This window comes from Ancylothrix sp. D3o, from assembly GCF_025370775.1.
In the GTDB taxonomy this organism is placed as follows: Bacteria; Cyanobacteriota; Cyanobacteriia; order Cyanobacteriales; family Oscillatoriaceae; genus Ancylothrix.
This window is the reverse complement of sequence record NZ_JAMXEX010000004.1, coordinates 308,127-365,797: the sequence shown is the minus strand read 5'-3', so window position 1 is coordinate 365,797 and position 57,671 is coordinate 308,127. Positions and strand designations below refer to the sequence as shown.

Sequence of the window (57,671 nt, the reverse complement as noted above, 5' to 3'; positions counted from 1 at the left end):
TAAATCAGCCAAACCATCACCATTGACATCGCCTGCACTGCTGACAGAAATGCCGGTAAACTCATTAGCCTCCTCACCATACCTGTTAAGAATAGTCACCTGGCCATTGATCACAAAACCGCCGGTATTGAGAGAATTTAAATTAATTGCCGTAGTGTCCGTTTTGCCAAACACTAGGTATGACTTCAGGGAACAACTAAAAGTAGCATGATCAGAATATGGACTACGAACAATTAAATCAGCCAAACCATCACCATTGACATCGCCTGCACTGCTGACACTCCTACCGCTATTGTCCGACGCCGCCTCACCATTGATGATAAAACCACCACTACCGAGAGAGCTTAAATTAATTGCTGTAGAGTCTGTTTTACCAAACACAACATATGACTTGCCGGCATTAACACCAGAAGCAGTCTCAGCAAGGGGAGAACCAACAATTAAATCAGCTAAACCATCACCGTTGACATCGCCTGCACTGCTAACAGAAATGCCGCTCTGGTCATCAACCTTTTCGCCATTGATAACAAAACCCTTCGCCCCAACTGGCAAACCCTTTCCTGATACAATATCACTCAAATTCACAGCATTAACCGAAGTAATATTTAGACTGGCCGTTGCCGAAGCCGTCCCCCCATTTCCATCCGATATCGTGTAAGTAAATGAAGCTGCACCAGTAGCTGTGGGATTGAATTTTATTACCTCATCTGTCAAAGACACAGTGCCATTTGTGGGGCTTGAAACACCTGTTACTGTCAAATTATCATTTTCCGCATCTGTATCATTTGCCAGTAATGTTGAAGCTGGAATTAAAATTTCTGTTCTCAACAAAACTGTTACATCTGGGATAGTGTCATTGTTTGCCACCAGCCCTTTATTGATAACTATATCAAAGTTTTGATTTGCCGTTCCTCCTTTACCATCACTGACACTAACAGCCACAGAAAGTGTGCCGATATCTGTGGCTGTTGGTGTGCCTGAAAATGTCAGAGTGGCTGCATCAAATGTTAACCAAGATGGCAGGTTACTTGCATTACTTAGTTTAACGCTATAGCTGAGTGTATCTCCATCACTATCGCTAAAGCTATTCGCTGGTATCTGAAAAATAAACGCACTATTTTCTGTTGCTATTTGTGATGTTATTATTGTGCCAATTGTGGGGGCATTATTTGTTGGTACCGACGTGGGATCTGGTGTTGCTGCCGATGTTGAATCTGCTAAACCGACAAAATCACTTCGCTCAATTGTAGCCGCTTCAATGTCCCGTAAAATTGCTAAATATTGCCCGGAAATCGTTTCTTGAATAATGCTCGATCCAGCATACTCCCCAGTACCGGCAAATATGTTTAACTGCTCAAATGTTAATCCGCCGAAGATTTCTATTTGATCTTGATTTTTCACAAAATCTGTGATCCAATCAGCCTCTTTAATTTCCACACCGCCGATAGACAAGACTTCAGGGACATCTTTGGGTAAACCTATGACAAAGGTATCATTGCCAGAACCGCCGGTAAGGGTATCTGTCCCTAAATCACCGATGAGCCGGTCATCCCCCATATCTCCTGATAAGATATCATTGTCGGCTCCACCATTAAGGGTGTCATTTCCTTTTCCCCCAGCTAGAGTATCGATGCCGATGTTTCCAAAAAGTTGATCCTCTCCAGCATTACCGAAAATTAAATCATTGCCGCTACCACCGATGAGAACATCTTGCCCGTTAATATCATCATTGCTGCCCTCGGAACATCCACCAAATAAAGTATCGTTGCCTAGTTCACCCTTAACTGTATCATTGCCTAAATCTCCAAACACTTGATCATCAAGAGCGCCTCCCTGTAAAAAGTCGTTTCCCTGTCCCCCGCGTAGGGTATCATTGCCAGAGTTGCCAAATACTAGGTCATCGTCTGCATTGCCAAACAATAGATCGTCATTGCCTAAACCAAGTAAGATATCATTGCCGGCATTTCCAGTAAGGATATCTGCATCTATTGTTCCGATTAAAATATCATTGTTGTGGTTGCCTTGTTGTAACATAACTTTTGGAATCTTAAAATTTAAGATTCTGAGCAGTTTAAATGCAGGGCTAAAGCAGCACTAAGCCAAAGTCACACCTCAAAATCCCTTAAATATAAGACCCAATCTTTTAAATTTGCTGAATACTGCCTGGTTTTTCTGCCTCTATAATATATTATATTTCAGTCTTTAGGAAGATGACAACAAAAAAAATATCTTAAATCTCTGGATTTTTGGCAAAAAGGTCGAAATTGTCGGCTCTTTGAGGAAAAAGTCTAATTTTCAAGAGATAACTACTATTTACAAAAATTTAAATCTTAGGATAATAAAAAATTCCCCTCAATGAACTGAGCAAAGCAAAAAAAGAAACAATTAAATTGTTTAAACCGGCCCCGAATAAAGAGGAAAGGACTTGACATCCATCCCCCAGCCATGCTATGCTAAAATCGATAAGGAAGAACTATCTTACAAACAAAAGAAAAGACCGGCAGGCTGTAGACACCAAGAATTAAGACCTGGGAAATCAACTAATCTAAATCTTCTTCGTTTTCCTCCCACTCATCAGTCTGAGAAATATCTTGTAATTTTTGGATTTGGCTGCGGCGAGAAGTACGGCGATATTTTTTTGTGTTGAGTTTTGGTTCGTACTCTTGAGAACCTTTCAGTTTACTTTTAATTTTGAGCGTAGATTCCGCATCGCCTTGATGTTGTAGCGCTTGTTGCCAATCAGTCACTTCTTCGAGAAATTCCAGATAATCTTCGTAGCGTTCCCAGTCTCCCCGCACCGCACAATTCGGCTCATCTCGGTGCAAACAATCGCTAAACTGACAACTAGCCTCACTTAATCGCTGGCGTGCTTCCGGAAAAAAACCGGCTAATTCCGACTGAGTACAAGTCAAATCTGGCTGATTAAACCCCGGAGTATCGGCAAGTAAACCACCAAGAGGCAATTCAAACAACTCAACGTGGCGCGTTGTATGCCGGCCCCTATTAAGTTTTCCAGAAACCTCACCAACTCGCTGCTTAACACCAGGAATTAAATAATTAATAATACTAGATTTACCTACTCCAGAAGGGCCGCAAACAATTGTAATTTGACCGGCCAATTGTTCAGATAATTGATCGAGGCCGGTTTGTTGTTTCACGCTCACAAAAATCGGCTCATACCCCCAATCAAGCAAATTCTCTCGTACTTCTACGAGTTCTTGAGAGCTAATTAAATCCGATTTATTTAAACAAACACAAGGCTCAATGCCGGTGGATTCAGCTTTTACTAAAAACCGGCTCAGTTGGTGGGCGTCTAGTTCCGGTTCAGCTAAAGAAAAAACCAGCAAAATTTGATTAGCATTGGCAACAGCAGGCCGTTCAAGTTCGCTTTGTCGAGGTAAAACTTCTGCTATCGCACCTCGTCCACCTTCCCAGTCGGGTTCTTCTACAACTACCCGATCTCCTACCATAACTTGCTGACCAATTTTTTTGAGTCTGGCTCTGCGGGTACAAAGCAGGATCGTTAAAGGCAGAGATTGCGCTGCGTCAAGCTGGACGCGGTAATAATTGGCTTGCTGTGCCACAACCGTGCCGGTAGGAGCCAAACTCATGCAGAAGGCTGTGGCTTTTGAACTTTTAGCGCAAAAAAGCCGGTACGCTCTTCAATTTCACTAATAGCGTATCCTTCCATTGCCAAACTTTCGGGCACTTGTTCAATTGGTTCTCCGCCATCAAGCCACACTTCCAAAACTTGACCGGCAGCCATTTTATCAAGTTGCAGTTTTGTCCGTACAAAATTGAGGGGGCAAGGAGTCCCCCGCAAGTCTAACTGAATATCTGGTGTAGCTGAGATTTGAGCCATAAGAATTTCAAAGTTTAGAGATTAGAGTTTAAAGTTTCTTTCGCTTTAGGCAAGGGTGATGAAATTTTTTCGTCATTGGTCATTGGCCGGTTTTTTAGTGTAGACAATTTACAATTGACCAAGGACAAATGACAATTATATTCTTTTGTCATTAAAAACAATTTCTCCTTGCCTTTGCATTCCGCCGGCTCCAATCACTTAAACATCCCAAACAAACCTTGACCTCCCTTACCAGTATTCAAACCCTTAAGTTTAGCCAATTGTTCCAACAAACTCCGCTCTTCACTGCTGAGGCGAGTTGGAATATCAATCAAAACCGTAATTAAGTGGTCGCCGCGACTAGCCGGGTTGCCCAAACGGGGAACGCCTTTGCTTTCGAGAGTTAAAACTGTATGGGGTTGAGTACCCGGAGGAATCGTCAATTCTGAAGGCCCATCTACCGTATTGACATCAATGCGGCAACCGAGAATCGCTTGCAAATAGCTAATTTTTACCTCCGAGAGAATATTAATTCCCTCGCGTTTAAATTCGCTATCCTCATTAACAAACAAGTAAACATAGAGGTCGCCTGCTGGGCCACCACGCCCACCGGCATCACCTTCACCAGACACCCGTAGACGAGTCCCACTATCAACACCGGCAGGGACAGTAATTTTCAGCTTTTTAGTTTCTTGTTTTTGACCGCGACCATTACAAGACTCGCATTTATCCTCAATTACTTGACCACTACCATTACAGGTAGGGCAGACAGAGACTTGAGTAAAACTGCCGAAGGGGGTGCGAGTAGCGCGGCGGACTTGACCACTGCCGGTGCAAGTCGGACAAGTGCGGGGACGAGTACCAGGTTTGGCGCCGGTGCCGGTGCAAGCCTCGCAACTTTCCAAATGAGAAATGCGAATTTCCTTTTCGCCGCCAAAAACAGCTTCGCGGAAGTCGAGACGGAGGTCTAGGCGGAGGTCATCGCCACGCGCCGGCCCACTGCGACGGCGTTGTTGCTGTCCCACACCGCCCGGCCCACCGGCGAAGCCATTAAAGAAGCTTTCAAAAATATCAGCAAAGCCCTCAGTAAAATCAGAATAGCCCGCCGCCGCCGCTCCATTAGAGACGCCCGCTTCGCCATAACGGTCGTAGCGAGAACGCATTTCTGGTTCGCTAAGAACTTCGTAGGCGCGGTTAATTTCTTTAAACTTATCTTCAGCCCCTTCTTCTTTGTTGACATCGGGGTGATATTTACGGGCTAGGCGCCGGTAGGCTCTTTTAATTTCTTCTTTGTCTGCTTCGCGGTTGACACCAAGAATTTCATAGTAATCGCGGGCCATAGAGCGCTCTTTGGGGTATTAATAACAAAAACTAGGCAAATTCTGTCTTGAAAAGCGCGAGTCTGGTTTGTGGTGTCAAACAGAACCGCACTTTGTTTATTCTTTTCTTAATGTACTATAAGCGCAACGGCCTTGCGACCTTCGTCTCTAAGATGTTTAAGGGCGGGTTTCCGTCTGATCAGGTTTCGGTAATCCCTACTGACAAAAAACTCGCCCCTATTGACTTTTAAAGTGCTGCTCGTTGTTGGGTTAAGGGATGGTAGGAGTTGCAGCAGTGGCAGTGCGGCTGCCGGTGCCTTGATAGACAGCAGTGCCGATAGAAAATAGCGACACTTGAAACTCATCAATACATTTTTTCATTTCTTCAACGCTAATTTCATCATTTGCCAGAGCAATTCGCAGATACTCTGCTTTTTGTGCCAATTCAGCTTTAGTTTCCTCTGTGATCAGATCAGCATTTTCTTGGAGAGTTGCTTGATAGTTGTAGAACAAGCTATCTGCTTGGTTTTTCATGTCGGCAATTTCTTTGCGGCGGCGGTCAATTTCTCCATACATTTCCGCTTCTTGGCGCATTTTTTCCACTTCACTTTCACTGAGTCCGCCGGTATTAGTAATTTGGATTGTTTGCGCTCGTCCCGTGCCTTTATCTGTGGCAGAGACTTGCAGAATACCATTTGCATCTATTTCAAAAGAAACCTCGATTTGGGGGATACCGCGTGGGGCTGGAGGCAGGCCGGTGAGCAAGAATTTGCCCAAACTTTTATTATCTTTTGCCATTGCCCGCTCACCTTGGAGGACGTGAATTTCCACCGATCTTTGACCATCGACAGCAGTAGAAAACATTTGCGACTTACTGCTAGGGATAGTAGTGTTTCTTTCAATAACTTTAGTAAAAACCTCTCCTAAAGTTTCAATGCCCAAAGAAAGCGGAGTAACATCTAATAACAATAAATCTTGAACTTCGCCACCGAGAACACCGGCTTGAATAGCGGCACCAAGAGCCACTGCTTCATCCGGGTTAACGGAACGGTCGGGAGTTTTGCCATTAAAAAATTTACTAATAGCCGTTTGAACAGCAGGGATGCGAGTCGAGCCGCCTACTAAAAGAATGCGGTCGATATCATCAACAGTCAAACCGGCATCCTTAATAGCTTGAGTAACTGGCTCCATTGTCCAGTCTACCAAAGGTTTCACGAGTTCTTCAAAGTTGGCGCGGCTGAGTTCCATTTCCAGATGTTTAGGGCCGGTTTCATCAGCGGTAATGAAAGGCAAATTAATACTGGTAGCCGTCATTGTAGACAATTCAATTTTCGCCTTTTCTGCGGCTTCGCGGATGCGTTGGAGGGCCATTTTATCTTCTTCCAGGTTAATGCCTTCAGTCTCGTAAAACTGCTGCATCATCCAGTAGGCTAAGCAAGTGTCAAAGTCATCACCGCCGAGGTGATTATTACCGGCAGTAGCTTTAACTTCAAAAACCCCATCACCGAGTTGAAGAACCGAGACATCAAAAGTACCGCCGCCGAGGTCAAAAACCAAAACCGTGTGGTCTTCGTGTTGTTTATCAAGACCATAGGAGAGAGCAGCGGCGGTAGGTTCATTGATAATACGGAGAACTTCAAGACCTGCAATAGTACCGGCATCCTTAGTTGCTTGACGTTGAGCATCAGTAAAATAGGCCGGTACAGTAATCACCGCTTGCTGGACAGTATCGCCGAGATAATTTTCTGCATCCTGCTTAAGTTTTTGCAGAATCATCGCTGAAATTTCTTGCGGCGTATAGTTGCGGTTGCGAATTTGGACATCAACCGTATTATCACGACCAGCCACACAAGTGTAGGGAACACGAGAGCGCTCTTCTTGCGTATCATCCCAGCGCCGACCGATAAAACGTTTAATACTAAACACAGTATTTTCGGCATTAGTCACGGCCTGCCGTTTAGCTAACTGGCCAATCAAGCGTTCCTCTCCTTTGCCAAATCCAACGATGCTCGGAGTTGTCCGACCGCCTTCAGAATTTGGAATAACGATAGGTTGACCGCCTTCTAGCACGGCAACACAACTATTTGTTGTTCCCAGGTCGATGCCAATGACTTTACCCATAATGCCTTGGGGATAAATCCCTCAAAATGTTTTTAGTATTGATTCTATGGCAGTATTCCGCATTTTTACGGATTTGCGATCACTTCGGGGTCAAATTTTAATGATTTGTTGATGACCCCGGAGGTGAGCTTTAGGTATTGCTGCCTTCTTGCGCTTCGCCTTGGTCGGTTGGGGTGGCAGGTTCGGGAGCCGCCGCAACTTTTACCATCGAATGACGCAAAACTTTTTCGCCCAGCACATAGCCTCGCACGAGTTCTTCAATAACAGTGCCTTCCGGCTGCTGGTCGGTAGTTTCCCGCATGACGGCTTCGTGGAAGTTGGGGTCAAAAGGTTGACCTTCAGGACGCATAGGCGATACTCCAGTGCGTTTGAGACAGTCCACCAAAAGCTTGTACACGCTTTGATAACTTTTGTGAATATTCATTTCACTGTCTGTTTGCGGTTTGATCACTGACCTGGCCCGCTCAAAGTTATCGACCACCGGCAAAAGTTCCTTGAGGGTGGAACATTTGATTTGAATTTCTTGGTCTTCTTTTTCTTTTTGGGTACGCTTGCGGAAGTTGTCAAAATCTGCCGCCAGCCGTGCGTACTGATTCTTGACGTCTTCCAATTGCGCTTTTAGCTGTTCATTTTCTCGTGTTTTCGTTTCGATTTCGGCTTGAGCGATTGCTAAGGCTGCTTGTTGAGAATCACTCTGCGTTCCACTGTAGGAGCCGGCCATTGCTTGAGCATAGGCTTCCAAGTCCGGTGAACCGATATCGGCTAAATCGACATCAGGTTGTTCGTCCGGGGCTGGTGGGTTAGTCTGGTTGGTCGTTGTTTGAGAGCCCTCTGCCGCGTCTTCGGGGCTTTGGGGGTTATTGTTTGAGGTTTCAAAGTCGATCATTATCGGTCAATCCCACGCTAAAGAATTGCGTCTGTTGGCTACAATCTATGACAGTTAACCATTTTGACATCCTCTGACTTCTAATGGCACTCTCCCCCCTTGAAGGTTCCCGTCCCTAAACTGTGTAATCAACCGACAACAGCGCTGGAATTGGCGACTGCTTGCCTTTGTTTTTCAGGGCTTTTGGGTGGTTGGCTTGGGTGTGGAGTATTGCCCCTTAACACACGCTCAAGCAAGGCTATGTTAAAGTCAGCAGCATAGCTAGGACAATTGTGGCGTCATAACCAGTTAAAGACTACTCAAACCCTATTAACACAGTTAGACTAAGGTAGATAGTCTCAGTCTTATCTGAAGCGCGGCTCCACCTATCACATAAATAGCTATAGGAGGTACTTATAATAATTTTCCCAACAGGACTATAGCAAGATAGTAAAAAAACACTTTAGCCGGCTTCATAGTTGGTGGTCGGCGCAGGGAATACTAAGAGCCTATAGGCTTGTTGAGTGCCGGCCAACAAGTCAGCATCCAACAGAACATCACCCAAAGCGTTGCCAAAACAAAGAGGGATGGTAGTTTGTGGAGATTGTCCCAAAAATCTCTAGCACAAACAAGATTTGTAAAAAAAATAACTAGAATGCGGTCTGCTGCCTAGAATAATCATACAAGCAGGCGGGGCGTGGTTTTTCTCAACAACGGACAAGGAGATCGAGTTAAACAGCTATGACTAACTATTCAACAACAAAGCGGACGACTGCACTCGTAAGTATTCAGAGTAAATTTTCTCCTTTCGGCAACAAAGTCATTCAAGCAGGCTATGCTGACAGCACACAGCTACAGCAAGCCCTCAACAAAAGCCGGGAAGAAGGCAAATCGCTGCTAAAAGTTCTCGAAGAAATCACCGGCAAAGAAATTCCCCCAGAATTACTACGCCAGTACAAAAAATTACAGCTATTTGAATTAAAACTACTTTATGGAGTCGAAGCCTTTGACCCAGAAATAGCTCAAATAGCGCCAGAGCAAATTGGTCAACTAATCGAAACATTAATTAAAGAAGATATCTGCCGACGTCACCAATTAATTCCCCTCTCAAAAGATGAGGCAAATAACTCAGTTTTGGTGGCAATGGTTAACCCAGATAAACTGGATGCCCAAGACGATTTAAACCGAATTTTGCGGCCTCAAAGTCTATCTTGGCAGCGGCGGGTGATCGCCCAGGATGACTACCAGCAATTTATCTCACAATACTTGGATGAACAAGTTAAACAACAAGCCCCAGGCAAAAAACAAGCCCTCGACTTAGACATCAACTCCGATGCTTTTGACGATGCCGAAATGGGCGAAGCCGAAGTGTCGGATGTGGACGGCATGGACTTAAACAAAGCGTTGGGAGAAGCAGAATCCCCGCCAATTGTCAAGGCCGTTAACCAAATACTTGCTCGTGCTTTAACCGATGGAGTATCCGACATTCACATCGAACCGCAAGAAGAATATCTGCGAATTCGGATGCGGAAAGATGGAGTATTGCACGAAGTCACGCGAATGCCGAAAAAAATTATTAACCCGCTGATTTCGCGTTTCAAAATTTTGGCAGATTTAGATATTGCCGAACGCCGGAACGCTCAAGACGGAAGGATTCGGCGGATTTTCCAAGGACGGACAGTGGACTTTCGGGTAAACTGTTTGCCCAGCCGCTACGGTGAAAAAATCTGTATGCGGATTTTGGATAACTCTTCTACCCAGCTTGGTTTGGATAAGTTGATTACTGACCAAGAAGCCCTCGCCAAAGTGCGGGATATGGCTTCGCGGCCTTTTGGGTTGATTTTGGTTACAGGGCCAACCGGCTCAGGGAAATCGACTTCGCTGTATTCTGTTTTGGCAGAACGCAACGATCCGGGGGTAAATATTAGTACCGCTGAAGATCCGATTGAGTATGCCTTGGAAGGGATTACGCAGTGCCAGGTGATTCGGGCGAAGGGACTGGACTTTACTAACTTGCTGCGGGCGTTTATGCGGCAAGACCCTGACGTGATTTTGGTGGGAGAAACCCGCGACCACGAAACGGCAAAAACGGCTATTGAAGCAGCCTTGACCGGCCACTTAGTGTTAACAACCCTGCACACCAACGACGCAGCCGGTGCGATTGCTCGTTTGGATGAAATGGGGATTGAACCTTTCATGGTGGGTGGGTCGTTGATTGGGGTGCTGGCCCAGCGCTTGATGCGGCGGGTTTGCGGAGAGTGCCGGGTGCCTTATACACCTACTTCTGATGAGTTGGCTCGGTATGGCTTGACAGCTTCGCGGGAAACGGAAGAGACGTTTTATAAGGCAAACTTTGTGGCACCGGCAGAACGAGCCGCTGGCAAGGAGGCGGGAACTTTATGCCCGAAGTGTAGCGGCACCGGCTATAAAGGACGGGTTGGGGTATATGAAGTGCTAAAAAATACCGAAGCCCTGGCTACCTTGATTTCCCAACGTGCTCCAACCGAGCAAATTAAGGAAAAGGCGGTTGAGGAAGGGATGGTGACACTGCTGGCCTATAGCTTAAACCTTGTCCGCCAAGGCTATACAACCTTTGAAGAAGTCGAACGGGTGACGTTTACAGATTCAGGGTTGGAGGCTGAATTGAAGGCAAAACGAAAAGTGGGGTTAACTTGTAAGTGCTGCTCTGCCGGTTTGCAACAAGAATGGCTAGATTGCCCTTACTGTATGACTCCGCGCTTCAAAGACTAAACGACAACGCACACAGATCGGTTGATTTGTGTGCCTCTGTGGACTTAAGCACTCCGAGAAGTTCGAGTTTATGAAAATCAAAATTTTTGGGCAACCTAAGTGAAACCCAAAATGCCATCCCACTGCTCCATTATTTCTTTGACGGATTTTTGATGGAGCGCTAACTCAAATAAAAACTAAATTTCGCATTTAGGAGATAGAGCAATGCCAGATTACATGATTGAAGACGTAATGGAGTCGCTGGTCGAGCAAGGCGGCTCGGATATGCACATTCAAGCCAGTGCGCCTATATATTTTCGCGTCAGCGGTAAACTCACCCCCCAACCGCAATTTGGGGAAATTTTGGAGGCTCAAGACTGCCAACGCCTGATCTTTAGTATGCTCAACAATAACCAGCGCAAAGATTTGGAGCAAAACTGGGAACTGGATACTGCTTATGGGGTGAAAGGGTTATCTCGGTTTCGGGTCAATGTGTATCGGGAACGCGGTTGCTGGGCTGCTTGCTTGCGGGCTTTGGCTTCTAAGATTCCCAATGCGGATGCGTTGGGTGTACCGATGGTGCTGCGCGAATTAACAGAACGTCCGCGGGGAATGTTGTTAGTCACCGGCCAGACGGGTTCTGGAAAAACAACGACAATGGCGGCGTTGATAGATTTGGTGAACCGGACGCGAGCAGAACATATTTTAACGGTGGAAGACCCCATCGAATATGTTTATCCCAATATCAAAAGCTTGATTCACCAACGCCAAAAAGGAGAAGATACGAAAACTTTTGCTAACGCCCTCAAAGCAGCTTTGCGGGAAGATCCAGATATTATTTTGGTCGGAGAAATGCGAGATTTGGATACGATTGGTCTGGCAATCTCGGCGGCAGAAACCGGCCACTTGGTTTTTGGAACTTTGCACACCAACTCGGCGGCTTCTACAGTTGACCGGATGCTAGATGTGTTTCCGCCAATTCAACAACCGCAGGTTCGTGCTCAGTTGGGCGGTGCGCTGGTGGGGGTTTGCTCTCAAAACTTGGTGGTCAAGATTGGAGGAGGTCGTTGTTGTGCTCAAGAAATTATGGTGAATAACACGGCTATTGCTAACTTGATTCGGGAAGGCAAAACGTCTCAAATTTATTCGGCTATCCAAACGGGGATGAAGATGGGAATGCTGACGATGGAAATGGCATTAGCTAAACTATATAACGAGGGCAAAATTAGCTGGGAAGCAGCGATGGGTAAAGCTGGGAAACCAGAAGAACTTGGTCGCTTGATTGGGCCGTCCCCTGCTGCTGCCCCTGCGGGACAAAAAGCCGGTGGTCGTTAAAAAGAGATTTGGTGATGGGGGACAAAGGATTGGAAAAAGTTAAACAAAAAGAGTTTTTTCTAACCTTTGTTTTCAGGTTCACCAAGGATCTAAAAAGCAGTAAATACTCAACAATTAAAGATAGAAAATCCTTATTTTTTGTTTTTAATTGTTGATTTAAAAATTAAAAATAGATGGTTTAGGAGAAGCGAATATGGCTGTGGCATCAGTAGGGCCGGGTGCGAAGAAAGATAAAGCCGGTGCTAAAGGGTTTGATTTGAGTGCAATGTTGGCGAAAATAACGGTAAAAGATAAAGCCGTTTTTTCTCGTCAGCTTGCGGTTATGTTTAATGCAGGTTTACCGATTGTCAAAGCTATTGGCGTTTTGTATGAACAGTGCGAAAACCCAAAACTAAAAAAAGCTCTGGGAGCAATTAAAGCCGATATTGAGACCGGGATTCCCCTCAATGAGTCGATGCGGAAATTTGATGATTGCTTCGATAAACTCTACTGCGCGATGATTCAGTCAGGGGAATTGGGGGGGGTGCTAGATAAAGTTTTGAATAAGTTGGCGATTATGCTAGAAAAATCGGCCAAACTACAAAACCAAATTAAATCAGCTTCGTCTTATCCGAAGGCGGTGGGGACGATTGCAATTTTGGTGTTTTTTGGGATGACGACTTTTTTGCTGCCAACTTTTGCCAAAATTTTTACAGAATTAGGCTCAACTTTGCCACCGTTGACGGTGTTTATGTTGGCTTGTAGTGAGTTTTTCCGTACTCCTTGGAAACTCGGTTCGCTGATAGGAACCATTTTTGCTTTGAGAACGGCTTTTAATGCTTATTACAAAACTCCTGTGGGCCGGGTGCAAATCGATGGCATTATGCTGAAATTACCTTTGATTGGGGATTTGCTGCAAAAAGCTGCGGTAGCTCGTTTTTGTGGAACTTTTGGGATGTTGACCGGCGCCGGTGTGCCGCTTTTAACTTGCTTTGAAATTGTGGCCGATACGGCGGGAAATCAAGTGATCGCTAATGCCATTATGAAGGCTAAAGGCGAAGTCGAGCAAGGAGGCAGTTTAACGTCGGCGTTTGCCAGAGAAAAAGTCTTTCCTAATATGGCGATTTCGATGATGGCAATTGGGGAAGAATCGGGGGAAATTGATAAAATGCTCCAAAAAGTTGCGGATTTTTATGAAGATGAAGTTGAGCAAGCGGTTAAGGGTTTGAGCAGTATGCTGGAACCTATTATGATGGTGGGGATTGCCGGTTTGGTAGGGGCAATTCTGATGTCAATGTATCTGCCAATGTTTGCTGTGTTTGAAAAATTGGGTTAAAGGGATGGTGCAGGTAAAACAGTCCCACTATGAAGAATTGCTGGCAGAGTATTCTAATGCTTTGTCGGCTATTTCTTTGCTGAAACAATACCGGCCTTATTTGGAGTTGTTGCCAAGTATGCGCCGGCCTGATGAAAGTATTATTACGATTCCTTTGCCGGTGGTGAGGGTTCGAGATGCTGTTGTGCCTCCGGCGGTTGGGGGCAGTGCAGTTTCTAAACAGTCGGTTTGTTTGCCTTGCGATATTGCAATTTTAATGTGCGATCCTGAGTGGAAGGTGAAACTGGGGGCAGAAATTCTAATTTTTATTCACCGCAGGGGTGAAGATTTTTCTGATTTGTTAGGACGCTGGCGACAAACTCAGGTTTGGTTGGATCAAGGTTATGAATGGTTAATGCCGTTGCGCCACCAACATATTCTTAGTGAGGAGGCTGAGAATATTTATCCTCTGTTTGTTTTGTTTGCTGAGACTCCGGAACGAATTAAACGGGGTTTAAAAGATGCTTATTTACCCTTTGTGGTTCAAAGTTTAGATTTGCCGGTGGAACCGGAGTTATCGGAGGAAATATACAGCGGTCAGGAATGAGTGGGGGGTTGTTAAATGTTTTGTTTAACTCTTTTATCCTCGCTGTGAATGGTGAGGGTAACGTATTATTAAATAGGCTTTTATCTCTAATGTTTTAATCAGGCAGAACATTTGTTTTGATCTGTGTTAAAAATTTAAATGTTATTAATGGTCTTAATATAGTGATTTTTTGATGACTAGGCACGGGAAAAAACCGGCTTCTAATAAAAGAAATGGGGTTTGTAAGACCTCCTGGTTGGGTTTCGTTACTCCGCCCCACCTACAAATCTGAAAGCTGCGAGAAGCAAAATAAACAATTAAAGATGAACAATGAATTATGAATATAGACCAAGTGGCGGCTGCTTTTGAAGGAAAAAATTATCAAGAAGCAGCAAAATTATTAAAAGTTTTATTAAAGGAATCGCCAGAGAATCCCTGGGTACAGGTTTATGTGGGAAAGATGCATGAAGTTTCTGGCAAAAAAGAGGAAGCAGAAAAAGTTTACCGGGATGTTTTGCGAAGTGTCACACATCCCAAAATAGTAGCGGCGGCGCGTCAGGGTTTACAGCGTTTAGAAGATCGGGAAAAACAACGCCGGCAGCAAGCGATTGAACAAGCAAAAGCAGATCCAACTCAGCAGGAACTTGGAATTTTATTGATAGAGCCAATTAATCGGGATAATAAGGCAGAATTGGCTAAAAATTTTGCTCGTGTTATGCAGTTAGATCCTTATACGGCAAGGTTGCTTTTGCCGACTCGGAATTGGCGACTTTATCGCACCGGCCGGTTGGGAGAGTTGCAAGTTTATGTGCGAGAATTAAAAAATGGGGGAATTGGGGCTTTTTGTGTTTCTTATCCGCAAATAGAGACGATTAAAGTTTTTGAAGTATCTTATTTTAAAGCGGTGAATCCGAAAGGAGTTGTTGTTTGTAAAAATGAAAATGACCAGCTAGGACAAATTAGTTTTGAATGGGCGGAAGTGGCGCAGCAAGTTGAGGGTTTGATTCCAATTTTTAAAGCTTATGCTGATTTTGATTTGATTCGAGATAAAGTTGATTATAAGGAGCAAACACAAGATTTCGCTCATGTTTGGGATTTACATTTGCCGCGCCGGCGCTGTATTTTGCGGTTGATTAATCAACATTATGATTTTCAGCAGGGAATGCGGTTTACTCCGCCGCCGGTTAAAGGAATGACGGTGAAACCTACGGTGGGGGAATCGTGGGGCCGGTTAACAAATTGTTTAATGCAAAAAGTACCTAAAATAACGACTTCGGCTGAGTTTTTACCTTTTGGGGAGTCGGTTGTTAGGGAGGAGGAAGCTTTGAGCAGAATTAAACCTCAGTTAAATTTGTTTCGGCGCAGTGAGAGTAATTGGGACCCGGCGTTTGAACTTTTTAGCCGGTTGGTGTTTTTGAAAAGTCAGATGGTGGAAAAATGAGCAGGTATGTCTTAAAGGGTATAAAAATTTTTTTTGACATTCTTGGGGGTGTTTGATCAGAGGTACTTCTCAAGAGTGATTTTTAGATGGCTGCCAGATTTGGATATTGTGTGCCAATTTTGGCTGATGAAGAGGCGGGAAACGACCGCAATTAAGGGCGCAGTGTAGCCGCATCGCTTGTAAAGCTGTAGGGAAACCCTGAATCGGCCCGTTTTTAGGTTTATCCCTGGGTGGGGAAAATGAGGCGGGGATGGGGGAGGCCGGTTATAATGGGCCAAGTTAAGCAAAACTTACCAATGATTAGTGTATGATTACCTATTAATAAAAACTTTTGTTAACGTTTGTCTCGTTGTAATACAATGAGTCACAAACAAATTCAATAAGTCTCTCAAATCCAAACATACCTTCAGACGGGAGTACCAGTCTTTGACCGGCTGCTGCTCGTCTATTTGTAAAACTCGCGCTTTGGCCAGTTCAAAACATGGAAACGCTAGAGTTTGTCATTTATCCAGATGGTCGGGTTCAGGAAAAAGTCACTGGCATTATTGGCGCTTCTTGTGCGGAGGTAACAGCCGCTATTGAAGCGCAACTCGGACAGGTACTTCATACTGAACAAACATCTGAATATTTCGCCCAAACTGTCAACCAGTCGGCAACGGCGGTGACTCACACCACTTATAGCGAGTGGTGAGATTTTTTCTTTATTCCGGTTCGTTCACTTAGTTAGTTAGGAACAAAGTATGTCTCACTTTAGCCAAATTAAAACTCAAATCCGCAATCTGACTTCTTTGCAAGCGGCTTTAACTGATTTGGGCATTGACTGGAAAGCCGGTTCCAAAGATGTACGCGGCTATCGCGGTTTGACTGCGAAAGCAGATGTGACTATTGAGCAGCAAAACGGTTATGATATCGGTTTTAGCTGGAACGGTGCCGAGTATGAATTGGTGGCGGATCTGCAATTTTGGCAGCAAGCGTGGTCTGTGGATCGGTTTATAAACATGGTCTCACAACGTTATGCTTACCACACCGTGATTAACGAAAGTGCGAAAAGCGGTTTCCAAGTTGCTGAACAGCAGAAAAATCAAGATGGGACAATTCGTTTAGTGTTGCAACGCTGGAGCGCTTAAGATGTCGCAAGTATCTCCACCGGCAGAAGGCTACGATCCAGAAAGGTCGGGTTTTGAACCGGAGTTAGGGGGTGCTTTACGCAATGACGCCCAGCGAAGTGGTTTTGAACCAGAACTCGGCGGCGCGTTGCGACAAAAGGGTGTTTATGTGGACGAAATTACTTGCATTGGTTGCAAGCATTGCGCTCATGTTGCCCGAAACACTTTCTATATTGAACCCGACTATGGCCGCTCTCGCGCAATTCGGCAAGATGGTGATCCTGAAGATATTATTCAAGAAGCCATTGATACTTGTCCGGTTGATTGCATTCACTGGGTTGATTATACGGAGTTAAGAAACCTGGAAGAGGAGCGGAAATATCAGGTTATCCCGGTTGTGGGGTTTCCTGTTGATCATGCAACGATTGCGATTCATCAGCGTCGCAGTAAGGAAGAGAAAAAACGCAAAAAATCTCAGTGATTTTTATGTTTTTCTTTTCTTCAAAAAATCCCGTCATCATTGCTTTTTGTAGGCGTGAGGCGGGATTTTTGATGAGAGAAAGAATGATTTTAGCGATTTTTTGAAGTGGCTCACGAATGACACATAAAGTTTATTTCAAGGGATGATGTTCGACGAGTAATTTTTCTACTCTTGCTTCATCAATGCGGGCGGCTAGTTGTTTTGATTCGTGTTCGTCGCGGATGGTTTTGCCTAAACTGAGGGTTGAGCCTACGGTGAAAACTAAACCCATTCCCATATAACTTTTAATCCAACTATCGACCGGCAAGTAGAAAATCCCGATGCCGGTGGCGCCGAAAGAAATAGCAAAAGATAACCAAGCTTGAATAACCCAGGCGGCGCTATGAGTTTGTCTGGGACTAGAATTAACTGAGGGCATAATTTGTGAACCTCCGGGTGGTAGTTGAGGGGGGTGGTAGTTGTTAAGTTGATTGTGGTTTGGTTTGCTGGGGAAAAAGTAGTTAGTATTAACAGTTTTCTAACTGTCTGTTGGCCGGTGGGGGATTTTATTTTTTTTTGCTTTTATTTAGGCTACAAATAAAATTTTTGAGGTAGAAATTTTTGTTAAATTGAAACAGAAAAATGGAAAATAGACTATTTTATTTGTAGCTTTTAAAAAGGTAGAAAGTTTTGAAGAAAGGAGGGGGCCGGTTAAAAGCTTGTGACAGCAAAGGGGAGTGGCATAAAGGAAATCTAATTCAGACTTCAGGGGCTTATAGAGTGGCAATACCTCGTTTGAGAGCGGCGATGAGTGCATCGTCAGTTCCCACCTCACCCCCCGTCAGCAAACCACCTAAACTTTCGGCTAGGTATCCAAAAACACCGGCCCAACTTCACCCACCCTAAATCCTCACCCAACCGCCAACGCCACATGATAACCCTTACCATGCTTCTCAACCTTAAAAGCACTCGAAGACTCCAAAAACTTCGGAAACTTACTCCCTAACTGTAACTGCTTCATCGTCTTAACAATCGATTGCCCGTATTCTTTCTGAAATTCACTGCCAATATTTGAAATGCAAATAGAACTGCCAGGAGATTTAGCCGTCAAAGACTCTATAATCCCAATCAAAGCCTGCTCAAATTCCGCTGGAGATTTGATTCTGCAAAGAGAAGCCGAATCTGCCAATCCAACCTCATAATTTTTGCCATTTTGTCTTAAAATAAAAGGCGAACAACTCTCTAAAAACTTAGTTAAATTTGTAGCAACTTTTAATTTCTTGACAATAGCATTTGCCGTTTCTCCATAAACCTTATGAAACTCGGCACTTAACAAACTTACCGAAACGATTTGATTCGTAGATTTAATCTTAATCGATTCCAAAACCTGAATTAATGCTTCTTGAAACTTCTCTGCTGAATCAATTGTTTTCTCAAAGAAAATGGTTTTAACTTCAGAAATTGGCGATTTAGAACCGTTATTCACCGGCACCGTTTCTAAAACAGGCGAAAAACCGTTTAATTTTACTTCACCGGCCCCCATTAAACTCGTCTTTGTTAAATGCTGCCGTTCTTCAAGCAAAGAAGCAAGCACCGACAACCGGCCCATTGTTTCCGAAATCGACTGCTGTTCATTCTTCAACAACTCATCAATTTTTTGAATCAACCCATCATAGGAAGGAATTGGCGAAGCCAGCGGAACCGAATAATGTTTAACTTCCCCCGTCTGCCGATTTTCAACAATCAAATTATTTTCCTGCCGGCGCACCCGAAAAACCCTTAAACCTTGACTTTGCAACTGATTACACAAATGCGTTAATAACCCATCCGAAGAACAAACAAAAACCTCCCTCACATTCGGATAATGTAAAAAAATCGATGACCCCACCGCAATCATTTTCGCATCCGCACTATTTTTTCCTTCCGGTACATGGATAAGCTGATAACCTCGGTCGTACAGTTCCCCATCTTGCTTACTCAAATTTTGATTTCGCCAGTTTGCAAAAGCAATTTTTACTTGCAAAGGATACCCACATAAACCCGCTAAAAAATTTTCAATCAAAACATCAAGTTTCAGATTTTCTGCATCGAGGAGTAAAACAGCGATGCCAGCGGGAGATTCTCTAAAGGCGGTTGTTAAAGGAAAAATCATCGGCATTGCCTCAGCAGGGGTCACTTGCCTTTGTCCCTCAACGGAAACCGCAACAGCACTCTCCAAGGCTGCCGGTGGCCCTACCGCTGCATCTTCCAAGAATTGTTTACCACAATCTTTGCAACGGTAACGCTGCCGGCCTTTGCTATGGCCGTTTTTATAGCAGGATGTCGATTCGCATTTGGGACATTTCATATTACTAATTATGCCAACTGAACTCAGCGTTGCCGGTGAGCGCATAATATAAAAAGTTATTTAACATTTCTTAAAACTATGGCCAGAGATTTGCGTGGGTTTCTGAAACTGCTGGAAGAACGGGGCCAACTACGCCGCATCAAGGCGTTGGTAGATTCTGATTTAGAAATTGCCGAGATATCGAATCGGATGTTACAAGCTGGGGGGCCGGCCCTGCTTTTTGAAAATGTCAAGGGTGCCGAATTTCCAGTGGCGGTGAATTTATTAGGAACCGAGGAACGAGTGTGCTGGTCAATGAATATGCAAAAACCCCAAGAATTAGAAGAATTGGGTAAAAAATTGGGGATGTTGCAACAACCAAAACCCCCCAAAAAAATCGCTCAAGCAGTGGAATTTGGCAAAGTTTTATTTGATGTTCTCAAAGCAAAACCAGGACGGGATTTTTTCCCAGCTTGTCAGCAAGTTGTTTTGGAAGGGGATAATTTAGATTTAAATAAAATTCCCATGATTCGTCCTTATTCGGGAGATGCCGGTAAAATTATTACTCTCGGTTTAGTAATTACCAAAGATTGCGAAACCGGCACCCCAAATGTCGGCGTTTATCGCTTACAACTACAGTCAAAAAATACAATGACTGTGCATTGGTTATCAGTGCGCGGTGGTGCCCGTCATTTACGCAAAGCTGCGGAACGAGGCAAAAAGTTAGAAATTGCCATAGCTTTAGGAGTTGACCCCTTAATAATTATGGCAGCAGCGACTCCTATTCCTGTGGATTTATCTGAATGGTTATTTGCAGGTTTGTATGGTGGTTCCGGTGTAAATTTAGCCAAATGTAAGACGGTTGATTTAGAAGTGCCTGCTGATTCCGAAATTGTTTTAGAAGGCACAATTACCCCTGGTGAAATGTTACCAGATGGGCCCTTTGGCGACCACATGGGATATTACGGCGGGGTGGAAGATTCGCCTTTAGTTCGTTTCCATTGTATGACGCATCGAAAAGATCCGATTTACTTAACAACTTTTAGCGGTCGTCCGCCGAAAGAAGAAGCGATGATGGCAATTGCTTTAAATCGCATTTATACGCCCATTTTGCGTCAACAAGTCTCGGAAATTGTAGACTTTTTCTTACCAATGGAAGCGTTAAGTTATAAGGCGGCAATTATTTCGATAGATAAGGCGTATCCCGGTCAGGCGCGGCGTGCTGCTTTAGCATTTTGGAGTGCTTTGCCACAATTTACTTACACTAAGTTTGTGATTGTCGTGGATAAGAGTATTAATATTCGAGATCCGCGTCAAGTCGTGTGGGCAATTAGTTCTAAAGTTGACCCGTCGCGGGATGTTTTTATTCTGCCGAATACGCCTTTTGATACCTTAGATTTTGCCAGTGAAAAAATTGGTTTGGGGGGTCGAATGGGAATTGATGCAACTACGAAAATTCCGCCAGAAACTGAGCATGAGTGGGGCGAACCTTTAGAGTCTGATCCTGATGTGGCGGCGATGGTTGAGCGCCGGTGGGTAGAGTATGGTTTGGGGGATTTAAAGTTAACGGAGGTGAATCCTAATTTGTTTGGATATGAAATGAGGTAAGTTTGTGCAGAAACCGGCTTTTTAAAATTGCTGTAGGTTGGCTTTACCCTGTCTGAAACCCAACAGCATTTTAGCAATACTCAAAAAAAAAGCTGGGCAAAGCCCAGCTTACAATTATCCGAAATAAATTAGCCTAACAAAGCCTTAGCTTTTGCCACGACATTATCAACAGTAAAGCCGAATTTCTCCAAAAGCACCTCACCAGGCGCAGAAGCACCAAAAGTGTCAATACTTACGGTATCACCTTCACTGCCAACATACCGGCACCAGCCAAAGCTAACAGCAGCTTCAACCGCCAAACGCTTCTTAACAGACTTCGGCAAAACAGACTCTTTATAAGCCTCATCTTGCTCATCAAACAACTCTGAACAAGGCATAGAAACGACGCGAACTTTCTTACCTTCGCCGCGTAATTGTTCAGCCGCTTTAACGCAAAGTTGAACTTCCGAACCGGTTCCAATCAAAATAATATCAGGAGTTTCTTCAGCACCAGAAAGAACATAAGCACCCTTGCTTACGATATCAATAGAAGAACCATCCAAATTAGGTAAATTTTGACGAGACATCGCCATCAAAGAGGGACGTTTGCGGTTTTGAATTGCTACCTTATAAGCACCAGAAGACTCATTGCCATCCGCAGGACGGAACACCAACAAATTAGGAATTACGCGCAGAGAAGCCAAGGTTTCAACCGGCTGGTGAGTGGGGCCATCTTCACCCAAACCAATCGAGTCATGGGTCATCACATAAATAACGCCAACTTCTGCCAATGCAGACAAGCGAATTGCAGCCCGCATATAGTCAGCAAACACCAAAAACGTAGCGCAATAAGGAATTAAACCAGAATTGTGCAAAGCAATACCATTGCAAATTGCACCCATCCCGTGTTCCCGCACACCAAAGCGCAAGTTACGGTTTTGGTATTGACCTTTTTGGAAGCTACCTTCACCCTTAATTTCTGTCAAGTTAGAGTGGGTTAAGTCAGCAGAACCGCCCAATAATTCCGGCATATTTTTTGCCAGAGCATTCAAGCAATTTTCCGAATGTTTGCGAGTTGCAAGAGCCTTATCTGCGGGGGTGTAGCTAGGCAAACCGCTATCCCAACCTTCAGGCAGCTTACCGCTCAACATCCGATCAAACAAAGCTGCTTCTTCCGCATACTTGGTGCGATAGGTAGCATAGGTTTCTTCCCACTCAGCTTGATAGCTGGCACCGCGCTCAACGGCTTTGCGGAAGTGAGCCAGCACATCATCGGGAATCACAAACGGCTCATAGTTCCAGCCGAGGTGTTCGCGGGTTGCTTTGACTTCATCGCCACCCAAAGCAGCACCGTGAACACCGGCAGTATTTTGCTTATTGGGAGAACCATAACCGATAGTTGTTGTCACCTTAATCATTGAAGGCTTATCGGTGACAGATTTAGCTTCAGCAATGGCGGCGGCAATGGCATCGAGGTCAGTGTTACCATTTTCGACGTGGAGAACGTGCCAGCCGTAAGCTTCAAAGCGCTTGCTTACATCTTCGGTGAAAGAAATATCGGTAGAACCATCAATCGAGATGTGGTTGTCATCGTAGAGAGCGATTAATTTACCGAGTCCAAGGTGGCCGGCCAGCGAGCAAGCTTCACCAGAAACGCCTTCCATATTGCAACCATCACCCAAAATCACATAGGTGTAGTGGTCAACAATTTTGCAGTCGGGTTTGTTGAATTTGGCGGCGATATGGGCTTCAGCCATTGCCAAACCAACAGCATTAGCAATACCTTGACCGAGGGGGCCGGTGGTTACTTCCACGCCTTCGGTTTCAAAGTTTTCGGGGTGTCCGGGGGTTTTAGAGCCCCATTGACGGAAGTTTTTAATTTCTTCGAGGGGTACGCTGTCATAGCCGGTGAGGTGCAGCAAAGCGTACTGCAACATACAACCATGACCGGCAGACAAAACAAAACGGTCGCGGTTAAACCACTTCGGATTTTTTGGGTTAAACCGCATGAACTGATCCCACAGCACAAACGCCATTGGCGCGGCACCCATCGGTAGACCGGGGTGGCCAGATTTTGCTTTTTCTACGGCATCAATTGCCAAAAAACGGATCGAATTTATACAAAGTTCTTGTAGAGTTTGGGTTGCGACTGCCATGTTCGTTATTTTGTGTGAGAACGGTGCGGGTTTATTTGAAGGTTGAGACTTGCTACAGACGCGACATTTCGCGCCTCTAAAATAATCGTCCCAAAATTTTTATCCCCATCATCCCATTACGGGGATCGATGGGCAAGGGGCAATTAGGAATTGGCTTAATGGCCCATGACTTTTGTCATTAGTCCTTTGTCCATAGTCATTAGTCAAAGCCAAAAACCAATGACCAAGGACAAGTGACCAAGGACAATGAACCAATGACCAATTACCCAACGTACTTTTTAAACGCCAAGGTGACGTTATGACCGCCAAACCCAAACGAGTTAGACAAAGCGACGTTTACGGTTTGGGCTCGGCTGGTGTGGGGCACATAGTCCAAATCGCAGCCTTCATCGGGGTTTTCTAAATTAATCGTTGGTGGGATGCGGTCATTGGCAATGGCCAAGGCTGTCGCCACCGCTTCGATACCGCCAGAACCTCCTAACAGGTGGCCGGTCATCGATTTGGTAGAACTAACAGCAACTTTATAAGCTGCTTCTCCCAAGGCTTTTTTAATGGCTGCGGTTTCTGTGGGGTCGTTGGCGCCTGTGCTAGTACCGTGAGCGTTAATGTAGCTGACTTGATCGGGGGTTATTCCTGCATCTTTCATAGCTAACTGAATTGCTCTGGCTGCACCTTCACCTCCCGGCACCGGCGAGGTCATGTGGTAGGCATCGCAAGTCATGCCATAGCCGACAATTTCCGCATAGATTTTCGCACCGCGAGCTTTGGCGTGTTCGAGTTCTTCGAGCAGCAAAATACCGGCCCCTTCTCCCATCACAAACCCATCGCGGTCTTTATCAAAAGGCCGGCAAGCTTTGGTAGGGTCATCGTTGCGGGTCGAAAGTGCTCTAGCTGCTGCAAACCCTGCCACCGACAAAGGCGTAACTGCTGCTTCACATCCCCCGCAAATCATCGCTTGCGCTAAACCTTGCTGGATAATGCGAAATGCCTCACCCACTGCATTTGACCCCGCTGCACAGGCAGTCACGGTGCAGTTATTTGGCCCTTTTGCGCCGGTGTGGATGGCGGTTAAACCGGCAGCCATGTTAGCAATCATCATCGGAATCATAAAAGGGCTGCATTTGTTTGGCCCTTTGGTCAGGTAGATTTCTTGTTGGTCTTCCAACACTTTTAGACCGCCGATGCCGGTGCCGATGATCACGCCTACCTGTTCTGCGTTTAGCTCGTTGATTTCAAAGCCGGCATCTGCAAGAGCCTGCTTGCTGGCTGCTACCCCAAACTGAGCAAAACGATCCATCCGTTTCGCTTCTTTGCGTTCTAGGTACTCATGGGGGTCAAAACCCTTTACCTCACCGGCAATACGGCAATCGTGGCGTGATGCGTCAAATAAGGTAATCTCGCCTATTCCATTTTTACCGGCCATCAACCCGTCCCAATATTCGGCCAGGGTATTTCCTATCGGTGTAATTGCACCGAGTCCTGTTACTACAACTCGTTTTTTTTCAAAGTTCGACATAATTCAGTTTCGAGGGGTTCAACGCCCAAAACGCAGAACAGATTTGTCAATAGTCATTTGTCCATAGTCCTTTGTCCTTTGTTGATTAAATGACTAATGACTAATGACTAATGACTAATGACTAATGACTTTTTAGGCAGCAGTGGCAACTTTGCTGCTGATATATTCGACAGCAGATCCAACTGTCGATAGTTGTTCGGCGGCTTCGTCTGGAATTTCAATTTCAAATTCTTCTTCTAAAGCCATTACCAATTCAACCTGATCTAAAGAATCTGCTTCTAGGTCGTTTTGAAAGCTTGCTTCTGGGGTGATTTTGCTTTCGTCTACTTCTAGTTGATCGGCAACAATTTTTTTGACTCTGCTAAAAATGTCTTCTTGACTCATATAGATTTCCTCGTGGGCCGCAGCTATTTCATCAATTGATGTTTGTTTTTGTTGGGTTCGTCAAAGCCTGACCGTCCCGTTTGCCTGCGATTGGTTTGTTTTTCCTTGTTGCCGGCCTCTGTTTTAAATGGGCCGTTTCGGTTGACTCCAATGCAGGGCATTTGTCCATCTTATCGGAAAGGGGGTCAAGCCGATAATTTTCACAGACTGTTTTACTATTGGCTGCGGTCTGGGCTATAGGAGGCAGGCTTAAGGGATTGTAATAAATCTTCTGATTTTCTCACAAAAAAGCGATGATAGTACAGCAGCGGTCAATTTTTTCTCTAACCATTCTGTTAACTAGCCCGCTCAAAAGGAACTGCTATGTCATCGCAAACGCTTCGATATGCTTATTTTCCCGGTTGTGTGGCCCAGAGTGCCTGTCGGGAGTTAGACCAGTCTACAAAAGTTCTCTCAAAATCTCTGGGGATTGAGCTAATTGAGCTAAAAAAGGCTTCCTGCTGTGGTTCGGGGACTTTTAAGGAAGATTCCCAGCTTTTGGAAGATACGGTGAATGCTCGTAATATTGCTTTGGCTGAGCAATTAAATTTGCCTCTCCTTACTCATTGCAGCACTTGTCAAGGAGTTATTGGTCATGTGGATGAACGTCTCAAGGCTGCTCAGTCTGACGATCCGGCTTATATGGAGAAGGTGAATAATTTACTTCATCAGCAAGGCTGTTCGCCTTATCAGGGAACGACTGAGGTTAAACATTTACTTTGGGCTCTTGTTACGGATTATGGTTTGGAGGAAGTTCAAAAGCGGGTAACTCGCAAGTTGGCCGGCCTCAAGTGTGCTGCTTTTTATGGTTGCTATCTCCTCCGTACTCAAAAACATTTAATTTATGATGACCCGTTTCAACCGGAATCTATGGAAAATGTTTTTCGGGCCATCGGTGCTGAGCCAATTTACTATCGCGGTCGTACTCAGTGCTGTGGTTGGCCGCTTTCTAGTTATGCGACAACCGAATCTTTTAAAATGGCCGGCGCTCATCTTCAAGAGGCTCTTGACAAAGGGGCTGAGTGTATGGTAACGCCTTGCCCTTTATGTCATTTGAATTTGGATTCGCGTCAGCCAGAGGTGGAAAAAACTCTGGGGAAAAAGTTGGGGTTGCCGGTGTTACATTTGTCGCAGTTGGTGGCTTTGGCTTTGGGGGCTGACCCGAAGGCGTTGGGTCTTGACCGGCATATTGTCTCGACAAAGCCGGTGTTGCAAAAGTTAGGTTTGTAATTATTGCTCTCGTTGTAGGTTGGGTTGACGCTGGAAACCCAACCCCCAGTTTTTGGGTTTGTGTTATGATTTATAATCTTTCAGTTTTGGCAAGGCCGAAAAACCAGGCCGGTGTAAACCGAAAAAATATAAGAAATTTCTATCTTAAGCATTGGTTTGGCCCCTAGCCCAAAAAAAGCATTCGTAGCTTCTTAATCAATTGAAATAAATGCGGATTCCGCTAAACAAAGTTACTTAATATTCGTTAACAATAACCAAAAATTAATCAATAGCAAGGTTTTGAGTAGGGTTGGGGCGGGCTAAATATTGAAATTTCAAGGGAAAAGCAGAAAAAGAGGGGGAGGGAATTATTAAGCTATTTAAAGTTTTACTGCCTTTTGTGGGATGAGGGATCGAGCCTAGGATAAACTAAGCCTTGATCTAAACCCCGCCGTCAAGAAGAGGATTATGGCCAAAGGCCATTGCTAATTGCGGCAAATTATAGACTACCAAAGCGTTTAATACTCATTTGGAGCCTTAATTAAATGTCTCATTCGGTTAAAATTTACGACACCTGCATTGGTTGCACTCAGTGCGTCCGCGCTTGCCCGACTGATGTTTTGGAAATGGTACCCTGGGATGGCTGCAAGGCCGGTCAGATTGCGTCTTCTCCTCGTACAGAAGACTGTGTGGGTTGCAAACGTTGCGAAACGGCTTGCCCTACTGACTTTTTGAGCATCCGTGTTTACCTGGGTGCTGAAACAACTCGCAGTATGGGTCTGGCTTACTAAGCGAACGCCACCTGCATCGCCACCGGTTGAAACCGGTGGCTACACGATTAAAAGAAAACCCCTCCGGGGTTGGGTTTATCGGTATTGTTTAAGAAACCGGGTTTCTGTGCAATCCTGCGAGGCTTGACATCTTCCTGATCCACCTTTAGCGTTTAGCAAGTAGTTGTGCAGGATCGTTACAAAAGCAGGAGCAGTATTCGAGATGTGTGGAATTGTTGGTTATATTGGAACTCGCGCTGCAAGTGAAATTTTACTGGCCGGTTTAGAGAAGTTGGAATACCGGGGTTATGATTCTGCGGGTCTTGCGACGGTGTGGGAAGGCGAGATTCATTGTATCCGGGCTAAGGGGAAGTTACATAATTTGCGTGAAAAAGTGGCAGGGATGGAAACACCGGCCCAAATTGGTATCGGTCATACGCGCTGGGCTACTCACGGCAAACCAGAGGAGTATAATGCTCATCCGCATACGGATAGTAATAAGCGGGTAGCGGTGGTGCAAAATGGAATTATTGAAAATTATCGTGAGTTGCGCCAAGAGTTGAAGGCGAAGGGGCATATTTTTCGCTCGGATACGGATACTGAGGTTATCCCTAATTTGATTGCTGAGTTTATGGCGAGTGAGTCTTGTTCGTTGGTTGAGGCTGTTCGCTTGGCGGTGAATGAATTGGAGGGTGGGTTTGCCATAGCGGTTTTGTGTGCAGATTACCCCGATGAGATGATTGTGGCAAAACAGCAGGCGCCGATTGTGTTGGGTTTTGGAGAAGGGGAGTTTTTCTGTGCTTCGGATACTCCGGCTTTGGTGCCTCATACTCGTGCGGTTTTGCCTTTGGAAAATGGGGAGTTGGCGCGGTTAACGCCTTTGGGTGTTGAGGTTTATAGTTTTGCTGGGGAACGCTTGAAGAAGTTTCCTCGGACTTTGAATTGGAATCCGGTTTTGGTGGAGAAGCAGGGCTTTAAGCATTTTATGCTTAAGGAGATTTATGAGCAGCCTGGTGTGGTGCGGGCGAATTTGGAGGCTTATTTTAATGATGGTTGGCTTCCTGGGAGTGAGGGGTTGCCGGTTAAGTTGGGTTTGCCGGATCATTTGTTGGAGGGGTTGGAGCACGTCCAGGTTTTGGCTTGTGGGACTTCTTGGCACGCGGGTTTGGTTGGTAAGTATTTGATTGAGCAGTTGGCGGGTATTCCGACGATGGTTCAGTATGCGTCGGAGTTTCGCTATGCACCGGCCCCTCTGACACCGAATACTCTCACAATTGGTATTAGTCAGTCTGGGGAGACGGCGGATACTTTGGCGGCGTTGGCTATGGAACAGCAGCGCCGGTTGGGTCAGGATGAGCGGTTTTTGCCTCGTTTACTTGGTATAACAAACCGGCCTGAGTCTTCGATGGGTCACTTAGTGCCGCACATTATTGATACTTGTGCGGGGATTGAGATTGGGGTGGCGGCGACGAAGACTTTTGTGGCGCAGTTGATGGCGTTTTATTGTTTGGCGTTGGATTTGGCGGCGCGGCGTGGCAGTTTGGCGGGGGATAGGATTGTGGAGGTGGTGGAGGGTTTACGGCAGTTGCCGGCTTTGATGGAGCAGGTTTTGGAGAGTCAGGAGCGCTATATTGAGGAGTTGGCGCATGAGTTTGCGGAGACGAAGGATTTTATTTTTGTGGGGAGGGGGATTAATTTTCCGATTGCTTTGGAGGGTGCTCTGAAGTTGAAGGAAATTAGTTATATTCATGCGGAGGGTTATCCGGCGGGCGAGATGAAGCATGGGCCGATTGCTTTGTTGGATGCTAAGGTGCCGGTGGTGGCGATTGCGATGCCGGGGTGTGTGTATGAGAAGGTAATATCGAATGCTCAGGAGGCTAAGGCGCGGGATTCGATTTTGATTGGGGTGACGCCGGTGGGTGATCATGCGGCGGAGATTTTTGATAAGTTGTTGCCGGTGCCGGTGGTGGATGAGATTTTGTCGCCGGTGTTGTCGGTGATTCCGTTGCAGTTGTTGTCTTATCACATTGCGGCGCGGCGTGGTTTGGATGTGGATCAGCCGCGTAATTTGGCTAAGTCTGTGACGGTTGAGTAAGGGTGGGGTGGGATAGAGTCCACCTTTAATTATGGGCGAGAAACCGGTTTTCTGAGTAGATATCTCGTTACGAAAGCAGGGATTTCTAACAAACCCGGTTTCTTTTCTTCAGTTTTGTTATAAGGGTAAAGAGTAATATTTAACGATTTCGCTGCAAGGCAAGCTGCCTTTCTGCTTCTTTGAGGTTATTTTGAGCTTCTAAAAAGTTGGGATCAATTTTAAGGGCTTGTTGGAATTCTGCAATAGCTTCCTCAAATTTTTCTTGTTTAACAAGCACCATTCCCAGATTGTTGTAAGCGAAGGCATTTTGAGAATCAAGGGAAATCGCTTGCCGTATGCTACTAATAGCTTCATCGTGTTTTCCTTGAACACGCAATGCCATTCCTAGATCGATATAAGCACGGACATTTTCAGGATCAAGGGAAATAGCTTGTCGGTGGTTGCTGATCGCTTCATCAAGTTTTCCTTGCTGATATAAAGCCAATCCCAAATGGTTGTAAGTTGGGGCATATTTAGGATCAAGGGAAATAGCTTGTCGGTAGTTGCTGATAGCTTCATCGAGTTTTCCTTGCTGTGATAGTACAATTCCCAAATTGCTGTAAGCTACAGAATTTTTAGGGTATAGTTGAATAGCCTCTCTCAAAATACGTTCAGCCTCAGAAACGTTACCGACATTGTAAGCATCAAAAGCTTGATTGATTAGTTCCTCAATAGTTTGAGCTAGGGCTATTCCTGATGTACCCATAACTGACACACTTAACAGTAAAGCAAAAAATTTACCAAGTCTTTTTGCTTTGCTAGATTTTTGTTTAGAAGGATTGAATAGTTTTTTCATAGAAACGCCAAAAACATTTTAAGGATTACACCGGCCTAAAATCTAACCCTAAACGCTTCATTTTAATTTGTTAATGATAATGTAAATTGTAGCAAAGCTTTTTCTAAAGTATCAACTCAGTCACCGGCTCACCTTGGACAAAAAAAGGCCGGCATCCCTTCCCCATCATTCCTCAGCTAGACTAAACTTAAAAAAGCTATCATCAAAAAAAACAGCCCCATACCCCTGAAACGATGACGCTAACAACCCAACGGCTTTACTCTTTTGAAGAGTATCTCAAATATGACGATGACACAGACAAACGCTATGAATTAGTCGATGGGAGGCTGGAACTAATAAATCCTCCTACCTTTAGACATCTCTTAATTGCGGAATTTATTAATAATACATTCGATGCAGAAATCAACCGGCTTAATTTACCCTGGTTGTGTTTTCAAAAAGCCGGTGTCAGAACCGGCCCGCGTAAATCTCGCCTCACTGATATCTACATCCTCAGAAAAGATCAAATCCTCGATTTTTTAGATAGTTCTGCTATTACTGAAACTTCGCCTATTTTAACAGTAGAAGTCGTAAGCCCAGACTCGATTAAGCGCGACTATCGATATAAACGTTCCGAATATGCAGCCTTAGAAGTTTCTGAATATTGGATAGTCGATACCCTTGAGCAAAAATTGACAGTTTTACTGCTAGAAGAAGGCTTATATGAAGAAACAATTTTTACCGCACCTCAAACCATTATATCTCGAACTTTCCCCGAATTATGCCTAACTGTTGAAAAAGTTTTAGCCGCCGGAAATATCAGTTAGAAACCGGGGTAGTCCTGCATAGTCATGAAAATTAATGGTTTCACTCTATTGATAAACGGGCGTTATAGTCATGAATAAAATACCAGATTGCGACCATATGATTGGAGAGCTTTTTAGAAAACGAAAGAGTTTTTCTGACTAACCTAGATATTCTTTGTCTCATCGTATTGTTAAATCTTTCTATATAGGAAGTTTTTCCAGTTTCTTTGCCTACTGATTGGTGTCTCTTTTTCGGAAATACTCTCTGATAAGCACTCCAAAAGTCTGTGAAAGAACAAGCACATTGACGATAAACTGCTGGTAGAGAATCCCACAATCCGTGAGCACCAGTTTCATCTCTTTTCCCAATATATACTCCCACAATTTCTTTAGTAACTACATCAATGGCTAACCAAATCCACTGCTTGTTCCCCTTAAACCCTACGAATGACCACATTTCATCACATTGAATTGTTAGCTTCCCCTTTTTTTTTGACTTGACTTGCACTTCTCTCTTGACTGCTTCTAATTTTCGATTGACATAGTATTGTAGCCACCTTTCAGAAACTCCTGTACTTCTAGCAATTCCCGCCAAAGATATCTTTTCGCGCCAAGAGTCTATCTATCAATTCTCTTGTTTCTTGAGAAATCGGTTGATGTCGGGGAGCCATAACAAATTGTCTTTGACAATCTCGACATTTTAAATTTTGTTTGCCACTGTGAGTGTGGCCATTTTTTACAATGGATTGAGAGCCGCACTTGGGACACTGCATAAGCTAAAAATTAAGGGGTATTGAACCATTAAAATTATAATCTACTTTTCATGACTATGCAGGACTACCGAAACCGGAAAGAGCCGACCCCTACCACAAAAACAAAGCTGGTTCAACAGCTAAATATTTGCCCAAAATAGAAACCGGCAACAGTTCCCCACAGCCCAAAACATCAATCGAAACCCCATCTCGAACAATAATTTTAAACAATTCTATCTCATTTTTAATTAAAGTTGCCTCTAACTCAATTAGTTGCCCTTCTTCCCTTAAAAAACACAACATTTCAGAAAATGACAAATTAAAACTACCTTCCTCATTTCCCCGCAGAGTTAAAGCATCACCATAGAGGCCGGTGGCATCAATATAGCTAATAACCAAAGAGCTATTTTTACCATAAATTTTTGCTAAATATTCAACAACATTGGCAACTTTTATCTCTAGCTTCTCCTCCTCTTCACAGCAGAGAGTAACCGCCCATTTTTTCTCATTTTTGCTGATATTTTCCGTCAAGACAAATTCTTCTGATTTCATAAAGACTCCGGGGTTCTACTCCTACTAAAAGTACCACCTGTAGCATTAGGTATCCAGCGGTGTTGATGCGGTGGTGGTTGGTCATCAGGACGAGGATTACCATTCGGATAAGTAGGACTGGTAAAATCAATATCTCTCACCGGCCTCCCAAAATCATCAAATTCTCGCGCTTGGTAAATTTTGTTGTTATATGTATCCCATCTTAACTGACAGTGTGAGGCAATAGCATTAGGATCGCGTTTTGGCTCTCCAAGCCTTGGAGGACGTTGATTTTTCAAGACCAGTGTACCGTCAGCATACCTTGAATGAATAGACAATCTCGCTTAATCCCTTTAAATTGAGTTCAGTGCGATTATAAAACCTGGTAACACCGGCCCCACAAAAACAAAGGCCGAGTTAAAAAACCCGACCTTGTAAACCTTATCTTTGTCCAGCAACCTGTTGAGAATTCAACCAATCTGGTAAACTTTCCCACAAAGGTTTTTCCACTCCATCGCGGCGGGTATTTGTTGCACAGTGCGTATTTCCCCGCAATTCTTGATAATATCTATCATCCAAAAAATACACCGTTAAATTTGATTCTGATACTCGACGGCGCAATTCTTCCTGCGTATAATCTTTGCCATGAATAATAGCCCCACGCGGGTTAGAAACCATAAGCCGGCCATTAACAACCACCGAGTTTACCATATTCGGCCACAAAGAAGAACCACCAAAATTAAACATCGCTGGGATGCGAATAATCTGGTCATCGGTGAGATTAAATTCCCGTTTTACTTTTGCTTGAATTGCATTAATATGTTTGGTCTGCAATCTCAAATTATACTCAATCAGGTTTTTGTTGTTGAGGGCTGCTTTGACTGTTGTTTGGCTACTTAAACCCCGATTTATTAACTCCTTTCCATAACCTTTTTTATCAAGTTCCTTTAAAAGATTGATGCCTTCTTCTGGGCTGACAATCATCATTAAAGGTTTGCCGGAAGGTGTGGGAATAAAACTAATAATTTCATCCACATGACGAATTGCCAACCAAGAGGTATCTAAATCAATAGGTGGGCCTTGAACTTCTTGGGCTTTGAGAAAATCTACGACTTCAGGATGAAAGGCAAAAGTGCCCGCATTTCCGTAATATATTCGCCCTAAAGGATACCCCGGAATAGGGGGAGTAACTTCTAAATTTCCGAACCAATCTGTCCACTGATTGAGGGCATCTAAACGGCGGGGTTTTCCTACTTGAAACCAGCCAAAATCTTTACTTAAAAGCGAACGCGGATAAAAATCAGAAGCTTGGGGGCGGAGTCCATTTAAGACTACGTTAAATTCGCGTAATTTTGAGTCTTGGGGAAACTGCACATAGCCGATTTCCATTGTGTCTTGTTTCCAGGTTGTACCACCAGGAATGACGTTAACTTTGGCGCCGGTGGGAGTAATACCGGCCCTAAGTTGGGAAACAAATTGCCGGTTTGCCATCCCCACATCACTAACATAAAGTTCTTTAACTTTTGCGGTATTGGGTACCATCAACCAAGGAGAAACTCGCATTTCTACGCTATCGGTGACAATGGTTTTATCTCTTTCTTTTGCTTTCGCTTGCAGGGTAACTAAACCGTTCCAGTTACGGTTAGCAAATTGTTTCGCTTCTACGCCTAAAATGAGTTCTTTGGTGTAGGGAAGTGGTTGGGAACCATCAAGGGAAACGGGAACCCAGCCGCGTGTAGTTTTTTGAAAAACATTAATATAAGGGCGGGATTTTGGATCGGCAGTGAGGGTGACTATATTTTTTTGAAATTGGGGGTTGAGTTGGAGGGTAATTTTGGCTAAATCTTCTTCATCTTTGGGGCCGTTTACTATTCTATCTTGCCAATCTGGTCGGCCTTTGTTGTCATCATCATCCATGTTAAAAAGGATAAAGGGGCCGGTTTGCCATGTCCAGGTTTTTGTGTCTGTAAAGTCGTTTTCATCCACTTTGCCATCGCGGTTGCTGTCGCCAACAAGGGCAAAGTTTTTGCGTTGGAGACGTTTTTTCTCTTGTTCAGGGGTTCGATAGGGTTGGAGGGCAGTTTTTGTCGGTGGGGTAGCGGTGTATTTGGCAAAGTCTGTGGGGGTGATGCAGCGGTTTTGTGGGGTGCCGGTTTTGGGGGTGAGAGTGACGCAGCTGGTGGGGGGGGTGACGGAGAGGGGGGTGTCGGAAAATTCCATGCCGGCAAGGGTGCCGAAAGCGGTGGTGAGGGCGATGAGAAACCCGCGCAGGTTTTGCCGTAGGTTGCGGGTTGGGTAAAGTTTGGGGAGTTGGGGGGTGTCGGTTTTTGGGATGGGCGTTAGGGTGCCGGTGGGGGGTAGGATAGCTTGGGGCCATTGCCGGTGCATAGATTGTCCTCACACACAAATTCTCAAGTGACTGATTTTAGTCAATCCTTGGTTAGTGTAGGGGAATTTTGGCCGGTTGTGCTGGGGTTTGGGGCTAGAAAGTTTTTGAAACACCGGCCTATCTTGATGTTTACCCTCAGCCCGGTGGACGCTTTACTGCAAAAGTCTGTGTCGGAGGTACAAGTTGACCGCTATATTTGCTAAGGGGCTATTAAATTGAAATCATTTAAGGTACAAATATGGCATCGATCCGTGAGTTACATAAACAATTAATCCGCAAAGACCGCTCGGCTGTCGAAATTACGAAAGAAGCGCTCGAACGTATTGAAAAATTAGAGCCGAAACTCCGCAGTTTTTTGTGTGTGACGGCTGATTTGGCTCTTGAGCAAGCCCGTCAGGTGGATGCTAAAATTGCTGCGGGCGAGCAAATTGGTCTGCTGGCCGGCATCCCTATTGCAATTAAAGACAATATGTGCACTAAGGGAATCCCCACAACTTGCGGTTCCCGTATTCTGCAAAACTTTATCCCGCCCTACGAGTCTACCGTTTCCCAAAAGCTGATTGATGCCGGTGCGGTGGTTCTCGGCAAAACGAATATGGATGAGTTTGCGATGGGTAGTTCTACCGAAACTTCTGCCTATCAACTCACGGCTAACCCTTGGGACTTGGAACGGGTGCCTGGGGGGTCTTCGGGCGGTTCTGCGGCGGCGGTGGCGGCGAATGAGTGTGTGGTTGCCACCGGCAGCGATACGGGGGGCTCTATCCGTCAACCGGCCTCTTTTTGCGGTGTGGTGGGAATGAAACCAACTTACGGTTTAGTTTCTCGTTATGGTTTGGTTGCTTATGCTTCTTCTTTGGATCAAATTGGGCCCTTTGGCCGGTCGGTGGAAGATACGGCAATTATGTTAAGTGCAATGGCCGGTTATGATCCCAAAGATTCGACAAGTTTAAAAGTTAAAATCCCTGATTATGCCAAAGCTTTGCAACCAAATTTACGGCCAAAAGGTCAGCGCAGAATAGGAGTTATTCAAGAAACTTTTGGGGCCGGTATTGATCCGGCAGTGGAAAAAGCGGTTACAAAAGCTATTGAAAAATTACAAGAATTAGGTGCAGAAATTCAGGTAGTTTCTTGCCCGCGTTTCCGTTACGGTTTGCCTACTTATTATATTATTGCTCCTTCGGAAGCTTCGGCAAATTTGGCTCGTTATGATGGGGTGAAATATGGGATGCGCTCACCCGATGCCGAGAATTTAATTGAGATGTATGCTAAGACTCGTGCTGAGGGTTTTGGGGCTGAAGTAAAACGGCGGATTATGATTGGAACTTATACGCTTTCTGCCGGCTATTATGATGCCTATTATTTGAAGGCCCAAAAGGTTCGGACTCTGATTAAACAGGATTTTGATAAGGCTTTTGCTCAGGTGGATGTGTTGGTGTGTCCGACTGCTCCAACGACGGCTTTTAAGGCTGGAGAAAAAACTGATGATCCGCTGAGTATGTATTTGTCGGATTTGATGACGATTCCTGTTAATTTGGCTGGGTTGCCTTCTTTGAGTGTTCCTTGTGGTTTTGATGACAATGGGTTGCCAATTGGTTTACAAATGATTGGTAATGTGCTGCAAGAACACTTGCTTTTTGAGGTGGCTTATGCTTATGAACAGAGCACGGATTGGCATTTCCGTAAGCCGGTTTTGATGTAATTTTCTGTTGGGGTTGATGCAGTATATTTAAAGCAGGTGGGCCAGTGGGGCAGGCGTCCCGCCTGCCTCGCCATCGCGCTATTTAACCACTTTATTTAAAGCCGGTGGGCTATGCTGAAATATGTTGTTTTGTTTTTAGTGGCTGTTTATGGTTCGGCGTGTTTGTATTTGTGGGCGCGCCAACCAAACTTGATTTTTTTTCCTTCAGCGGTGATAGAAAAGACTCCTGCTTCTGTGGGGGTGGTTTATGAGGATGTTTGGCTTGAGGTTGCAAAGGGGGAACGTTTGCATGGTTGGTGGTTGCCGGCTCGTTCTCCTAATTCTGATGTGTTGTTATATTTGCATGGGAATGGGGTTAATATTGGGGGAAATGTAAATCATGCTTATCGTTTTTATCAGTTGGGATTTAATGTTTTGTTAATTGATTATCGAGGATATGGCCTCAGTGAAGGGGGTTTTCCTAATGAAAAATCGGTTTATGAGGATGTGGAGGTTGCTTGGAATTATTTGGTGAAAGAAAGAAATTTTGAGGGAAAACAAATTTTTGTTTATGGTCATTCTTTGGGTGGGGCAATTGCTATTGAGTTGGCAAGCCGGCATCCCGAAATTGCTGGGGTGATTATTGAGGGTTCTTTTACTTCAATGCGGGATATGGTGAGCGAAATTTATCCCTCTTTTGTGGTTTTTCCGATTGATTTGGTGCTGCACCAGCGGTTTAATTCGTCAGAAAAGATTGGCAAGTTGAAGATGCCGGTTTTGTTTATTCATGGCACGGCTGATGCGACTGTGCCGGCTTTTATGAGTCAAAAATTGTTTGATTTGGCTAATGAACCGAAGTATTTACATTTTATTGATGGTGCTGATCATAATAATTTGGCGACGGTGGCTGGTAAGCGTTATTTGGACATTGTTGGCGAGTTTATTGATGAGGTTAAAAAACGCCAATCTCAGCAGAAAAGTTCTAGTTTGCCGGCTGAGTCTGGGAACATCCACTAAACGCCTCGACCTCAGCTTGGGTTTAGAAAATGGGGAGTTGTGTTAGAATTAATATCTAAAATCTAAAATCTAAGAAAAGCTTATGTCTTTTGTTAATTTACATACTCATAGTGATTATAGTTTGTTGGATGGGGCTAGTCAGTTACCGCAATTAATTGATAGGGCGGTAGAGTTGGGGATGCCGGCGATTGCTCTGACAGATCACGGGGTTATGTATGGGGCAATTGAGTTGATTAAGGTGTGCCGAAATAAGGGCATTAAGCCGATTATTGGCAATGAAATGTATGTGGAAAATCTAACGCTTAATACTACAAAAAGAGGTAAAAGAGGGCCACATCATCAGGTGGTTTTAGCAAAGAATACGCAGGGTTATAAGCATTTGGTGAAGCTGACGACGAAGGCTCATTTGGAGGGTATGCAAGGAGCGGGAATTTTTCAGCGTCCTTGTATTAAAAAAGAATGGTTTGAAGACTACCATGAGGGGTTAATTGTTACGAGTGGTTGTTTGGCCGGTGTGGTGCCGCGTTTGCTTTTGCGAAACAAAATAGATGAAGCTAAAAAAACGGCGAAGTGGTATAAGGATTTGTTTGGGGATGATTATTATTTAGAAATTCAAGATCATGGGAATTGGGAAGACCGGATCGTGAATGTGGGAATTGTGAAAATCGCCAAGGAATTGGATATTAAGGTTGTGGCGACCAATGATTCTCACTTTACTTATTGTACGGATGTGGAGGCGCATGATGCGTTACTTTGCATTCAAACTCAGCAAATTATTTTTGATGAAAAAAGAATGCGTTATAGCGGTACGGAATATCTGAAATCTGCGGAAGAAATGGCGCAGTTGTTCCGTGATCATTTGCCGGATGATGTTATTAAAGAGGCAATTGAAAATACGCTGGAAGTGGCGGAGAAGGTCACGAAATATGAGCTTTTTAATGAGCCTCGTTTGCCTAATTATCCTATTCCTTCTGGCTATACGGCGGATACTTATGTGGAGGAGGAAACTTGGAAGGGGTTAATGGAACGTTTGAATGCGAAAAATAAAACGGAAATTGACAGTGAGTATAGGGAACGGTTGGAATATGAGCTAAAAATGATTCAAAGAATGGGTTTTTCGACTTATTTTTTGGTGGTTTGGGATTATATTAAGTTTGCCAGAGATAAGGGGATTCCGGTTGGCCCTGGGCGGGGTTCGGCGGCGGGTTCTTTGGTGGCGTATGCGTTGAAAATTACGAATATTGATCCGGTGCATCATGGGTTACTTTTTGAGCGGTTTTTGAACCCAGAGCGTAAGTCTATGCCGGATATTGATACGGATTTTTGTATTGAAAGACGCGATGAGGTTATTGATTATGTTGCCGAGAAATATGGGAAAGATCGTGTGGCGCAAATTATTACTTTTAACCGCATGACTTCTAAGGCGGTTTTAAAGGATGTAGCGCGGGTTTTAGGGATTCCTTATGCGGAGTCGGATAGAATGGCGAAGATGATTCCGGTGGCGCGGGGAAAACCGGAAAAGTTAAAGAATATGATTTCCGATAGTACGCCAGAACCGGAGTTTAAAACGACTTATGAAACGAAGGAATATGAGATTAAAGATGCTAGTGGGAAGACGATTACAACGGTGACGGCAAAACAGTGGCTTGATATGGCACTCCGCATTGAGGGGACGAATAAAACTTATGGGGTTCATGCGGCGGGGGTGGTGATTTCTGCTGATCCGCTGGATGAAATTGTGCCGTTACAAAAGAATAATGAGGGTGCGGTAATTACTCAGTATTTTATGGAGGATTTGGAGTCTCTGGGTTTGCTGAAAATGGATTTTTTGGGTTTGAAGAATTTAACGATGATTCAGAAAACTCTGGAGTTAATTAAGCAAACTCAAAATAAGGATATTGATCCTTATAAATTGCCGGCAGAAGAAAGAAGGTATCAGGAAATTGCGGCGAAGGGAAATACGAGTAAAATTCCAGACGATATTGAGAAAACCTATGCAGCTTTAGCTCAGGGAGAGTTGGAGGGGATTTTTCAATTGGAATCGTCGGGAATGCGTCAGGTGGTGCGCGATTTGAAGCCTTCTTGTATTGAGGATATTTCTTCAATTTTGGCTTTATACCGGCCTGGGCCTTTGGATGCAGGTTTGATTCCTTTGTTTATTAATCGTAAGCATGGTAGAGAGGAAATTAGATATGATCATCAGCTTTTAGAGCCGATTTTGCAAGAGACTTATGCTGTTCTTGTTTATCAAGAGCAAATTATGAAATTAGCTCAAGATTTGGCGGGATATACGTTAGGTCAAGCTGATTTACTTAGACGAGCAATGGGGAAAAAGAAGGCTGATGAAATGAAGAAACAGCGAGAGTTTTTTATTGATGGCGCTACTAAAAATGGGGTACATCAAAAAATTGCTGAAGATTTGTTTGATCAAATGGTGAAATTCGCCGAGTATTGTTTAACCTATGATACGGAAATTTTGACTGTGGAATATGGCGCTATGCCTATCGGAAAAATCGTTGAGGAAAAGATAGAATGTACGGTTTATAGTGTTGATAGTAATGGCTATGTCTATTCACAACCTATTGCACAATGGCACAAGCGAGGAGAGCAAGAAGTGTTTGAGTATTGTTTGGAAGATGGCTCTATTATTCGCGCTACAAAAGACCATAAGTTTATGACCACTGATGGGGAAATGTTAGCGATTGACAGCATCTTTGAACGGGGGTTAGATTTAAAACAAGTCAATTTATCTTAGGCTGCCAAAAATGTTGACCAACTACACCAATTTAACGAGTGAACAAAAGCAGCAGATTATTGAGGCTTTTAGTCAGGGTGTTGAATGCCGGTCTATTCCAGGGAATTTGAGTGTCAGTGAGAGAGCAGTTGCAAGAGTTTTAAAGGAAGCTGGTATTAATACTAAGCGAAGAAATCGCTATACTTTAAATGAAAGCTACTTTGATGTCATTGATTCTCCAACTAAAGCCTATCTGTTAGGTTTGATAGCTGCTGATGGATGTGTAACAAAAACTAATTATGTAGCTTTTGAGTCTATTGATAAAGAATTGACAGAACTGCTTTGTCAAGAGTTGAACTATTCAGGTAATATCAGAGTTGTGAAGCCTATAGCCGGCGCACCTCACTATCGAATTAATTTTTCTTCCCAAACAATTGCAACGGCGTTATCCAGTTATGCGATTGTAACAGGAAGGACTTTTTCTGGAGTTTATTATTTTCCTGAAAAAAAGTATTTATCGTCCTATGTTTTGGGTTATTTTGATGGGGATGGCTGTGCTTATGTTAATGTGGGTAGAAGCGGAGGCCTAATTGGGATTGTTGGCTCTTTGGAATTTACCCACCAACTCGCAAAACAGCTTGGTATGGGTTTTGTCGAAAAACACTCCCTGAAAAAAGTTTATTATTGGAAAATTTATAGCCGACAACATATCCAAGCTTTTTATGATTTTGTCTACCGGCATCCTAATTTGGGACTGGAACGCAAAAAAATTAAAATTCAACAAATTCTAAGGAGTTACAAACGTGGTTAAAATTGTCAGCCGTAAATCATTAGGAATTCAGCCTGTTTATGATATCGGCGTTGAGCGCGCTCATAATTTTGCCTTAAGAAATGGCACGATTGCCTCTAATTGTTTTAACAAGTCCCATTCCACCGCCTACGCCTATGTGACGTACCAAACGGCTTATTTAAAAGCTAATTATACCACCGAGTACATGGCGGCATTACTGACTGCAAATAGTGGCGATCAAGATAAGGTGAAAAAATATCTCGCCAACTGTCAAAGTATGGCAATTGAGGTGGAACCACCGGATATTAATCGCTCAGATGTGGAATTTACACCTTTAATAAATAAGAAAATTGTGTTTGGTCTTTCTGCCATTAAAAATGTCGGCGAGGGGGCTATTGAAAATATTTTAAAAGTTCGCAAAGAAGGTGGCCCTTTTAAGTCTTTGGGGAATTTATGTGAACGAATCGATTTACGCGCTGTCAATAGCCGCACTTTAGAATCTTTGATTAAATGTGGCGCGTTGGATAAAATTAATCCCAATCGTAAACAATTAATTGCTGACTTGGAATTAGTAGTTAAATGGGCGCAAAACAAAGAGAAAGAACGTGAAAGTGGGCAAACAAGTTTGTTTGATTTGCTGGGAATATCAGGGGATACAAATAAGTTTGAAGAAGCGCCAAAAGCGACACAGATTGATGATTTTCCCCAGAAGGAAAAGTTACAATTTGAAAAAGAATTACTGGGGTTATATGTGTCAACTCACCCACTCAAAAATGCTGCTGCAATGGGCAAACATCTCGACCCGGCACCAATTACCCTTAACGAATTGCAAGAGAAAAAAAAGAAGCACAATAAAGTTAATGTAGTTGTGCTGCTGACAGAGGTTAAAAAAATCACGACTAAAAGAGATAACCGGCAAATGGCTTTTCTGCAAATGGAAGATTTAGAAGGGCAAGCTGAGGCGGTGGTTTTCCCCGATATTTACGACCAGTTTAAGGAGCTTTTGATCCCAGAGCAGCCTTTAATTGTGTCGGGAAAAGTGGAAGTTAAAGACGATAAGCCACAAATTATTGTTGATAAGGTGGAGTGGGTTAAGGATGAGCCTATAATGCCGGTAGTTGCATCTATAGAAATAGAAGCAGAACCGCCCCTTCAAAATGAAGAAAGCGAAGAGGAATATGTTAGTATGGTGCTGTTGCAACTAACTCCGCAGGAAGTACAAGACGGGGAGAAAATGAAAAACCTAAAAGTTATTTTGGGGGATTACACCGCTGCTCGAGATAGCGGAAAAGTGCCGGTGGTTGCAATGGTGGTTTCTGGGGATCAACGGCGTTTTATTGAGTTTGGATTAAACTATCGGGTAGAGCAGTATGAATCTTTTGTTAGCCGGTTAAAAGATCGCGGGTTTGATGCGCGTGTTTCTCCGCTTCAAGAAAGGTAAATTAGTAGGTTTGCCCATCGATTTATGGTGGGCTTCATCCCAGCCTACGCATTGCATTTTTTAAAGGAAAAAATTAAAAACAAATTAGCAAGAAAGGGCAGTTTATATCAGCACCGCCTCTTTTGCTGGTATAGGCGTTTCTGCCTTAATTTGCAATATCAGAATAGTTGCTAGTTTCGGCGGAATTGGTATCGGCGCAGCAGGAATAACTGCTGCCGATGCAGTTGCCGGTAATAAATCTCACAGCGTATAATATTGAGCAGAATTATTGCCGACTATTGGCAATACAAAATGATCCCCCCAATTTGTGTATCACCCCCAGCCGCGAAATCTCTTTTGGCGCATCCAAAGCAGCCACATAAATAATTTTCGCCACCTGTAAATCAAACAAAACCATCTTTTTAAGCAAAGTTTTCATAAAGAAAATTGACACCCCGCCGATTACCTACTACAACGATTGCATTTTAGCAACCTACTTTCGGCATATTTATAATCTTTAAACCTCAATAGAAAGCCAGCCCCCACAAAAGAGGCAAAAAAAAGCGTCAAGAAGCAACAAAAGCCCCATCTAAACGTCTATAAAGTAGGCGTTCTTTGACAAATTTCGTTCCTACCCGCCATAATTTTTGCTATAGCTAAGGTAATTACGAAACCTTACAGCAAATTAGTGTAGTTTCTCTGTGTGCCCTTCTATCCAACAACAAAAAACTTATGAGTCATCGAGTAAAAGTCGTAGAGCCATCGGGAATATTAGACGCAACACAAGCGGAACATTTTGACCAACAAATTAGCAATGTCATTCAAGAAGGAGCCGATATTGTCTTAATTGATTTGCAAGATGTGAAATTTATGGACAGTTCCGGCTTGCGGCTGATCATTTCTGCCTATAAAACTGTTAAAGCTGCCAACCTGAAATTTTTTCTTTGTTCTCTAAATCATCAAGCGAAAATGATCTGCGAACTATCGGGAATCAATAAACTGTTAGAAATATTCCCTGATCGGCAATCTTTTAGTCAAGCCATAAATTCTGTCGAACAACTTGTCCAAGAATAGTTAGCGTAGGGGTGGGTTAATTTAGTTGTCTATCTTCCCATAAACAACGTTTCTAAACCCGCCCCTACAGGAGACTTTTTTCACTCCCGCCTCAAATCATCTGTCTGCATCACAGCTAAAAAAACCCAAGCCTGTAGCAAAAAAACTAAAAACTAATTTGGAGCCAAGACACATCATCATCAAAAGTATCTTTCCCATTCGCACTTCGTACCTCAGACAAAAACTCATCCAAATTAATCTCATTTTCCAAACAGCGACTTCCTAGCCAATTGATAAAAATATCAAAACTCCAAATTCTTCCATCTGGGTGCGGAAACTCATAAATTCCATCACTAAAAATATAAAGAGTGCTCCCTGGTTCCACCTCACACTCAGCGTTGGTATATTCAACATTTGGTAACATTCCAATTGGTAGACATCCAGGGCTTCTAAGCTCTTGTAACTTCCCCTTCTCGCCTTGATTTTCGGAAATTAAAACTGCCGGTGGATGACCGGCACTTGCATAAATAAGCCGATTAGTCAAACGATTATAAACGCCATACCAAATTGTCAAATACATATTGCCGTGCTTATCCATTTGGAAAGTCTGATTAAGCGCCTCCAAAACATCACTCGGCCAATAATAATTGGTCTGTAAACCCGAACCAGAACGCAGCAAATTTAAAACCGAAACCGACAACAAAGCCGAACCTAAACCATGACCAGAAACATCAATCAAATAAATTGCTAAATGATCCCGGTCTAACCAATCATAACCAAAACTATCACCGCCCAACTTTTTAGAAGGAAGAAACAACCAATCAATTCCCACCGGCCCGCGCATTGGTGCCGGCAAAAGTGAACGCACATACTTAGCCGCCTCCTCCAACTCCGCCTCTAGCGCCGCCTGAATACGCTCTCTTTCCTCTAACTCAGCTTGCAACGCCGCCTCAGCAAGCTTGCGCTGAGTAATATCAATCCCCACAAAAACCGCCGCTTCATCCCCCAACCAATTCCACTTTTTAGCAAGCACCGCATGACTGGGAGATCCTTCTACTTCCGCATCAATTTCTAAAGAAGCTTCACTCGCAGAACTCGCAAAAAAGTCCCGTACAAATTGACCAAATTTCGACTGATGAAAGCCTACTTCGCGATTCACAAAATCCTCTTGCGGCATATTATAAATCGTCGCTAAATGGCGGTTAACGCCCAAATAACGAAAATTTGAACTAATCAAAGAAACCGCCCCTGGTACCGCGTCCAAAACCGTTTGCAGCAATTCCTTTGCCATTTGAATCGTCACTTCCGACTGCTTGCGCGTCGTCACATCCCGCACAAATCCCTCAACCCCCACTGACCGGCCATTCACATCCTGACGCAACACCAAAGTTTGCGAAACCCAAATTTCTGAACCATTGCGCCAAGCCATAACTTCTTCCTGGCGTAATTCTTTTTCAATTTCTAACTGTTGGAGACACTTTTTCCATAAATTTGTCTCCGCATAAAGTTGGCCAATATTTTCCACACATTGTAAAAACTGTTCTGGCGAATCATACCCAAAAATGCGAGCCAAAGCCGCATTAGCGGTACAAAACCGGCCATCCAAAGTCACTTGAAATAACCCTTCATCGCTGCGCTCAAAAATTTGCCGGTATTTGCGAGATGTCACATTCCGAAAAATCCAACGGCTCAACGGTTGACCGGCTTCAACACGGCAATCGATATTTCCCTCCACCCACACCGCATCGCCATTTTTGCTCAAAAAAATCAACTCGATCCCTTCAATCGCTTGACCTTGGCGCAATTTCTCTAATAACCAAAGTTGACGGCTTTCGGGATGCAGCACATCCCACAACCACATTTCATCAATTTCGGCATCACTATAACCCAACGTGCAGCGCCAAGTTTGATTAACCGACATTAACTTACCATCCGATAACCGGACACTTTGAATCAAAACATTGGCCCGATCCAAAAAATTGTGCAAATGCGCTTGAGTCGTTTCCATTTGCCGCAATTGCCGGCGCGACTCCATCAACGTCATCACCTGACGCCCCAGCGTTTGCAACATTTCTTGCTGTTCTAAACTTAACTCGCGGGGCTTGTAATCGATCACACACAACATCCCCAGCGCCAAACCATCCCCCGTCATCAAGGGCACACCGGCATAAAACCTGATATAAGGAGGGCCAATCACCAGAGGATGCGCTGCAAACCGGCTATCTTGCAAAGCATCGCCGACAATAAACAATCCATTGCACAATATTCCATGAGCGCAAAAAGCGAACTGACGGCGCATACAGCCCTTTGACCAGCCAAATTTTGCCTTTAACCATTGGCGATCAGTATCTATTAAACTGATCTGCGCTGTAGGAGTAGAGCAGATTTGTGCCGCCAACCGTACCAAATCGTCAAATGCAGGCTCTGGGGCAGTATCCAAAATATGATAATGCCTCAGTGCTTCAATTCTCAAAGCTTCCTTAGACGGCAATGGTGTTTGGCTCATTGCGACAAGAGCAGTTGTCACGGAGTTTACCATTTCTATAGTCACACCAGCAGCCAATATTGAAATAAAAATTAGATGCTTTTATACATCTAAATTGAAATGACTGCCTAGCGAAATCCCCCTACAGGGAGATTTTTTTCTTACCCAACAAGGAGCAACTTTAATTCTTAAAATTACCCTCAACTTTTGGCTTACTTTCAATCAAAATTCTTGCGCATTACCAAACAATTACGCTGATCAGCCCCGCGATTATAAGCAATCTCATCAGTTAATTTTTTCATAAAAATTAGTCCCCGACCGCCTTCTTTTTCCAGGGGATCGAGAGGAGGATTTTGCAAAATTTCATTGAGTTTTGCCAGCAAATCAAAAGGCTGACCGCAATCCCAAATGCGGATTTCTAAATGTTTAGCAAACACTTTAACCTCTAATTCAATAGGCGTAGTGGAAGGCAAGTTTTTGTGCGCGTGGCGGACAGCATTCGTGAATCCTTCCACCAGAGCCGTTTGACACCGCCACCAAATGTTGCCTTCTATCGGCGGCTGATTGAATTGTTCAAACCACTCCAAAACTTTCTCGACATCTTTAATATTTGTCGAAGCCCTAAGCTTTGATTGGTTAATCAGTTGCTCTGGTTCGGGCGGTTTTTTTGCGCTTTGGAATATCTTGTCTTTCCACCAACTTCCAAAATTTTCTAACATCATCTTCTATATAAGAGAAGAATGAAATTTCTGTTCATAAACTCCGCCCTGCCTGATAAAGCAGGTTGCCGGTGTCCGAAAAAAACTGCCGTTCACTAGATTAAATCAGAGATTCATCTAACTCACTTCCTTGGCAATTTTTTTTTCACATTGCACCACTATTTTTGCGGAACAAAACCAAAACCGTCTTAACAATCAATTTTAAGTCATAAACCAAACTCCAATTTTTTTGATATTGCAAATCCATTTTGATGACATCTTCAAATTTGGTGATTTTTGACCGGCCATTAACCTGCCACTCACCCGTCATCCCTGGTTTAACATCCAAACGCTGCCACTCAGGAACCTCATAACGCTCTACCTCATCGGGGGTAGGCGGACGAGTCCCCACCAAACTCATATCACCTTTGAGGACGTTCCAAAATTGTGGCAACTCATCCAAACTTGTCCGCCGCAAAAACCGGCCCACTTTAGTAATCCGGGGGTCATTATCGTTTTTAAACAATGGCCCTTCGACTTTATTCTCGACTTGCGACTTCAAAGCCTCCGCATTGGAACACATCGACCGCAACTTCCACAGCCGAAAGCGCCGGCCCATCCATCCGCAGCGAATTTGACTGAAAAAAATCGGCCCCGGACTATCCAGTTTAATTGCAATTCCAATCGGGATCAACAGTATCGCCGTGATTGCCAAACCTACCAGTGCTCCGATCACGTCCAGCGCCCGTTTTACCCAAGACCGCACCGAGGGGTGAGTGGTGGGCAATTGGTTATCGACGCGAGCTTTGCGGTCTGTATTTAGGGGTGTTGGCCCCGCTCTCTCGACCGTTAGCACCTGATCCAGGCCGGTGATCGACAGCACGGCCATCACTTGCGGTTGGACGTTTCGCAACACGAGTTCAATGCCTTTTTGTTGTGCTGTCCGCACGTTATTAACCAACGCACCCACAGCACTGCTGTCCATAAAAACCGTCTGGCTGAAGTCCAGCACCAGCTTACTCGGTGGCGGAGTGGCCACAAAAAGCTGCTGACAGGTTTCCTTAAATGCCACTGCTTCCAGAACGCTCAGGCGGGCCGGTAGTAACACCACCGGCATTTGCTCGGAAAAAGAAACCAGAAAATCGGCATCTTGGGGTTGGCTAACCATATAACCCTGATACTTTTCGTTACAGTTGAATGAATAAAAAAAATTTAACGCGAAATTTCCGTCTTCATTGTTTGGCAATCCTAGCTTATTTGGCAACCTTTGAGCAATCTAACTTTACTGACTTTACACAAACTTCTTTTTTTGGTGTGTGGACACAGCCTTTCATAGCAACCAAACCCTTCAAGTCTGGCTGAGTGAGACTTTGCGAGGCTGAAAATAACTGAAAAATTCTCAAAAAAAAGCCAGCCAGCGAAGGCTGGTGGCGATAATGCTTCACTCTCCCTTTTTCAAGGGTTGCGGCGCAAAGACACTAATCGAGCATTTCGTCTTCTGCTGGCGGGTGGGGAAAAATTTTACCCATCATAAATCGAGGCGGAGTTTGGAGTGATTGCTCGGTTGGAGAGGAACAATCCACCGGCTCCCGGTTTGGCCCTACACAAATCGCCGTTTGCCCCACACCGGCCATCAGTGCTGTAACTTGGCCAATAATGCTATCAATGCGTTCGATCAATTGCTCCGCCACATCTAAGCTGGGAGCCACAATAAAAAAAGTTTTTAAGCCCACAGGACTAGGAGCAAAACCAAAATTGCAATCTTCTAACAGCCGTTGTGTCGAATTATCAAAAGAATCACACAATCGCTGCAACAAAGTCTGATAAAAGCTCTCAGCCAGTTTCCGGTCGTCAAATCCAGGTCTAAACAACATGGCAAGTCCCTCCTCGGACTTTTTTTGCCATAACAAATCCTTCTAGTCTTAGTATGAGCCCTAAAATCGGCTCAGACAGTGATGAAAGCCGATGTGGCAAGGTGATAATCATCGTCTTTCCCAGTGATGAATCTCTGACAAAAGTTGTGATTTGCGATGGCTATTTTTGTGATATTGATCGCCATGCCTTTTTTTTCGTCAGTTAGGCGTTGATTTGTGTAGTGAACTACAATTAACAACGACAAACTGGTGACTAAAAACGATTATACCCATTTAACGCCCCAAAAATACAACTTTAGATAGATGTCAGAGAACTATTATTAAACTAACCAAAAAAAACATAGAACTTGTTTGCTTGGTTCCTTTATATCTTAAACCTAAGTCGGTAGTCATAAAACAAATCTTTTGCGTCGCCTAATCGCTTTTTTAAGGGCGGTAGCGAGCAGTTTCCGCCTTTTTTAGCACTCTGTGGAGGGATGTGGGCTTAAAGGCATAAGGACTGGCTCGCCCAAAGCAGCCATCGAAATATTTAGATTCGCTAACTTGCAACTTAAGTTATCTTACCTTGCCAATTGCCGCCAAATTACAAACGGCGGCGCAAAGCAAAAAACCTTTCTAACAAACCCTGTAACCGCTTGTTTGCAGCATAATTCTGCTTAGTTAACTGCAAAGCCGCCTTGCCAGTGACCTCCGAAAGAGTAGGGTAAATGTGAATCATATTACTCAACGCCGAAACCTTGAGCTTATAACTCATCGCCAAAACAACCTCGTGGATTAACTCACCGGCCCTCGTGCCCACCAAATGCGCCCCCAAAATTTCCCCATTATGGCGCGTAATAATTTTGACAAAACCCTCTTTATGTGATTCTGCCACAGCCCGGTCTACACCGGCAAACTCTTGTTTGAGCACGCAAACTTGATCCCCATAACAATCACGCGCCTCAGCCTCCGTCATTCCCACACTGGCTAATTCTGGCTGCGTAAACGTTGCCCTTGGCATCACCCGATAATGGCCCCGCCAAGCCGGCAAAAACAAGGCATTTTTCAACACCACCTGCGCCTCATAACTCGCAGCATGAGTAAACCGATACCCGCCAATCACATCCCCACAAGCATAAATTTTCCGATTGCTCGTTTGCAGTTTATTATTGACGACAATTCCACCCTTGCCAACATCCACCCCCGCCGCTGGCAAATTTAGTAAGTCCACATTCGGCACCCTGCCCACAGCCACCAGAATTTCTTCTACTTTGGCTAACTCTTGATCCCCATCCCAAATAACTTTTTCCTCCCCCTTAACTTCAATTCGATTGACTTTTCTATTTCTCAAAATCTCAATACCTTCTGCTTCCAATTGAGTTTGGACAACTTGGGCCGCTTCCGGGTCTTCTCTGGCTAAAATTTGGGCAGTTTTGGCAATTAAAGTCACCTGCGATCCCAAACGTGCCAAGGCTTGGCCCAATTCACAACCCACCGGCCCCGCGCCAATCACGGCAAGTTTTTTTGGCAGTTTTGTTAAAGAAAAAACTTCCTCATTTGTTAAATATCCACACTCTTTTAATCCCTCAATTGCTGGAATAAAAGGACGCGAACCGGTAGCGATGACAAATGCACGCGCTGTGAGAATTCTGTCATTAACTGCGAAGCTTTGCCGGTTAATAAATTCGCCCCTGCCAAAAATAACTTCTACCCCTAAACTTTCAAAACGTGCCGGTGAGTCGTGGGGTTCAATAGTAGCAATAACTTGTTCAACATGGCGGATCGTTTTGGCAAAATCGATGTCTAAGTTTTGGTAATTTATGCCAAACTGACCGCTATTTTTTACCGTGTAGGCGGTGCCGGCGGCGTGCAACAAAGATTTACTCGGCACACACCCATACCACAAACAATCGCCCCCCAAACGTTCGCATTCCACCAGTGCGACTTTTGCTTTCAGTTGAGCCGCCGCGCTTGCTACGACTAAACCGGCTGAGCCACCGCCAATAACCACTAAATCATATTCTTTGGCCACAATTTCACCTCAAGGGTACGGTCAACCGCAACAATAAAAATTTATTTCTTTTCTTCCTCCCCAGTTGCGCTACTGCGGAGGGCGCAGGCGTGGAGTTGACGGTGAGGGGATTGGGTGGGACGCACGGATCAGACAGTGAAGCTTAGTAGTATCTCTTGCTGCGTTTTAATTTTACCTTGCTTATGGAAAGTCGAGATTGGCTGGTGAGTGATAACGGTGAGTGTCAAGCTTGCATATTATCTGGCGATGTTCAATGGCCTTCAAATCCTTATCGTCTCTATCGATTTTTAACGGAAATTGAAGATATCATTTTAACGTTTAAAGAAAACCGCCGACGTCTGCAAATGATTCGCCCTTTAGTGCGCCGATTGCTGACGAGTTCTTATTGGCTACAAACCGAGTTTTTAGAACCTTCCTCTGCCACAGGTTTTTCAATTTTAAAGCTTTACGAGGAACCTTATTTTGGCCTGTCTGCGGAAATTGTTGCGGCGCGTCCGGGGATTGTTTCACCTATTCATAATCATGGCACTTGGGCGGTGGTTTTGTTATTACAAGGTAGCTGTAAATATAAGTTTTGGGAACGCCCCGGTGATAAAGATTTTCCCCACAAAATCAAACCTTTGTCTCAGAAAGTTTTGGTGGCGGGAGATTTAATTAGTTTTATGCCGAATGCAATTCACCGCGTTGAATCTATTGGGGATGAAGTTACGGTGAGTTTTTGTGTGTACGGATCTCAGGAAAATCAGCGATTGGCTTTTGATCCGATTTTGCATACGGCTGAACCTTTTTAGGAAGTTTTTTTTGGAAAGAAAATTTCCCGCCACCCTCAAGACTGACAACTCACCCACCCTCTTTTATTATGTGGAGGGAGTGGGTTCGGTTTCGGGTTTGGTGAGGAATTTTTGACCAATCCAATCGGTGGCAATATGTGATAATAATCCCAAGGGGCCGGCAAATAAACACAAAATCAGTGAGTGAATTGTCCACAGGCCGGTGCGTTGTCCTTCTAAATAAATCCACCGTCCCACAAATAAATCCATTACTAAAAAATGCACCCAGCCTGTGGCTGCTGCTCTTTCTTCGGCGAAAAATCTGGCAATATCTGCTAAGGTAGGATTGGCTAGGGCTTGGGCGCTTTCTTCGGTTAGGGTGCCGCTGATTAAAAAGATATAAAGCGCTGCCAAAATTACAAAGGGAATATAAGATTCTATGATTTTTCTGGTCACTCCCCAGTTTGGTAATAAAATCATTAGTGTCCAAAATGGTAAGACAAATATATTGGCGCCGGTGAAGAGTTGTTCGACATTCATGGTTTTTTGTTGTAATGTTTTGATTATGATAAGCTTTTGGCTTTTTGTTGGCAAGGGGTTTTGATTTTTAACCGCAGATTAACGCAGATGAAGATAAAGTTTAATTTTGGGGTTTGGTTGATTGGTTTTTTGTTGTTTTTGGGTTTGGGGGTTGGCCGGCCTGTTTTTGCTGCGGATACGATTGGGAGTTTTGCTGATTTTTGTTTAAAGCAAGATCAACTTCAGCCGGCGGCTCAATTAACTGTTTCTTTGATGTTGGAAGGAAGCGGGACTCAAGATTGTCAAGAGGCTAATGAGATTTTTTCTTCGACTGCTGAACTGAATTTTAGTCGGGCGGGCATTTCTGATCTTTCTCCGCTTTCTGGTTTGACTAATTTAAGGGTTCTTTATCTGGATGTTAATAATATTTCGGATCTTTCTCCTCTGGCTTCTTTGGTTAATTTAACTTCGCTTTTTTTGGATAGTAATCAAATTTCGGATTTAACTCCTTTACAAGGTTTGCAAAATTTAACTCAGCTAAGTCTTTTTAATAATAAAATTGTTGATCTCACGCCTTTACAATCTTTGACTCAGCTTACAAAATTGGCTTTGTATAGCAATCAAATTTCTGATATAAGTCCTTTACAAAATTTAGTAAATCTGGGCTTTCTCTCGCTTTCAGAAAATCTCATTTCTGATTTAACTCCACTGGCTAATTTAAAAAATCTTACTTTTTTGTCTCTTTATGGTAATCGCATTTCCGATTTGAGCGCCCTGGAAAATTTGCGAAATTTAGCTTATTTGAATTTGCACAGCAATCAAGTTTCGGATTTACAACCTCTGGCTTCTTTGTCCAGTTTAAGTAGTTTGAATTTGGGTAATAATCAAGTTTCTGATGTTTTACCGCTGGCCGGTTTGACAAATTTAACTGAGTTGATTTTGTTTAGGAATAATATTAGCAATTTGCAGGGATTAGCCTCTTTAAGTAATTTGATTTATCTTGATTTGTATAGCAATCAAATTACGGATATTGAGGCTTTGATTGCTCTAAAAAATTTAAAATTGCTGGATTTACGGGAAAATCCTCTTGCTGAGAAAGTTTGTCCTGTGGCGGAAGGTTGCCGGTTTTGAGTTTTGATTAGAGGTTCAAGAGTTTTAAGCGCAGACTAACTTTTGATGAGGGATGAAACCCAGAGGTTTTTGTTGGGGATTTTCTGCTGTTTGTTTGTTAAAATGCTAAAATGATTTGCAAATCACGGGTTTGATAACATACCATTACACGGAGACTTTGTTATGAATTCTCACGATCTTTTAATGTTAGGGATTTTGTTGCTTCCGGGCTTAGCCCTTTCGATAGCTATTATGGCTTCCTTTGCTGCTGGCGGTTGATTTTTATAACCTATTCTGCCGTTTGCTGTGGACTGAGTATGTTTTTTGCAGATAAGAACCCAGACGCAGCAACGGCGGTAACTTGGATTCTGGGAAGGGTACTGTCGTTAATAGGTTTTTGTTGGCGAGAGTGGCCTTTTTTTTAAGGAAAGTTTACTTTTTTGAAAGGGGCGAATTCAACTAAGATTTTTTTAACAGGAGTAGAGAAAAAGCAAAGCACCGGCGACTAATTCACCGATGCTTCTGCTGTTTGCCTAGGGTGAGGCTAAGCCGTTCGCCATTACATCAACTGCCATTTTTGAAAAAAGTTAAAAAATCAAAAATCATTGATTATGTTAGCCTTTTTTAGCATTAGCTTCCATATTTTCCAGCATTTCTAAATATTGGGAAGATTTGGCTTGAACATCTTTGACAAACTGGCGGAGACTTTGATATTTTAAGGGCGCATTTGCCCCTTGGTGAGAGTCTTCTATATGTTTATCTAGTTCTGTTTCTAATTCCCGAATATGGGTTTCAAGAACTGCCATAATTGCATTAACTCGGTTATCTACAAACGGCCTTAAAGCGTTTTCTACCTCCCTTTGTCTTTTGATAACTTCTCCAATTTTGGCATCAGATTCATCGGTGAGAATAAAATCAGGAATTTTTAAATCTTCGCTGCTGTTATAGCTGTCATCATCATCTTCTTCTTCTTTTTTGGTTTGGGCTGCCAATTGGATATCTGAAGGACGATGGTAACTTGATTTAAAGCTTATTTCTGTGATTTCATCTTCATCCGCATCTAAAGTAATATCCCGCCCTCTTTGGATTTCTTGATAATAGGGCAACATCGACTCGACGATGATATTGGCAGTTTTGATTTGCTTGTCGGGTTCTTCGAGACAAGTTGCGGTGCCATAGAGACGAAACTCTAAATCTTCTGGCGTTTCACAGGCATAAAACAAAGCCCTTACCAACTCATCAAATTCTAAAGAATCCAGAGTTGCCCAATCTTGAGTGCTGTAGCCAAACTTATAGTTTAAAGCCGAAAACACCAAAACTTTTGCCCGGCGCACTGTAGATTCCCGCGATACAGTAAACTTCAAATCTGACAAATCGTAGGGATATTTTACGCCTTTTTTGAGTTGTTTTAATTGTGTGCGTATCCGCTTGCGTTTGGCTTGATTTTCTGGATAGAGTTTGCTGAGTTTTTGAACCAGGGTACTAGCAAGCAAAAAATACTGGACTTTTTTATTTAGTTTTTTGATAACCTGAAGGATAACAGACTCCAGATGTCCGAAAGTGGTTGCCACCTTATAAGTATCTTGGACTAAATCAGATAAATCCAGAGAATCGAGTGTATCGGGGTCATTTTCCCAACGATTTTTAGTAGCACATAGTAGTAATTTTTTGATTTTGCTAACGTTATCACTGCGTTCTAAGTCTTTGAGGACTTCATCAAAACCGGGGATTGTTTCCATTGTTTTTTTCTCCTGCCAAATGCACAGCAAACAGCTTCTTTTAGGTTAGAGGTGAGGTGAGGTGAGGTGATGTCGGCGATTGGCACCTCTAGGTAGAAACATTTTTTAGGGGGGTGCTTGCTGACAACCAGACACAAACTAAGATCAATCTTACTACGCTTTAGAAAAAGTATCCGTATATCAGAGAGCCAAGTAACTAGAAAGCCCCATAGCTTCCGCCGCGTTTTTTCCTCAACAGCCCGTGAAACCAAAAAGCGACAAAAAATGAGAAAAATATGCCTTTTCACTGTAAATTTTATTTCCAGTGTTTTTGTCAGTACAGGCGAGTGTGCGGTTAAACCGCAAAGGCGATCAAAAACTGTCAGCCACACTCACCCGCCTCACCGTCAACAGCATATAGAAAATAACAATCTACTGCTTTGATATGGCAACTGACATCCGAGATAATGCGGGAGCGCTCAAACAGACTCAAAATTAGAAATTGGCAAGGCCAAGCAATCTTTGAGGCACCAAACTACTTGAGTTTGCTCATCGCGGTTGAGTTCGGGGAACATGGGCAACGATAACACTTCACCGGCCAATTGTTCACACACAGGCAAAGCCCCTGACAGGTAGCCCAAAGATTCATAAACCGGCTGAAGGTGTAATGGCATTGGATAATAAACCATTGTACTCACTCCCCTATCTTGGAGCCGGTCGCGTAGCCAGTTGCGGTACTCACCGGCACTCATGGCCTGATCCGCGTTGTTTTGAACTCGAATTGTATATTGGTTCCAAACACTCGTTCCACCGGCAATTTCTTGAGGACGAATCACAGACTTTACCGGCAAAAGCAACTCGTCATAAACAGCCTGCACTTTACGCCGTTGGCTGTTCCAGCTATCGAGATGACAAAGTTTAATTTGCAAAATCGCTGCTTGAAGGGCATCTAACCGGCTGTTGACACCAATTTCCTCATAGTGGTAGCGCTTGGTTTGACCATGTTCTTTCAAAACCCGCACCCGCGCTGCAATTGCCGGATCATTGGTTGTCACCGCGCCGCCATCACCACAGGCGCCTAAATTTTTAGTGGGGAAAAAGCTAAAACAGCCAATATGACCGATACTGCCAACTCTGCGGCCTTCCCAAACAGCGCCGGTGGCCTGGGCGCAATCTTCAATCACCCCCAAATTATAACGACCGGCAATTTCCATCAACCGCGTCATATCCACCGGCTGACCAAACAAATGCACCGGCATAATTGCTTTTGTTCTTGGTGTACAGGCGGCGGCAACGGCATCAAGGTCAAGATTATAGGTATGCGGATCAATATCCACAAACACCGGTGTCGCCCCCACCGCCGAAATCACCTCAGCGGTAGCAAAAAACGTAAACGACGTTGTAATCACTTCATCGCCTGGGCCAATATCCAAGGCTCGCAGGGCCAAATAAAGCGCATCGGTGCCGGAGTTACAGCCAACACAGTCGCTGACACCGACAAATTCAGCAAACTGCCGTTCAAATTCTGCCACCACCGGCCCGCCAATATAGCGTCCAGAGGCCAGCAGTTCCAGCACAGCTTGACCAACTTCGGAGGAGATGGTCTGGTATTGTTGGGCTAGGTCAAGGGGGGGGATCTTCTTCACGCGCTTTTACCACAAGGTCGTAATTTCTTGAGATTATCGCAAAGTTGTCAAAAATCTTATTTCTTCTCAAGGCTGCATTTTCTGGGAGTCCTGAACCTAAGTCTCTCTGCGCTTTCTCTCCAAGATAAATACCATATTTCTTGCCGCCCCTTCCCAGAGGAGGCTGCTTTCAGGGCTAGGTTCTTAAATTTTAAGCTGTGGAGAGAAAAGCTTCTTACCATAAAATCAAAACGGAGAAGCGAAAATAGAAAAATATAAACCGTTGTCTTGCCAGGTTCGATCATCTCTTCTCGAATTAATTAAAGGAATTCCATAATCTAAATTAGCCGTTAAATTTTCGCCTAGTTGAAAGCGTAAACCTAACCCCACAGAAAGTAATGTATTCCCCCCTGGGGGTGTTATTTCTGAACTATTCCAGCCTGTACCAAAGTCTATAAAAGGTGTTATAAACAAAGCTCCTTGGTCTTCAGATAAACGATAAACCGGCACCCTAACTTCTGCGGAAGCAAAAACACCATTATCGCTGAGAATTGTGTCTTGCGCGTAGCCCCTGACGTTTTCTAAACCGCCGATTGTAAATTGTTCTAAAGGCAATAAGGAACGCGAGGCAAGTTGTATATCTCCGCGAATAACTACTAAAGTATCTGGGGCAATTTGCCGTAACCATTGTGATTGTCCTCGCCAGGCAAAAAACCGGCTATCTGGCGGTTCTTGATTGCGAGTTCCTCCCCATCCTAACCCTAAAGAAAATTGGGAACGGGCGACAAAAACTTGTTGAGAATCTCGCGTTGTCCAATCTTGATAAAACCGTAAAATGTTAAGCTGGGTTTCGCCTTGCTCGTTGGCACCGGCAGAAAGGGGAAAAGGTTCACCAAGTAAGGTAGTATAATTTTCGCGGCGGATGGCGCTGAAACCCAGGGCAAATTCTTGAGTGGGCTTTTCAATAATTGGCTGACGAAAATTAATTTCATAGTTATGAGATTTGCCTTTAATATCAAGTTGATCAAAAGGCGGTTGAATGATTAAGCTAGTGCTGCGATTGTAGGAGAGTGTAAGGATGCCGTTGCGGGGGTTAACCGGCAGGCTGTATCTAATATCAAAGTTGTTACTTCCGTCGGTGTTAGCATAGGTGAGGCCAAGGCTGTCTCCAATTCCAAGTAAGTTTAATTCGCTGGCAGAAATTTGTCGACGAAAACTGCCGATGCTTGGTGATCTGCTGTTATCTAATAATATTTGGGTTTGGAAAGTTGGGGCTTCTGTGATTATGACTTCTAAGATGCTGCTGCCTGGTTTTGTGCCGCCAGTAAGTTCGGCGGATATGGTGGCAATAAGGGGGTTGAGTTGCAGATTTTGTAAGGCTTCTAGGAGTGTGTAGGTATTTAAGGCATTTTGGGTAACTGTTTCTATTCTTGAGCGGATATAGTTAGGATCAAGGCGATTTGTGCCGGTGATTTTAATGTTTTCGAGTTGCCCTTCTATGATTTGGATGAGGACGATTCCCCTTTCTAAGGTTTGGGGAGGAATTAGAGCACCTGTAGTGATGTATCCCTTGTCAATATAATATTTTGTGATCAGGCTGCGGGCTTGTAAAAGTTCGCTAAAGGTTACTTCTTTATCTATATAAGAGCTAAGAATTTCTCGGAGATGTTCGTCACTAAAAACGGTGTTTCCTTCAA

The 57,671-nt window shown here is 43.9% G+C and carries 49 protein-coding genes (2 of these 49 cut by a window edge); 22 read left to right on the top strand and 27 right to left on the bottom strand.

Annotated elements, in window-relative coordinates; all coding sequences use genetic code 11:
• From NG798_RS10850 to NG798_RS10820, 7 genes are all read right to left on the bottom strand, one after another.
• On the bottom strand, positions 1 to 2,034 hold the 5' portion of the coding sequence (locus NG798_RS10850; protein WP_261222532.1) for a putative Ig domain-containing protein. It extends 1,467 nt beyond the left edge of the window; 2,034 of the gene's 3,501 nt are visible here — the first part of the coding sequence; the start codon lies at positions 2,032 to 2,034; the stop codon falls past the left edge of the window.
• Between the two features lie 506 nt (positions 2,035 to 2,540).
• Positions 2,541 to 3,611 carry a small ribosomal subunit biogenesis GTPase RsgA gene (rsgA, locus tag NG798_RS10845; protein WP_261222531.1) on the bottom strand — a complete coding sequence of 357 codons (1,071 nt, stop codon included), beginning with the start codon at positions 3,609 to 3,611 and terminating at the stop codon, positions 2,541 to 2,543.
• A complete protein-coding gene (locus NG798_RS10840; RefSeq protein WP_261222530.1) occupies positions 3,608 to 3,862 on the bottom strand; it encodes a sulfurtransferase TusA family protein in 255 nt (84 codons plus the stop codon). Before NG798_RS10840 ends, rsgA begins: the two co-directional genes overlap by 4 nt.
• Positions 3,863 to 4,056: 194 nt before the next feature.
• A complete protein-coding gene (dnaJ, locus tag NG798_RS10835; protein WP_261222529.1) occupies positions 4,057 to 5,181 on the bottom strand; it encodes a molecular chaperone DnaJ in 1,125 nt (374 codons plus the stop codon).
• A gap of 249 nt (positions 5,182 to 5,430) precedes the next feature.
• Positions 5,431 to 7,281, bottom strand: a complete 1,851-nt coding sequence (dnaK, locus tag NG798_RS10830) for a molecular chaperone DnaK (protein WP_261222528.1) — start codon at positions 7,279 to 7,281, stop codon at positions 5,431 to 5,433.
• Positions 7,282 to 7,411: 130 nt separating this feature from the next.
• Positions 7,412 to 8,167, bottom strand: coding sequence for a nucleotide exchange factor GrpE (grpE, locus tag NG798_RS10825; protein WP_261222527.1), 756 nt, complete (start codon positions 8,165 to 8,167; stop codon positions 7,412 to 7,414).
• Between the two features lie 442 nt (positions 8,168 to 8,609).
• Entirely contained in the window at positions 8,610 to 8,759 is a 150-nt protein-coding gene (locus tag NG798_RS10820) for a hypothetical protein (RefSeq protein ID WP_261222526.1), read from the bottom strand.
• A 128-nt stretch (positions 8,760 to 8,887) separates the two neighbouring features.
• On the opposite strand from NG798_RS10820, the gene NG798_RS10815 reads away from it, so the two are divergent.
• The 8 genes from NG798_RS10815 (at position 8,888) to NG798_RS10780 (ending at position 17,119) form a co-directional block, all read left to right on the top strand.
• The gene (locus NG798_RS10815) at positions 8,888 to 10,897 is read left to right on the top strand and encodes a GspE/PulE family protein (RefSeq protein WP_261222525.1); all 2,010 of its coding nucleotides are present in this window, start codon (positions 8,888 to 8,890) and stop codon (positions 10,895 to 10,897) included.
• Positions 10,898 to 11,101: 204 nt separating this feature from the next.
• Entirely contained in the window at positions 11,102 to 12,211 is a 1,110-nt protein-coding gene (locus NG798_RS10810) for a type IV pilus twitching motility protein PilT (RefSeq protein WP_261222524.1), read from the top strand.
• Between the two features lie 193 nt (positions 12,212 to 12,404).
• Positions 12,405 to 13,526 (top strand): type II secretion system F family protein, encoded by a 1,122-nt coding sequence (locus NG798_RS10805; protein ID WP_261222523.1) that lies wholly within the window; start codon positions 12,405 to 12,407, stop codon positions 13,524 to 13,526.
• 7 nt (positions 13,527 to 13,533) lie between these two features.
• Entirely contained in the window at positions 13,534 to 14,112 is a 579-nt protein-coding gene (locus NG798_RS10800) for a hypothetical protein (RefSeq protein ID WP_261222628.1), read from the top strand.
• Positions 14,113 to 14,428: 316 nt separating this feature from the next.
• Positions 14,429 to 15,532: a M48 family metallopeptidase gene (locus NG798_RS10795; RefSeq protein ID WP_261222522.1), complete on the top strand. Its 1,104-nt coding sequence runs from the start codon at positions 14,429 to 14,431 to the stop codon at positions 15,530 to 15,532.
• Positions 15,533 to 16,013: 481 nt separating this feature from the next.
• Positions 16,014 to 16,223, top strand: a complete 210-nt coding sequence (locus NG798_RS10790; RefSeq protein WP_261222521.1) for a DUF2997 domain-containing protein — start codon at positions 16,014 to 16,016, stop codon at positions 16,221 to 16,223.
• 49 nt (positions 16,224 to 16,272) lie between these two features.
• Positions 16,273 to 16,659, top strand: coding sequence for a DUF1257 domain-containing protein (locus NG798_RS10785; protein ID WP_261222520.1), 387 nt, complete (start codon positions 16,273 to 16,275; stop codon positions 16,657 to 16,659).
• Between the two features lies 1 nt (position 16,660).
• Complete coding sequence (locus tag NG798_RS10780; RefSeq protein ID WP_261222519.1) at positions 16,661 to 17,119, top strand: ferredoxin; 459 nt, start codon at positions 16,661 to 16,663, stop codon at positions 17,117 to 17,119.
• A 130-nt stretch (positions 17,120 to 17,249) separates the two neighbouring features.
• Here the strand turns inward: NG798_RS10780 and NG798_RS10775 are convergent, their stop codons facing one another.
• Both NG798_RS10775 and NG798_RS10770 read right to left on the bottom strand, forming a co-directional pair.
• On the bottom strand, positions 17,250 to 17,537 hold the full coding sequence (locus NG798_RS10775; protein WP_261222518.1) for a YiaA/YiaB family inner membrane protein: 288 nt from the start codon (positions 17,535 to 17,537) through the stop codon (positions 17,250 to 17,252).
• Between the two features lie 471 nt (positions 17,538 to 18,008).
• The gene (locus NG798_RS10770) at positions 18,009 to 19,445 is read right to left on the bottom strand and encodes an NYN domain-containing protein (RefSeq protein ID WP_261222517.1); all 1,437 of its coding nucleotides are present in this window, start codon (positions 19,443 to 19,445) and stop codon (positions 18,009 to 18,011) included.
• A gap of 78 nt (positions 19,446 to 19,523) precedes the next feature.
• On the opposite strand from NG798_RS10770, the gene NG798_RS10765 reads away from it, so the two are divergent.
• The gene (locus NG798_RS10765; RefSeq protein WP_261222516.1) at positions 19,524 to 21,032 is read left to right on the top strand and encodes a UbiD family decarboxylase; all 1,509 of its coding nucleotides are present in this window, start codon (positions 19,524 to 19,526) and stop codon (positions 21,030 to 21,032) included.
• Between the two features lie 128 nt (positions 21,033 to 21,160).
• Here NG798_RS10765 and tkt read toward each other — a convergent pair whose 3' ends face one another.
• The 3 genes from tkt to NG798_RS10750 form a co-directional block, all read right to left on the bottom strand.
• Complete coding sequence (gene tkt / locus NG798_RS10760) at positions 21,161 to 23,167, bottom strand: transketolase (protein ID WP_261222515.1); 2,007 nt, start codon at positions 23,165 to 23,167, stop codon at positions 21,161 to 21,163.
• 262 nt (positions 23,168 to 23,429) lie between these two features.
• Positions 23,430 to 24,683, bottom strand: coding sequence for a beta-ketoacyl-ACP synthase II (gene fabF / locus NG798_RS10755; RefSeq protein WP_261222514.1), 1,254 nt, complete (start codon positions 24,681 to 24,683; stop codon positions 23,430 to 23,432).
• 132 nt (positions 24,684 to 24,815) lie between these two features.
• Positions 24,816 to 25,067 (bottom strand): acyl carrier protein, encoded by a 252-nt coding sequence (locus NG798_RS10750; protein ID WP_261222513.1) that lies wholly within the window; start codon positions 25,065 to 25,067, stop codon positions 24,816 to 24,818.
• Positions 25,068 to 25,430: 363 nt separating this feature from the next.
• On the opposite strand from NG798_RS10750, the gene NG798_RS10745 reads away from it, so the two are divergent.
• The 3 genes from NG798_RS10745 (at position 25,431) to glmS (ending at position 29,180) form a co-directional block, all read left to right on the top strand.
• Positions 25,431 to 26,336: a CoB--CoM heterodisulfide reductase iron-sulfur subunit B family protein gene (locus NG798_RS10745; protein ID WP_261222511.1), complete on the top strand. Its 906-nt coding sequence runs from the start codon at positions 25,431 to 25,433 to the stop codon at positions 26,334 to 26,336.
• Between the two features lie 524 nt (positions 26,337 to 26,860).
• Positions 26,861 to 27,106, top strand: coding sequence for a photosystem I iron-sulfur center protein PsaC (psaC, locus tag NG798_RS10740; protein WP_006515950.1), 246 nt, complete (start codon positions 26,861 to 26,863; stop codon positions 27,104 to 27,106).
• Positions 27,107 to 27,308: 202 nt separating this feature from the next.
• The gene (gene glmS, locus NG798_RS10735) at positions 27,309 to 29,180 is read left to right on the top strand and encodes a glutamine--fructose-6-phosphate transaminase (isomerizing) (protein WP_261222510.1); all 1,872 of its coding nucleotides are present in this window, start codon (positions 27,309 to 27,311) and stop codon (positions 29,178 to 29,180) included.
• Between the two features lie 139 nt (positions 29,181 to 29,319).
• Here glmS and NG798_RS10730 read toward each other — a convergent pair whose 3' ends face one another.
• Positions 29,320 to 30,015, bottom strand: a complete 696-nt coding sequence (locus NG798_RS10730) for a tetratricopeptide repeat protein (RefSeq protein ID WP_261222509.1) — start codon at positions 30,013 to 30,015, stop codon at positions 29,320 to 29,322.
• A 233-nt stretch (positions 30,016 to 30,248) separates the two neighbouring features.
• On the opposite strand from NG798_RS10730, the gene NG798_RS10725 reads away from it, so the two are divergent.
• A complete protein-coding gene (locus NG798_RS10725) occupies positions 30,249 to 30,821 on the top strand; it encodes a Uma2 family endonuclease (protein WP_261222508.1) in 573 nt (190 codons plus the stop codon).
• Between the two features lie 40 nt (positions 30,822 to 30,861).
• On the opposite strand, the gene NG798_RS10720 is transcribed toward NG798_RS10725, so the two are convergent.
• From NG798_RS10720 to NG798_RS10705, 4 genes are all read right to left on the bottom strand, one after another.
• Positions 30,862 to 31,573, bottom strand: a protein-coding gene (locus NG798_RS10720) for an IS1 family transposase (RefSeq protein ID WP_261222506.1) whose coding sequence is annotated in 2 segments (ribosomal slippage) — positions 30,862 to 31,407 and positions 31,409 to 31,573 — 711 coding nt in all. Because the reading frame shifts where the segments join, the coding sequence is not laid out codon by codon here.
• A 90-nt stretch (positions 31,574 to 31,663) separates the two neighbouring features.
• On the bottom strand, positions 31,664 to 32,104 hold the full coding sequence (locus tag NG798_RS10715) for a hypothetical protein (protein WP_261222505.1): 441 nt from the start codon (positions 32,102 to 32,104) through the stop codon (positions 31,664 to 31,666).
• Positions 32,101 to 32,382: a hypothetical protein gene (locus NG798_RS10710; RefSeq protein WP_261222504.1), complete on the bottom strand. Its 282-nt coding sequence runs from the start codon at positions 32,380 to 32,382 to the stop codon at positions 32,101 to 32,103. Before NG798_RS10710 ends, NG798_RS10715 begins: the two co-directional genes overlap by 4 nt.
• Before the next feature lie 142 nt (positions 32,383 to 32,524).
• The gene (locus tag NG798_RS10705; RefSeq protein ID WP_261222503.1) at positions 32,525 to 34,471 is read right to left on the bottom strand and encodes a protein-arginine deiminase domain-containing protein; all 1,947 of its coding nucleotides are present in this window, start codon (positions 34,469 to 34,471) and stop codon (positions 32,525 to 32,527) included.
• Between the two features lie 27 nt (positions 34,472 to 34,498).
• On the opposite strand from NG798_RS10705, the gene NG798_RS10700 reads away from it, so the two are divergent.
• The 6 genes from NG798_RS10700 to NG798_RS10675 all read left to right on the top strand — a co-directional run bounded on the left by NG798_RS10700 (position 34,499) and on the right by NG798_RS10675 (position 42,132).
• Positions 34,499 to 34,675 (top strand): hypothetical protein, encoded by a 177-nt coding sequence (locus NG798_RS10700; RefSeq protein ID WP_261222501.1) that lies wholly within the window; start codon positions 34,499 to 34,501, stop codon positions 34,673 to 34,675.
• A gap of 35 nt (positions 34,676 to 34,710) precedes the next feature.
• On the top strand, positions 34,711 to 36,171 hold the full coding sequence (gene gatA, locus NG798_RS10695; protein ID WP_261222500.1) for an Asp-tRNA(Asn)/Glu-tRNA(Gln) amidotransferase subunit GatA: 1,461 nt from the start codon (positions 34,711 to 34,713) through the stop codon (positions 36,169 to 36,171).
• 111 nt (positions 36,172 to 36,282) lie between these two features.
• A complete protein-coding gene (locus NG798_RS10690; protein WP_261222499.1) occupies positions 36,283 to 37,167 on the top strand; it encodes an alpha/beta hydrolase in 885 nt (294 codons plus the stop codon).
• A gap of 82 nt (positions 37,168 to 37,249) precedes the next feature.
• A complete protein-coding gene (locus NG798_RS10685; protein ID WP_261222498.1) occupies positions 37,250 to 39,922 on the top strand; it encodes a DNA polymerase III subunit alpha in 2,673 nt (890 codons plus the stop codon).
• Positions 39,923 to 39,932: 10 nt separating this feature from the next.
• The gene (locus tag NG798_RS10680; protein ID WP_261222497.1) at positions 39,933 to 40,712 is read left to right on the top strand and encodes an endonuclease; all 780 of its coding nucleotides are present in this window, start codon (positions 39,933 to 39,935) and stop codon (positions 40,710 to 40,712) included.
• On the top strand, positions 40,705 to 42,132 hold the full coding sequence (locus NG798_RS10675; RefSeq protein WP_261222496.1) for an OB-fold nucleic acid binding domain-containing protein: 1,428 nt from the start codon (positions 40,705 to 40,707) through the stop codon (positions 42,130 to 42,132). Before NG798_RS10680 ends, NG798_RS10675 begins: the two co-directional genes overlap by 8 nt.
• A 265-nt stretch (positions 42,133 to 42,397) precedes the next feature.
• Here NG798_RS10675 and NG798_RS10670 read toward each other — a convergent pair whose 3' ends face one another.
• Positions 42,398 to 42,550: a hypothetical protein gene (locus NG798_RS10670; protein WP_261222495.1), complete on the bottom strand. Its 153-nt coding sequence runs from the start codon at positions 42,548 to 42,550 to the stop codon at positions 42,398 to 42,400.
• A 293-nt stretch (positions 42,551 to 42,843) separates the two neighbouring features.
• On the opposite strand from NG798_RS10670, the gene NG798_RS10665 reads away from it, so the two are divergent.
• A complete protein-coding gene (locus NG798_RS10665) occupies positions 42,844 to 43,185 on the top strand; it encodes an STAS domain-containing protein (protein WP_261222494.1) in 342 nt (113 codons plus the stop codon).
• Positions 43,186 to 43,330: 145 nt separating this feature from the next.
• On the opposite strand, the gene NG798_RS10660 is transcribed toward NG798_RS10665, so the two are convergent.
• The 5 genes from NG798_RS10660 to NG798_RS27995 all read right to left on the bottom strand — a co-directional run bounded on the left by NG798_RS10660 (position 43,331) and on the right by NG798_RS27995 (position 50,232).
• Positions 43,331 to 45,670, bottom strand: coding sequence for a SpoIIE family protein phosphatase (locus tag NG798_RS10660; RefSeq protein ID WP_261222493.1), 2,340 nt, complete (start codon positions 45,668 to 45,670; stop codon positions 43,331 to 43,333).
• Between the two features lie 197 nt (positions 45,671 to 45,867).
• Entirely contained in the window at positions 45,868 to 46,371 is a 504-nt protein-coding gene (locus NG798_RS10655; protein WP_261222492.1) for an ATP-binding protein, read from the bottom strand.
• A gap of 142 nt (positions 46,372 to 46,513) precedes the next feature.
• On the bottom strand, positions 46,514 to 47,515 hold the full coding sequence (locus NG798_RS10650; protein ID WP_261222491.1) for an anti-sigma factor antagonist: 1,002 nt from the start codon (positions 47,513 to 47,515) through the stop codon (positions 46,514 to 46,516).
• A gap of 310 nt (positions 47,516 to 47,825) precedes the next feature.
• Positions 47,826 to 48,221 (bottom strand): hypothetical protein, encoded by a 396-nt coding sequence (locus NG798_RS10645; protein WP_261222490.1) that lies wholly within the window; start codon positions 48,219 to 48,221, stop codon positions 47,826 to 47,828.
• Positions 48,222 to 48,804: 583 nt separating this feature from the next.
• Positions 48,805 to 50,232: an FAD-dependent oxidoreductase gene (locus NG798_RS27995; protein ID WP_261222489.1), complete on the bottom strand. Its 1,428-nt coding sequence runs from the start codon at positions 50,230 to 50,232 to the stop codon at positions 48,805 to 48,807.
• 182 nt (positions 50,233 to 50,414) lie between these two features.
• On the opposite strand from NG798_RS27995, the gene NG798_RS10635 reads away from it, so the two are divergent.
• The gene (locus NG798_RS10635; RefSeq protein ID WP_261222488.1) at positions 50,415 to 51,023 is read left to right on the top strand and encodes a cupin; all 609 of its coding nucleotides are present in this window, start codon (positions 50,415 to 50,417) and stop codon (positions 51,021 to 51,023) included.
• A 66-nt stretch (positions 51,024 to 51,089) separates the two neighbouring features.
• Here the strand turns inward: NG798_RS10635 and NG798_RS10630 are convergent, their stop codons facing one another.
• Positions 51,090 to 51,542, bottom strand: coding sequence for an ABA4-like family protein (locus NG798_RS10630; protein ID WP_261222487.1), 453 nt, complete (start codon positions 51,540 to 51,542; stop codon positions 51,090 to 51,092).
• A gap of 87 nt (positions 51,543 to 51,629) precedes the next feature.
• Here NG798_RS10630 and NG798_RS10625 point away from each other — a divergent pair, with 87 nt between their 5' ends.
• Complete coding sequence (locus NG798_RS10625) at positions 51,630 to 52,652, top strand: leucine-rich repeat domain-containing protein (RefSeq protein WP_261222486.1); 1,023 nt, start codon at positions 51,630 to 51,632, stop codon at positions 52,650 to 52,652.
• Between the two features lie 593 nt (positions 52,653 to 53,245).
• Here the strand turns inward: NG798_RS10625 and NG798_RS10620 are convergent.
• The 3 genes from NG798_RS10620 to NG798_RS10610 form a co-directional block, all read right to left on the bottom strand.
• Positions 53,246 to 54,370: a hypothetical protein gene (locus tag NG798_RS10620; protein WP_261222484.1), complete on the bottom strand. Its 1,125-nt coding sequence runs from the start codon at positions 54,368 to 54,370 to the stop codon at positions 53,246 to 53,248.
• 458 nt (positions 54,371 to 54,828) lie between these two features.
• On the bottom strand, positions 54,829 to 55,995 hold the full coding sequence (locus NG798_RS10615; protein ID WP_261222482.1) for a DegT/DnrJ/EryC1/StrS aminotransferase family protein: 1,167 nt from the start codon (positions 55,993 to 55,995) through the stop codon (positions 54,829 to 54,831).
• Positions 55,996 to 56,220: 225 nt separating this feature from the next.
• Positions 56,221 to 57,671 carry the 3' portion of a ShlB/FhaC/HecB family hemolysin secretion/activation protein gene (locus NG798_RS10610; protein ID WP_261222481.1) on the bottom strand. Its footprint extends 295 nt past the window's final position, so 1,451 of the gene's 1,746 nt are visible here — the last part of the coding sequence; the start codon falls outside the window, past its right edge; its stop codon occupies positions 56,221 to 56,223.

Bases quoted from the DNA above. Each gene is read 5' to 3' on its own strand.
- rsgA (WP_261222531.1), bottom strand. From the start codon at position 3,611: ATGAGTTTGGCTCCTACCGGCACGGTTGTGGCACAGCAAGCCAATTAT.
- NG798_RS10840 (WP_261222530.1), bottom strand. From the start codon at position 3,862: ATGGCTCAAATCTCAGCTACACCAGATATTCAGTTAGACTTGCGGGGG.
- dnaJ (WP_261222529.1), bottom strand. From the start codon at position 5,181: ATGGCCCGCGATTACTATGAAATTCTTGGTGTCAACCGCGAAGCAGAC.
- dnaK (WP_261222528.1), bottom strand. From the start codon at position 7,281: ATGGGTAAAGTCATTGGCATCGACCTGGGAACAACAAATAGTTGTGTT.
- grpE (WP_261222527.1), bottom strand. From the start codon at position 8,167: ATGATCGACTTTGAAACCTCAAACAATAACCCCCAAAGCCCCGAAGAC.
- NG798_RS10815 (WP_261222525.1), top strand. From the start codon at position 8,888: ATGACTAACTATTCAACAACAAAGCGGACGACTGCACTCGTAAGTATT.
- NG798_RS10810 (WP_261222524.1), top strand. From the start codon at position 11,102: ATGCCAGATTACATGATTGAAGACGTAATGGAGTCGCTGGTCGAGCAA.
- NG798_RS10805 (WP_261222523.1), top strand. From the start codon at position 12,405: ATGGCTGTGGCATCAGTAGGGCCGGGTGCGAAGAAAGATAAAGCCGGT.
- NG798_RS10795 (WP_261222522.1), top strand. From the start codon at position 14,429: ATGAATATAGACCAAGTGGCGGCTGCTTTTGAAGGAAAAAATTATCAA.
- NG798_RS10790 (WP_261222521.1), top strand. From the start codon at position 16,014: ATGGAAACGCTAGAGTTTGTCATTTATCCAGATGGTCGGGTTCAGGAA.
- NG798_RS10785 (WP_261222520.1), top strand. From the start codon at position 16,273: ATGTCTCACTTTAGCCAAATTAAAACTCAAATCCGCAATCTGACTTCT.
- NG798_RS10780 (WP_261222519.1), top strand. From the start codon at position 16,661: ATGTCGCAAGTATCTCCACCGGCAGAAGGCTACGATCCAGAAAGGTCG.
- NG798_RS10775 (WP_261222518.1), bottom strand. From the start codon at position 17,537: ATGCCCTCAGTTAATTCTAGTCCCAGACAAACTCATAGCGCCGCCTGG.
- NG798_RS10770 (WP_261222517.1), bottom strand. From the start codon at position 19,445: ATGAAATGTCCCAAATGCGAATCGACATCCTGCTATAAAAACGGCCAT.
- NG798_RS10765 (WP_261222516.1), top strand. From the start codon at position 19,524: ATGGCCAGAGATTTGCGTGGGTTTCTGAAACTGCTGGAAGAACGGGGC.
- tkt (WP_261222515.1), bottom strand. From the start codon at position 23,167: ATGGCAGTCGCAACCCAAACTCTACAAGAACTTTGTATAAATTCGATC.
- fabF (WP_261222514.1), bottom strand. From the start codon at position 24,683: ATGTCGAACTTTGAAAAAAAACGAGTTGTAGTAACAGGACTCGGTGCA.
- NG798_RS10750 (WP_261222513.1), bottom strand. From the start codon at position 25,067: ATGAGTCAAGAAGACATTTTTAGCAGAGTCAAAAAAATTGTTGCCGAT.
- NG798_RS10745 (WP_261222511.1), top strand. From the start codon at position 25,431: ATGTCATCGCAAACGCTTCGATATGCTTATTTTCCCGGTTGTGTGGCC.
- psaC (WP_006515950.1), top strand. From the start codon at position 26,861: ATGTCTCATTCGGTTAAAATTTACGACACCTGCATTGGTTGCACTCAG.
- glmS (WP_261222510.1), top strand. From the start codon at position 27,309: ATGTGTGGAATTGTTGGTTATATTGGAACTCGCGCTGCAAGTGAAATT.
- NG798_RS10730 (WP_261222509.1), bottom strand. From the start codon at position 30,015: ATGAAAAAACTATTCAATCCTTCTAAACAAAAATCTAGCAAAGCAAAA.
- NG798_RS10725 (WP_261222508.1), top strand. From the start codon at position 30,249: ATGACGCTAACAACCCAACGGCTTTACTCTTTTGAAGAGTATCTCAAA.
- NG798_RS10715 (WP_261222505.1), bottom strand. From the start codon at position 32,104: ATGAAATCAGAAGAATTTGTCTTGACGGAAAATATCAGCAAAAATGAG.
- NG798_RS10705 (WP_261222503.1), bottom strand. From the start codon at position 34,471: ATGCACCGGCAATGGCCCCAAGCTATCCTACCCCCCACCGGCACCCTA.
- gatA (WP_261222500.1), top strand. From the start codon at position 34,711: ATGGCATCGATCCGTGAGTTACATAAACAATTAATCCGCAAAGACCGC.
- NG798_RS10690 (WP_261222499.1), top strand. From the start codon at position 36,283: ATGCTGAAATATGTTGTTTTGTTTTTAGTGGCTGTTTATGGTTCGGCG.
- NG798_RS10685 (WP_261222498.1), top strand. From the start codon at position 37,250: ATGTCTTTTGTTAATTTACATACTCATAGTGATTATAGTTTGTTGGAT.
- NG798_RS10680 (WP_261222497.1), top strand. From the start codon at position 39,933: ATGTTGACCAACTACACCAATTTAACGAGTGAACAAAAGCAGCAGATT.
- NG798_RS10670 (WP_261222495.1), bottom strand. From the start codon at position 42,550: ATGAAAACTTTGCTTAAAAAGATGGTTTTGTTTGATTTACAGGTGGCG.
- NG798_RS10665 (WP_261222494.1), top strand. From the start codon at position 42,844: ATGAGTCATCGAGTAAAAGTCGTAGAGCCATCGGGAATATTAGACGCA.
- NG798_RS10660 (WP_261222493.1), bottom strand. From the start codon at position 45,670: ATGAGCCAAACACCATTGCCGTCTAAGGAAGCTTTGAGAATTGAAGCA.
- NG798_RS10655 (WP_261222492.1), bottom strand. From the start codon at position 46,371: ATGATGTTAGAAAATTTTGGAAGTTGGTGGAAAGACAAGATATTCCAA.
- NG798_RS10650 (WP_261222491.1), bottom strand. From the start codon at position 47,515: ATGGTTAGCCAACCCCAAGATGCCGATTTTCTGGTTTCTTTTTCCGAG.
- NG798_RS10645 (WP_261222490.1), bottom strand. From the start codon at position 48,221: ATGTTGTTTAGACCTGGATTTGACGACCGGAAACTGGCTGAGAGCTTT.
- NG798_RS10635 (WP_261222488.1), top strand. From the start codon at position 50,415: ATGGAAAGTCGAGATTGGCTGGTGAGTGATAACGGTGAGTGTCAAGCT.
- NG798_RS10630 (WP_261222487.1), bottom strand. From the start codon at position 51,542: ATGAATGTCGAACAACTCTTCACCGGCGCCAATATATTTGTCTTACCA.
- NG798_RS10625 (WP_261222486.1), top strand. From the start codon at position 51,630: ATGAAGATAAAGTTTAATTTTGGGGTTTGGTTGATTGGTTTTTTGTTG.
- NG798_RS10620 (WP_261222484.1), bottom strand. From the start codon at position 54,370: ATGGAAACAATCCCCGGTTTTGATGAAGTCCTCAAAGACTTAGAACGC.